At 33.9% G+C, this 56132-nt stretch carries 33 protein-coding genes (1 of these 33 cut by a window edge); 29 read left to right on the plus strand and 4 right to left on the minus strand.

Annotated elements, in window-relative coordinates:
* The 3 genes from J8M14_RS15005 to J8M14_RS15015 form a co-directional block, all read right to left on the minus strand.
* Positions 1-1858, minus strand: the 5' portion of a protein-coding gene (locus J8M14_RS15005) for a glycoside hydrolase family 97 protein (protein ID WP_211075621.1). 236 nt of this gene lie to the left of the window's left edge; only the first 1858 of its 2094 coding nucleotides appear in the window; the start codon lies at positions 1856-1858; the stop codon falls past the left edge of the window.
* Positions 1859-1975: 117 nt separating this feature from the next.
* Positions 1976-2356, minus strand: a complete 381-nt coding sequence (locus J8M14_RS15010) for a RidA family protein (RefSeq protein ID WP_211075622.1) — start codon at positions 2354-2356, stop codon at positions 1976-1978.
* 101 nt (positions 2357-2457) lie between these two features.
* Positions 2458-5250, minus strand: a complete 2793-nt coding sequence (locus tag J8M14_RS15015) for a putative LPS assembly protein LptD (protein WP_211075623.1) — start codon at positions 5248-5250, stop codon at positions 2458-2460.
* Between the two features lie 203 nt (positions 5251-5453).
* On the opposite strand from J8M14_RS15015, the gene J8M14_RS15020 reads away from it, so the two are divergent.
* The 21 genes from J8M14_RS15020 to J8M14_RS15120 all read left to right on the plus strand — a co-directional run bounded on the left by J8M14_RS15020 (position 5454) and on the right by J8M14_RS15120 (position 26681).
* The gene (locus J8M14_RS15020) at positions 5454-6578 is read left to right on the plus strand and encodes an N-acetylmuramoyl-L-alanine amidase (protein WP_211075624.1); all 1125 of its coding nucleotides are present in this window, start codon (positions 5454-5456) and stop codon (positions 6576-6578) included.
* A gap of 86 nt (positions 6579-6664) precedes the next feature.
* The gene (locus J8M14_RS15025) at positions 6665-7609 is read left to right on the plus strand and encodes an MlaD family protein (protein WP_211075625.1); all 945 of its coding nucleotides are present in this window, start codon (positions 6665-6667) and stop codon (positions 7607-7609) included.
* Positions 7610-7619: 10 nt separating this feature from the next.
* A complete protein-coding gene (locus J8M14_RS15030; protein WP_211075626.1) occupies positions 7620-8942 on the plus strand; it encodes a (Fe-S)-binding protein in 1323 nt (440 codons plus the stop codon).
* A 167-nt stretch (positions 8943-9109) separates the two neighbouring features.
* Positions 9110-9556 (plus strand): phosphoheptose isomerase, encoded by a 447-nt coding sequence (locus J8M14_RS15035; RefSeq protein WP_211075627.1) that lies wholly within the window; start codon positions 9110-9112, stop codon positions 9554-9556.
* Between the two features lie 59 nt (positions 9557-9615).
* Complete coding sequence (locus J8M14_RS15040) at positions 9616-10407, plus strand: (Fe-S)-binding protein (protein ID WP_211075628.1); 792 nt, start codon at positions 9616-9618, stop codon at positions 10405-10407.
* Between the two features lie 114 nt (positions 10408-10521).
* Positions 10522-11007: an ABC transporter ATPase gene (locus J8M14_RS15045; protein ID WP_211075629.1), complete on the plus strand. Its 486-nt coding sequence runs from the start codon at positions 10522-10524 to the stop codon at positions 11005-11007.
* A 9-nt stretch (positions 11008-11016) separates the two neighbouring features.
* Entirely contained in the window at positions 11017-13941 is a 2925-nt protein-coding gene (locus J8M14_RS15050; RefSeq protein ID WP_348772851.1) for a glycoside hydrolase family 3 N-terminal domain-containing protein, read from the plus strand.
* A 24-nt stretch (positions 13942-13965) separates the two neighbouring features.
* Complete coding sequence (locus J8M14_RS15055) at positions 13966-14868, plus strand: aldo/keto reductase (RefSeq protein ID WP_211075630.1); 903 nt, start codon at positions 13966-13968, stop codon at positions 14866-14868.
* A gap of 401 nt (positions 14869-15269) precedes the next feature.
* Complete coding sequence (locus J8M14_RS15060) at positions 15270-16007, plus strand: hypothetical protein (RefSeq protein WP_211075631.1); 738 nt, start codon at positions 15270-15272, stop codon at positions 16005-16007.
* Positions 16008-16009: 2 nt separating this feature from the next.
* A complete protein-coding gene (locus J8M14_RS15065) occupies positions 16010-17245 on the plus strand; it encodes a hypothetical protein (protein ID WP_211075632.1) in 1236 nt (411 codons plus the stop codon).
* Entirely contained in the window at positions 17223-17585 is a 363-nt protein-coding gene (locus tag J8M14_RS15070; RefSeq protein ID WP_211075633.1) for a hypothetical protein, read from the plus strand. Before J8M14_RS15065 ends, J8M14_RS15070 begins: the two co-directional genes overlap by 23 nt.
* A complete protein-coding gene (locus tag J8M14_RS15075; RefSeq protein WP_211075634.1) occupies positions 17582-18043 on the plus strand; it encodes a hypothetical protein in 462 nt (153 codons plus the stop codon). The genes J8M14_RS15070 and J8M14_RS15075 overlap by 4 nt, the downstream gene beginning before the upstream one ends.
* On the plus strand, positions 18043-19179 hold the full coding sequence (locus tag J8M14_RS15080; protein ID WP_211075635.1) for a type II secretion system F family protein: 1137 nt from the start codon (positions 18043-18045) through the stop codon (positions 19177-19179). The genes J8M14_RS15075 and J8M14_RS15080 overlap by 1 nt, the downstream gene beginning before the upstream one ends.
* Before the next feature lie 56 nt (positions 19180-19235).
* Positions 19236-19679 carry a type II secretion system protein gene (locus J8M14_RS15085; protein ID WP_247672658.1) on the plus strand — a complete coding sequence of 148 codons (444 nt, stop codon included), beginning with the start codon at positions 19236-19238 and terminating at the stop codon, positions 19677-19679.
* A 152-nt stretch (positions 19680-19831) separates the two neighbouring features.
* On the plus strand, positions 19832-20173 hold the full coding sequence (locus J8M14_RS15090) for a hypothetical protein (RefSeq protein WP_211075636.1): 342 nt from the start codon (positions 19832-19834) through the stop codon (positions 20171-20173).
* Positions 20174-20176: 3 nt separating this feature from the next.
* The gene (locus J8M14_RS15095) at positions 20177-21598 is read left to right on the plus strand and encodes a GspE/PulE family protein (RefSeq protein WP_247672659.1); all 1422 of its coding nucleotides are present in this window, start codon (positions 20177-20179) and stop codon (positions 21596-21598) included.
* A 4-nt stretch (positions 21599-21602) separates the two neighbouring features.
* Positions 21603-23525 carry a type II and III secretion system protein gene (locus tag J8M14_RS15100; protein WP_211075637.1) on the plus strand — a complete coding sequence of 641 codons (1923 nt, stop codon included), beginning with the start codon at positions 21603-21605 and terminating at the stop codon, positions 23523-23525.
* Positions 23525-24715, plus strand: a complete 1191-nt coding sequence (locus J8M14_RS15105; protein WP_211075638.1) for a hypothetical protein — start codon at positions 23525-23527, stop codon at positions 24713-24715. The genes J8M14_RS15100 and J8M14_RS15105 overlap by 1 nt, the downstream gene beginning before the upstream one ends.
* The gene (locus J8M14_RS15110; protein ID WP_211075639.1) at positions 24708-25235 is read left to right on the plus strand and encodes a hypothetical protein; all 528 of its coding nucleotides are present in this window, start codon (positions 24708-24710) and stop codon (positions 25233-25235) included. The genes J8M14_RS15105 and J8M14_RS15110 overlap by 8 nt, the downstream gene beginning before the upstream one ends.
* Positions 25219-26196 (plus strand): hypothetical protein, encoded by a 978-nt coding sequence (locus tag J8M14_RS15115; protein WP_211075640.1) that lies wholly within the window; start codon positions 25219-25221, stop codon positions 26194-26196. The genes J8M14_RS15110 and J8M14_RS15115 overlap by 17 nt, the downstream gene beginning before the upstream one ends.
* A complete protein-coding gene (locus J8M14_RS15120) occupies positions 26196-26681 on the plus strand; it encodes a hypothetical protein (RefSeq protein WP_211075641.1) in 486 nt (161 codons plus the stop codon). Before J8M14_RS15115 ends, J8M14_RS15120 begins: the two co-directional genes overlap by 1 nt.
* Before the next feature lie 212 nt (positions 26682-26893).
* On the opposite strand, the gene J8M14_RS15125 is transcribed toward J8M14_RS15120, so the two are convergent.
* Positions 26894-27091 (minus strand): CHAT domain-containing protein, encoded by a 198-nt coding sequence (locus tag J8M14_RS15125; RefSeq protein ID WP_348772852.1) that lies wholly within the window; start codon positions 27089-27091, stop codon positions 26894-26896.
* A 485-nt stretch (positions 27092-27576) separates the two neighbouring features.
* Here J8M14_RS15125 and J8M14_RS15130 point away from each other — a divergent pair, with 485 nt between their 5' ends.
* From J8M14_RS15130 to J8M14_RS15165, 8 genes are all read left to right on the plus strand, one after another.
* Entirely contained in the window at positions 27577-28170 is a 594-nt protein-coding gene (locus tag J8M14_RS15130) for a sigma-70 family RNA polymerase sigma factor (RefSeq protein WP_211075643.1), read from the plus strand.
* A complete protein-coding gene (locus J8M14_RS15135) occupies positions 28163-28903 on the plus strand; it encodes a tetratricopeptide repeat protein (RefSeq protein ID WP_211075644.1) in 741 nt (246 codons plus the stop codon). The genes J8M14_RS15130 and J8M14_RS15135 overlap by 8 nt, the downstream gene beginning before the upstream one ends.
* A gap of 332 nt (positions 28904-29235) precedes the next feature.
* Positions 29236-29745: an OmpH family outer membrane protein gene (locus J8M14_RS15140; RefSeq protein WP_211075645.1), complete on the plus strand. Its 510-nt coding sequence runs from the start codon at positions 29236-29238 to the stop codon at positions 29743-29745.
* 11 nt (positions 29746-29756) lie between these two features.
* Positions 29757-31199 (plus strand): tail fiber protein, encoded by a 1443-nt coding sequence (locus tag J8M14_RS15145; RefSeq protein ID WP_211075646.1) that lies wholly within the window; start codon positions 29757-29759, stop codon positions 31197-31199.
* A gap of 155 nt (positions 31200-31354) precedes the next feature.
* Positions 31355-37663, plus strand: a complete 6309-nt coding sequence (locus J8M14_RS23085) for a thrombospondin type 3 repeat-containing protein (RefSeq protein ID WP_247672660.1) — start codon at positions 31355-31357, stop codon at positions 37661-37663.
* 113 nt (positions 37664-37776) lie between these two features.
* On the plus strand, positions 37777-44922 hold the full coding sequence (locus J8M14_RS15155) for an immunoglobulin domain-containing protein (protein ID WP_211075647.1): 7146 nt from the start codon (positions 37777-37779) through the stop codon (positions 44920-44922).
* A gap of 99 nt (positions 44923-45021) precedes the next feature.
* Positions 45022-45729 carry a hypothetical protein gene (locus J8M14_RS15160; RefSeq protein ID WP_211075648.1) on the plus strand — a complete coding sequence of 236 codons (708 nt, stop codon included), beginning with the start codon at positions 45022-45024 and terminating at the stop codon, positions 45727-45729.
* Between the two features lie 22 nt (positions 45730-45751).
* On the plus strand, positions 45752-56132 hold a 10381-nt coding region (locus J8M14_RS15165; RefSeq protein WP_211075649.1), incomplete at its 3' end, for an RHS repeat protein.

Raw genomic sequence — 56132 nt, forward strand, 5'->3', positions numbered from 1 at the left:
AATTTCCCGTTTTACGTTCTTGTCGAGCAATAGTAACAAAATCACCAACTTCTCCATTTAGTACTTTGGTTTGTTCCCAATCAACCCCTACATCTTTTATAAATTGGAAAGCAGGTTGCTCATTATAATGCTCTAATAAATCGCAAGCCATCTGTATAGGACTATAGATAACAACATACAATCCTAACTGATGGGCTAGAGTGGTGTTGATTTGATTATCAGGCTTATAGGGTTTTAGTTTGATGTTAAACACTCCCGGTGTAAAATCAATCGGTCCTGCCAGCATTCTGGTAAAAGCAACTGTAGGAAGATGATCAGGTGGGTTACCACCGTCTGGTGCCCAAGCATTAAACTCCTGTCCTCTCAAACCTTCTCGCGAAATTGCATTGGGATAGGTACGACGAATTCCTGTAGGTTTTATTGGTTCGTGTGCATTAATCGCTACATTATACTTTGCTGCTGTTTCCAATGCCCTGCGATAGTGGTTTACCATCCACTGCCCGTGGTGATATTCACCTTTTGGAATAATCTTACCAACATATCCGGTCTTTACAGAGCGTATGTCCAGTTTATTCATCAAAGCATACGCAGTATCCATTCGTTTATCATAGGTTCTTGGTGCTGCAGAAGTCTCGTGATGCATAATGATCTGTACATTTTTATCCTTTGCATATTGAGCTACTTCTTGTAGGTTGTAGTCAGGGTATGGGGTTACAAAATCAAATACACCTTCACGGTCTTCAAAACCGATCCAATGTTCCCATCCAGTATTCCAACCTTCTACGAGTACTCCTCCGATATTATTTTCGGCAGCAAAATCAATATGTGCCTTGGTGTTTTCTGTTGTTGCTCCATGTTTACCACTTTTTAGATCCCAACTGGATTTATCTAAGTGCATTTCCCACCAAATACCTACATATTTCATAGGAGTAAACCAAGATGTATCACCTAGTTTATTAGGCTCATTAAGGTTGACGATAAGATTAGATTCGATCAATCCTGCAGCATCATTACTAATCTGAATTGTTCTCCATGGAGTTTTGAACGGTAATTCACGTTTTACTTTGTACCCTGATCGATCAGAACCGACTAATTCACTAGTCATCATTAGCTTATTCTTATCAATTTTTAATGTCATTCCTGAATAATCGGTTAGGTTTGCCTCGTGAAAACTTAGATGCAAACCATCAGCAGTTCGCATCGTAACTGGAGTATTTACAGCGTTTTCAGGAATGCTGGTTTGTGCTAGCGCTTTATGACCTCTTTTGGCAAGAGCATCGATTTCGGTAAAATTCGATTCGGTATACAGATGTTCGTAAATATCCCAATCCCCGGGTATCCACCAAGTTTTATGATCTCCAGTAAGGTTGAATTGACTATTTTCGTCAAGTATGATTACTTCGTTTAGATTTTTCTGTTCCGGAAATTCATATCGATATGCTACCCCGTCATTATATGCTCTGAAATATAGCGTTAACAAACGGTTAGGTGCTTGCTCTTCCTGAAGCTGGATAGTAACTTCATTATAATGGTTTCTAACAGATCGTTGCTCTCCCCATGGCATTTCCCAGTTTTCATCTTCGGTTACTAAAGTTGAGCCAATAATTTTAAAACCTTTTTCTAAAGGTGCTTCGTTTTTAAGTGTAAAACCAATTTTTGATGTGTCTATTACTTTGGTTGTTTTATGTTTCACAACATAATATGGAGATCCATCTTCCAATAAAGAAAAATCAACTGAAATATTTTTTGATGGAGAATAAACTGTAGTTTGAATATTAGTTTCTTTTTGTTGACAACTCATAAAATGAATAGTAGCCAACAAAAGCCATAATAGCTTAAGGTTTGTTCTGTAAATCATGACATGTGGTTTTGTAAGGTCGAATAAAAGTATATTAAATATAAAAGATCTCTTATAAAACAGGATTAGTTTTATAAGAAATATCTGTAGGGTTCTAATTTTTGTTTATTCCTAGATTTACTTTACCGCTATTACTGATATTTCTACGTTCACAAATTTTGGAAGAGCAGCGACAGCAACAGTTTCTCGGGCAGGAGCCGTTTCTTCATTAAAATAGCTTCCATAAACTTCGTTTACCTGAGAAAAATTATTCATATCACTAAGAAAAATAGTGGTTTTGATTACATTTTCAAAAGTCATTTCTACTTCGTCTAGAATACCTTTTAGGTTTTTCATCACCTGTTCGGATTCGGTTTTGATATCATCTAATACCAGCTCTCCATTCTCAGGGTTAATAGCAATTTGCCCTGATGTATACAAAGTATTACCATTTAGAATTGCTTGGCTATACGGTCCAATAGGAGCAGGGGCATTTTTGGTAGTGATTATTTTTTTCATGATGTGTAAAGTGTTATTGTTTATTTTGTGAACTAATTATTAGATTCCTCAAACCTATACCCTGAGCATGTCGAAGGGTCAAACCTTAAACCTCAAACCCATTATAGCTGTCTATCAGGTTGGCGTCTCTTATCATACTTGATATCGCTAAGTACGGATGATTTGATACCGATAAAGAAATTCCAGGAAGTCCTCGTTCCAAAAGGTATCCAGAAAAAGCTCATTCGCCAACTATCTAAGTCTCTCTGAAACCTAAAATTAGTAGCAGAAAAGCCTTTATTCTTAAAATCATACCCTGATGAAACTCCAACTGTCCATTTGGGCGCCAATTCTATATCACCACTAAAATTAACCGAATGTGCAGAGATCTCATTCTGTCTTGCACTATTGCTGTATCGTACATTATAAGCTAATCGTAGTGACCAAGGAATTTTGTAATTATAATTTTTTACATCCTTTTTCTCCTTGCCCTTGTCTTTATCTACAAAGGACCTGGCGTTACCAAAATCTGTATCTCCTCCAAATAGGTTATCAGGTCTTCCTTCGTTCCTGAAATTTTGATTATCCAAAGGGTCTTCGTTGACTTCTCCTTTTTCAAAGTCTTTACTAGAGAAAGAGTATCCAAAGTTGGCTCCGGCTTGTGTTAAACGAAACAAACTCCCTCCATTATCAATATTCCAAACATCAATTTTTCGGTTATTGTTATCTAAGGCATAGGGGTCTAATTGAGCCGAAAAGTTAATATCCAATTTACCTTCTACAATAGGAATATTTCCCCGAACCGAAACTGGACTTAATTTTAGAGAATCTCCGGCAAGATTATAAGCTGTGGAGAGCGAGAAATTATTTAATAATGTAATTTTCTTGGGTTCTGTGGCTGTGGTATCTCTGCTTTTTACCTTGGCTTCAAGATTATTACTTAATGAGAAACCTATACTACTAGAAAAAGTATTACCCGGTTGTCCAACTAAACTACCTTGAAATCTTGTGTATTCTACAACTTCCTCTTCATTGATGTCAGTAGTATTAGGATCATCAGGTATTGTATAAGTATCATAAAATTGATCAAACGCGGGGTTTATACTATAATTTATAGATGGGCGCATCGTATGTCTGATAGCTTGGATTTTACCATCTTTCTTAAAGTTAAAAGTTCCATATACTGTTGTTCCCAAACTAGTGGAAAAATTATATGTTCTAAAAGAATCAAAACCTGCTATCGTATCTCTTCGTACTCCACCGGCACCATCATTAAGAGTTTCGTCATAACTTTGTTTCACAGTTTCGAAAACCCAATTTTCTTGATAGTTAGTACCCATAGTAGCACTTAAGTATTTAAAGATTTTAAAATTAGTGCTCACAGGAATACTATGTTGTATACCAATTCTAGAGTCATTAAACATATCTCCGGTAAAAAGATCGTCATCATTTGTTACGATACTATTTCTACCTGTAACATTATACTGGGTATTAATATTCTGAATAATACCTTTTTTAACACCTACTTTTGGAGCAAAAGGAAAAATTCTGGAAACGCTAGCGTTAACATTTGGTAATGTCATATTGACTACTCCCGTATTGACATTAGAGTCGTGATTAGCAGCTGCACTGAAGTTCACCTGAGGATCTCCGGGAAAAGTTTTTGAATATGATATAGATGAACTAATCTGGTTGTTCAGGAAATTACCTGTATTTTGTTGGTTTGTAGACTCTCTAAAGAAATTACTACTACCAAAGTTTACAGAAGCCGAAAATCGTGAATTAGGATTAGCTTTTGCATCTTGATTATGAGTCCACTGGATGTTGTACGTTGTAGTTCTTGCAAAATCTGGAAAACCTCGTTCACTAGTCAAGTTATTTTCAAACCTAAATCGTAGATTACCTCTATATCGATACCTTAGTGCATAAGCTGATTCTAGTGATAAAACGTAACTACCATTAGTGTAGTAATCTCCCAGAACTGTTAAATCAACATAATCGCTTATAGCAAAATAGTACCCACCATTCTGTAGAAAATATCCTCGTTGACGTTCATCACCATAACTAGGGATAATAAACCCAGAGGTTCTATCTTCAGTCATAGGAAAATATCCAAAAGGTAATCCCAGTGGAGTAGGTACATCTGCGATGTACATATTAACTAGTCCGGTAACAATTTTCTTCTTGGGTACAAATTTGATCCGTCTGGCATAGAAATAATATTCAGGATCATCGACATTTTCTGAAGTAGTAAACCTTACATTTTTCATGAAAATTACCGAATCATTAACCCTTTTAGAAACTTCATTTTTGATTTTAAAACCGCTTTGTTCAGTTCTGGAGTTGTAGATTAATGCCTTTTCCGTATCAAAATTAAAACGAATAGAATCAGGTTCGACCACATTCTGTGCCTGTTTAAAGACAGGTGTCTGAGTATATTCTCCTAACGAATCCTTTATACCGTATGCGTAGACTTCATTTTTATTGTTGTCCAAAATAATTAAACCTGCATTAAGCTGAATATCTCCATAGATAACTTCAGCTTCATCGTAGAGATACATTTTATTCTCTTTGCGACTCAGCCGCATATAATCTGTTGACTTGTACTTTACATTATCAGTAAGAAAACTAGATTGCGTATCTACGCTATCTTTTTTTGTGGTATCCTGTAATTTTTCACCAAGAAGTTGTTCTGGGTTGATATTCAGAGAGTCTTTAACGGTTAATTGTGTTTTAGTAACAGAATCTTTTTCCGCCTGAATAGGTAATTCGGTAGTCTTGTTAGTTTCTTGCGCTGTAATTTGATAAATACAAAGCAGTGAAAAACTTAGTGAATAAAGTATGTGACGTACCCTTGTTTGCAATGGTTTAAATCCTATTTTTGTAAAACTATGGCTTAGTTTTTGAAGTGCCAAAATTACATATATTTTTTATGTGAAGATTGTAATTGAGAAAAAAATAAAAAATTATATCAAATATGCATCTTCGTGAGTTATATAATAGTAAAAGTTAATGATCAATTTCAAAACTCATAACCTTTGGATTTTGAAATTATTATACTAAATACTGAAACATAAAGGGAATGTTTCAAATTGGATATATTTTATTTAAAGATTTAATGAAAAAGAAGATTATACATACCGTTTGTATTTCGTTAGTGATTTTTTGTGCTTTTGGATGTAGTCAGAAGGCTATAGCCCAGGAAAATGATCAATTTGTTGTCGTATTAGACGCAGGTCATGGAGGAGATGATCCAGGTAATAGAGGAAATGGTTACAAGGAAAAGGAAATTTCACTTAATGTAGTTTTAAAGATAGGAGCTACTCTAGAAAAAGATAATCGTTTTAAAGTTGTTTATACTAGAAAGACAGATAAATTTATAGAATTACACGAAAGAGGAAGTATAGCAAATAAAGCTAAGGCAGATCTTTTTGTATCAGTACATTGTAACTCTCATCGCTCTCAGGCATATGGGACAGAGACTTTTGTACTAGGGTTACATGCAAATGATGAAAATTTTAATGTAGCAAAAAATGAAAACTCGGTAATTCTTCTTGAGGATAATTATGAGGCTAATTATGATGGATTTGACCCTAATTCTCCAGAATCTATTATTGGCCTTACGTTAATGCAAGAAGAATATTTAGAACAAAGCCTTACTTTGGCAAGTTTTGTACAAAATAGGTTTAAAAAGTCATTAAAAAAGAAAAGTAGAGGTGTAAAACAAGCAGGATTTGTTGTTTTGCATCAAACCTATATGCCCAGTGTATTGGTAGAATTAGGTTTTTTGACAAATCATAAGGAAGGAAAATATCTGAATTCTGCAAAAGGGCAGCAGGAAATGGCAGCATCGATTACAAAATCAATTGTAGATTATAAAGAAAGCCTGGATGCTATTTATTATGTGCCTAAACCCGAAATTCCTGAAACAGTAGAAATCAAAGCAGAAATGGAAGGCGATAAAGTTTATGAAGGGGTTAACTTTAGAGTTCAGATTGCTGCAGGTTCAACAGATATAGAATTAAAGCCATTTAACTTTAATGGTTTGGATCAACTTTCTAAAACACATACAGGAGATTTATATAAATATTATTTCGGAAAAACTTCTAATTACACTTTAATTCAGGAACTTAAGGATATTGCTGTGGATAAAGGGTTTCCTTCCAGCTTTGTGGTAGCTTTTAAAAATGAAGAGTCAATTCCGCTAGCTGAGGCTCTGAAACTCAATAACCCATCCAATTAATTTGAATAAATACTTAATAATTCATTTGGTAATAAGCCCAAGAAATATATTTTTATTCTAAATTTGTGTCCTAAACATATTCTATTTTGAAATTTACTAGAGAAGTCAAAACAGGAATCTTAGCATTATGTGCTATAGCACTTATGATTTTTGGATATAGCTTTTTAAAAGGAAAAAACCTTTTAGAAAATGATCGTACACTTTATGCAGTATACGATAATGTAGAAGGTTTGATACCTTCTTCTCCGGTAACCATTAATGGAATGGTAGTTGGTCAAGTTACTTCGATCGATTTTGCAGATACAGAAGGCAATCTTGTAGTAGAGTTTAATGTAGGTACAGATTTTTCTTTTTCTAAAAATAGTCAGGCAAAAGTATATGGCGGAGGTTTGATAGGAGGAAAATCACTAGCTATTATTCCTGTATATGAAGCAGGATTAGAAGCTAAAGATAAAGATACACTACCTGGCAGAATAGAAGCTGGATTGTTAGAGTTGGTTAATGAAAAGTTGACACCATTGCAAGAAAAACTAGAATCAGCAATAACTGATGCAGATACACTTTTAACATCTGTGAATAGTGTTCTAAATGATGATAATACGAATAATTTGAATTCAATTATTAGGGATTTAGCTGTCACAGTTAAAGGGTTTAAAGGAGCATCAATTTCTTTAAATCAAATTCTTTCAGGTCAGAAGTTAAATAATACATTAGGTAATCTGAGTAAGATGTCTACCAATCTGACTAAGTTTTCAGATTCTTTGTCACAAGTAAATGTAGGTAAGTTAGTTAAAGATTTAGACGGAGTTTTAACTAATTTTGACCAGATTTCTAAAGACCTTAAAGTGGGGAAAGGAACAGCAGGAAAACTATTGAGTGATGATAAACTTTATGATAACCTGGAAAGAACCAGTAAAGAATTAGAATTATTGCTTCAAGATTTAAGATTAAACCCAACTCGATATGTAAACGTATCAGTTTTTGGGAAAAAGAATAAACCATACGTAAAACCGGCAGACTCGATAAACTAACTACCAGATTATGCAATATATACCTAACATCTTATTTGTAATTGCTTTAGTAGCAGGCGTAGGATATTTCACAAAAAATATCCGCAAAGTAATCCGTAATATTCGTTTAGGTAAAGATGTAGATCGTTCCGATAATAAGGGTGAACGATTTAAAAATATGGCAATGGTGGCTTTAGGACAATCCAAAATGGTAAGACGTCCTATCGCAGGAATATTACATGTTATAGTATACCTTGGGTTTATTATTATTAATATCGAAGTATTAGAAATCATCATTGACGGTATTTTAGGTACCCATAGAATATTTGCATTCCTAGGAGGTTTTTATGACTTCTTAATTGGATCTTTTGAGATTTTAGCACTTTTGGTGTTAGTGAGTGTTTTTCTTTTTTGGATGAGAAGAAATGTGATTAACATCAAACGCTTTAAAACATTAAAAGGTTGGCCAAAAAATGATGGAAATATTATTTTATATTTTGAAGTCGTTTTAATGACATTATTCTTAACTATGAATGCAGCTGATTTACAGCTTCAGAATCTGGGTGCAGATCATTATGTAAAAGCTGGAGCTTATCCAGTAAGTCAATATATATCACCATTATTTAATGGAATGTCTGAAGGAAGCATATTTCTTATTGAAAGAGGGGCTTGGTGGTTACATATTTTAGGAATATTAGTGTTTTTGAATTATTTATATTTCTCTAAGCATTTACATATTCTTTTAGCTTTTCCGAACACATATTATGCTGATCTAAAACCTCAAGGAGAGTTCGATAATCTAGAAGCAGTAACTAATGAAGTAAAGTTGATGATGGACCCTAGTGCGGATCCTTTTGCTGCACCAGCAGGGGATGAGTCAGAAGGAGAGCCAGAGAAATTTGGAGCTTCTGATGTTGTTGACCTTAATTGGGTGCAATTACTTAACTCCTATACTTGTACTGAGTGTGGTCGTTGTACTAGTGAATGTCCAGCTAATCAAACTGGTAAAAAATTGTCTCCACGTAAGATTATGATGGATACCAGGGACCGTCTTCAGGAAGTTGGAGATAATATTGATAAGAATGGAGGTAGCTTTGTAGATGACGGTAAGCAATTATTAAATGACTATATCACAACAGAGGAGTTATGGGCGTGTACAAGTTGTAATGCTTGCGTAGAAGCTTGCCCGATTGGCATTAGTCCGCTGTCAATAATAATAGATATGAGACGATATTTGGTAATGGAGCAAAGTGCTGCGCCTACCGATCTCAATAATATGATGTCTAATATAGAAAATAATGGTGCTCCGTGGCCATTTAATCAAATGGATCGATTAAACTGGAGTAACGAATAATAATGAATTGTTTATTCTTTATTAAAATTAATTATTTGAGTTTTTAGTGAGAAATACTTTATGTTTTTGACTTTTAATAAAATAAATAATAACAATAAGGAATACGAAATAATAATTAACCAAACTATTAACCCAATTAAACCTTAAATTAAGAGAAAACAGAAGTTATGAAGAAGGAAGAAGTAGAGAAATTATTGCATGACAAAGTAGAAGCAGGAGAGCATATAAGTCCTGTATTACCAGAAGGTATTAAGAATTATCTTATTGATATTGATGGAACAATCACAGATGATGTGCCAAATGAGGAACCGGAGCGTATGGCTACTTGTGCACCATTTCCGGATGCGCTGGCTACATTAAATAAATGGTTTGATCAAGGACATATTATATGTTTCTTCACTTCCAGAACAGAAGATCATAGAGAAGTTACAGAAACTTGGTTAAAAAAACACGGCTTCAAATATCATAGTTTATTAATGGGTAAACCAAGAGGAGGGAATTATCACTGGATAGATAATCACTTAGTAAAAGCTACACGTTATACCGGTAAGTTTACAGAATTGGTAGAGCGAGTAGTTACTATTGAAGTTTTTGATGACGGAAAACACGATTAATTATGTAGTATAGTTTTACGTATAAAACTATACTACATAAACTTTAAATATACATAAAAATGAGCGAGACAGTAAAAGTGCCTACAATGGCAGAATATATGGCTGAAGGAAAACAACCCGAAGTTTTATTTTGGGTAGGTTGTGCAGGTAGTTTTGATGATAGAGCAAAAAAAATCACAAAGGCTTTTGTAAAACTATTAAATAAAGCTAATGTAGATTTTGCTGTATTAGGTACTGAAGAAAGCTGTACGGGAGATCCTGCTAAAAGAGCAGGTAATGAATTTTTATTTCAGATGCAGGCGGTAACCAATATAGAGGTTATGAACGCATACGAGATTAAAAAAGTAGTAACAGCTTGTCCTCACTGTTTTAATACGTTAAAGAATGAGTATCCTTCTCTAGGAGGAGATTATGAAGTAATGCATCATACGCAGTTTCTAAAATCTTTGTTGGATGAAGGCCGATTAACTATTGAAGGAGGTAAGTTTAAAGGAAAACGAATTACCTTCCATGATCCTTGTTATTTGGGTAGAGCCAATAATGTGTATGAAGCTCCACGAGATTTGATCAAAAAGCTTGAAGGAGAACTAATAGAAATGAAGCGATGCAAGCGCAACGGTTTATGCTGTGGTGCTGGTGGAGCTCAGATGTTTAAAGAACCAGAACCAGGAAACAAGGATGTAAATATCGAAAGAACCGAAGACGCCTTGGAAACTAAACCGGACATTATTGCTGCAGGATGCCCATTCTGTAATACAATGATGACCGATGGTATTAAGAATAAAGAAAAAGAAGACAGTGTCCAAGTGCTAGACGTAGCAGAACTTATTGCTAACGCGCAGGATTTGTAGAATTTTCTAGATAATTTAGACAATTTTATGAGAGTTAATATGTTTGTTCATATTAACTCTTTTTTATAACATTGATTAGAAGTAGATTTTGTTATTTTAGTAAAAAAATAGCTTATGCTGGTAGACTTTAATGAATTACCCGAAACATCACGGGTATGGATATATCAAGCTAATAGATCATTTTCTCCCGAAGAATTGGAAGAGATTACATCAAAATTAGATCAATTTATTGCTCAGTGGACAGCTCATGGAGCTGATCTTAAGGCAGGTTATGACATCAAATATAAAAGATTTATTACTATAGCATTAGATCAAAATCTAAATGCTGCTAGTGGTTGTTCTATAGATGCTTCAGTACATTTTATTCAGGAACTGGAGAAAGCCTATAATGTAGATTTAATGGATAAAATGAACGTGTCCTTTAAACAAGGAGAATTTGTGGCGTATAAAACGTTGGCAGATTTCAGGAAAATGGCTAAAAACAGATCAGTATCTCCGAATACTATTGTTTTTAATAATTTGGTTAATAATATTGCTGAATATCGTACCGATTGGGAAGTACCGGCAAAAGATAGTTGGCATAACCGTTTTTTAAATTAGAATTTTCGTGTGACAAAAATAAGTAGGGAATATTTTACTTTAATAATTTTTCTTTTAACTTTTAGTATTTATGCTCAGGATCAAGGCCCATTAGTGGTCAAGGATTATGAAGAACAAAAACGTTGGGTTGATAGTATATATAACCGCATGACCCTTAAGGAAAAAGTGGGTCAGCTCTTTATGGTTGATATATTTTCTTCTAAGACCAGGAAAGAGACAGATAAAATAAAGCAACTTATAGAAGAATATCATATTGGTGGAGTTATCTTTTCCAGAGGAGGGCCTTATCGGCAAGCTAGACTGAATAATGAATTTCAGGAATTGTCTAAAGTCCCTTTATTGATCGGTATGGATGCTGAATGGGGTTTGTCTATGCGCTTAGATTCCACATATGCTTTTCCATGGAATATGACGCTTGGCGCCATTCGGGATAATCAATTGATTGAAGATACCGGAAGACAGATTGCTAAACATTGTAAAAGATTAGGAGTACATATTAATTTTGCTCCCGTGGTGGATATCAATACCAATCCCAAAAACCCTATTATAGGAAACCGCTCCTTTGGCGAAGACAAAGAAAATGTTACTCAAAAAGCTTTGGCTTTTATGACAGGAATGCAAAAAGAAGGGGTTTTGGCTAGCGCAAAACACTTTCCCGGGCACGGAGATACAGATAGCGATTCGCACAAAACACTTCCAACAATTAATTTTGATGCTAAAAGAATTGATAGTATAGAATTGTATCCCTATAAATCCATGATTAATGAGGGGTTATCTAGTGTGATGGTCGCTCATCTAAATATTCCTAGTTTAGAGCCACGATCAGATTTACCATCTTCGATTTCGGAGAATGTTGTAACCAAAATACTTAAAGATAGTCTTAATTTCGAGGGTTTGATATTTACAGATGCTTTAAATATGAAAGGCGCATCTAATTTTAAGGAACCTGGAGAAATCGATCTCGCAGCTTTTTTAGCTGGTAATGATGTGCTATTGATGTCTGAAAATGTAGCATTAGCTTCTCAAAAAATTATTTCTGCATATTATTCAGGAATGCTTGATGAAGAACGATTATCGTATTCTGTACGTAAAATACTTATGGCGAAGTATAAAGTTGGGTTAAATAAGTACAAGCCTGTAGAAACAGCATTTCTTTCGACGGAGTTAAATAGTGTAAATAATGATGTTTTGCATCATAAACTTGTTGAGCACTCTTTGACATTGATTAAAAATGACCGAGCTATACTGCCAATAAAGAATTTGGACCTAAAAAAGATAGCTTATGTATCTCTTGGAGATGATTCTGGGCAAGTGTTTTTTGAAGAATTAAATAAGTATGCTCAAGTAGATTGGGTAAAAGGTAATCAATTACCCGACTTATTAGAGCAACTTCGTAATTATAATATGGTTGTTGTTGGATTTCATAAATCTAATGAATCCCCGTGGAAGGATTATAAATTCAAGGACAAAGAATTAGTTTGGTTGTATGAAATAGCTAGATTGAATAATACTGTTTTGAGTATGTTCTCCCGACCTTATGCAATGTTAGACATGTCTACCACGACTAACTTTGAAGGTATGGTAATGGCATATCAAAATAGTAAGATTTCACAAGAGAAGACAGCACAATTACTTTTTGGTGCAATTGAAGCTAAAGGAAAACTACCGGTAAGTCTAGGAGATGATTTCCCCGTGGGAACAGGTTTAAAAACGAGGTTTATGAATAGACTTTCATATGGTTTACCTGAAACGGTGGGAATGAATTCGTATAAACTTAATAGAATAGATTCTATAGTAGATTACACATTGAGAGAAAAGATGGCTCCCGGGTTACAACTTATCGTTGCCAGAAAAGGTAAAGTAATTTTTAATAAAAACTATGGTTACCATACATATAATAAGCAGCGAAAGGTAAAAGGCTCGGATATTTATGATTTGGCATCATTAACAAAGATATTGGCAACTTTGCCTTTAACTATGGAATTAAAAGATGATGGTATTATCTCTTTAGATTCCAGGATAGGCGATATATTGCCATATTTTAAAGACTCTAATAAGAAAGATATGACAATTCGTTCTATGCTTTCTCATTATGCGCGATTGAGGGCCTGGATTCCGTTTTATCTCAAAACTTTGGATTCGGTTACCTCTAAACCTAGTAAGGTGTATTATAGAAATAAAATGTCTGATGAATTCAATATAGAGGTGACTAATAGTTTATACTTACGTAGTGATATGAAGGACTCTTTGATGCTTAGAATTAAAGATAGTGAACTACGCAGAAGGTTAAGTTATAAGTATAGTGATCTCCCTTATTATTTCATAAAAGCTTTTATAGAAGAACATTATGGCAATACTATGGATGCATTGATACAGCAGCATTTTTATAGATCTATGGGGGCTAGTAATACAGGGTATTTACCATTGAATCGATTTGATAAAAAAAGAATTGTTCCTACCGAAAACGATCAAGCTTTTAGGAAGCAGATTATCCATGGTTATGTTCATGATCAAGGAGCAGCAATGTTTGGGGGGGTTAGCGGTCATGCTGGATTATTCGCTAATGCTAATGATGTAGCTAAAATCATGCAGATGTATTTAAATCGTGGTCATTATGGTGGTAAGCAGTATATCAGTGCACAGACACTTGATGAATTCAATACGTGTTATTATTGTGAAAAAGATGTAAGGCGTGGAGTAGGGTTTGATAAGCCTCAATTGGGAGATGTAGGACCTACGTGTGGTTGTATTTCTATGAACAGTTTTGGACATAGTGGTTTCACTGGAACTTTTGCCTGGGCTGATCCCGAAGAAGAAATTGTATATGTATTTTTAAGCAACCGTACATATCCAAATTCAGCCAATCGTAAGCTTATAGCCAATGATATTCGGTCTGAAATTCAAAGAGTGATTTACGAGGCTATTGATTATTAAAAATATTATTATTTACATATAACTATGCAAGTTGAAATATCAGAACAAGGTCCAAAGCTTTCAAGAATTATCTCCGGATGCATGAATTGGGGTGAGTGGGGAGCAAATTTATCAACTGATGAAGCTCAGAAATTAATCGAAGATTGTTTGGCTATTGACGTTACTGCATTCGATCACGCAGATATTTATGGTCATTATACGACCGAAGAGTTATTTGGTAATGCTATAAAAGGAAATTCTTCGCTACGCGAACAAATACAGTTGATAACCAAGTGCGGCATAAAATTAGTGACACCTCATCGGCCAAATAACAAAATTAAATCTTATGCTTTGGATAAAGAGTATATTCTGCAATCAGTGGAACAATCATTAACTAATTTGCATACGGATTTTATAGATTTACTACTAATTCATAGACCTAGTCCGCTAATGAATCCTCATGAAATCGCAGAAGCCTTTACCAAGCTTAAGAATGACGGAAAAGTGTTGCATTTTGGTGTGTCTAATTTTACGACATCACAATTCGAGATGTTGAATGATTTTATACCTCTAACTACCAATCAGATAGAAATATCACCACTGCATTTAGATCCGTTTATAGACGGCTCTTTAGATCAATGTATTAAGCATAAAATATCTCCAATGGGGTATTCTACATTAGCTGGTGGTAAATTCTTTTCTAAAGAACCTGAAAACAACGTAATTAGAATTAATAAGGTTGTAAATCAATTAACAGAAAAATATAATGCTACTTCTGATCAAATTCTTATTTCATGGATATTAAGACACCCTTCCGGTATTTTGCCAATTATAGGCTCAACTAAAATCAATCGAATTCAATCTGCTGTGGATGCTACAAATATTCAAATCACAGATGAAGAATGGTTTATGATTTGGGAGGCTTCCACAGGAGCTGAAGTGGCTTAATACTATTTTTTAATTGCCCATATTTTATTGGTTGATATTTATGAAGCTTCAAAAGGCGATATAGCCTTTTTAGAAGCTCGTATCTGTAGTTTAAAAAATGAAAGACCAAATTCAAAAATAAATATTGAATTTTTGCATTTAGGCTATATTTTCGAAATAAATTTCAAAAATTAGGGTAACAAAACTGTTACTTATGACACTAAAGTATATTAGGACAGTTTAAAAAACGAGTGTTTTATGTTTGAGTAGTTATATAAACAAGATATGAATAGCTGTGATATTTCTTCGGGACAGAATATCGCAGTCTATTTGTATTGTATTGATAATCAAAAAATTGTAATTTTTTGTTCTTTTTCTCGATACAAAGCGGTTAATTTGCAACTTTTAAAATTGTACCCAAAATGAAATTATTTTTTACGTTGATCTTTGTTTTAGGATCTTCACAATATTTAGGTAATGATATAAGCAGAAAGATAATTTCTGATGACACCTATAACTATACATTTTACGTTTCTACCAAAGATAAATCTGATCCCAAAGATTATAAAGAGTATTTCTGGTTTAAAACCGGGAAGATACATTCTTCTTATGGAGGCGTTAATGGACAATTACTGCATGGGGAGTATAAAAAGACCTACAGAGAAAATGGTATAGCCGAACAAGGAGAGTTTCATTATGGACTCAAAGATAATATCTGGAAAAGTTGGTATGAGAATGGTAAAATTGAAAAAATTACCAATTGGCAAAAAGGAATTGCCACAGGCATTTACAGAGAATTCACAGAAAATGGGGAGCTACTTATTAGAGGGAAATTTAAAAACAGTAAGAAACACGGCAGGTGGATTAATTATAAATCAAAAGATACATTATACTTCAAGAAAGGGCAACAGGTCGTAAAAGAAGAAATGCCGGAAGAAGAAAAAGCTGAGAAGGCTAATAAGAAGAATAAGAAAAGCTTTGGTGTAAAAACAAAAGATTTCTTTAAAAACTTATTCAAAAAGAAAACACCAGAGGAAAAACAAAAGATTAAGCAAGAGAAGGAAGCAAAGAAAAAGCAGAAGGAATTGGATAAGAAACGAAAAGAACTTGCTAAAAAACAGAAGGAATTACAAAAAAATAAAACCTCAAAAAAACAGTAGAGATGTTTATGTTAAAAGCGGGATCTCTATTATACGCAATCTATGTTTGTCTCATTATAGCAATATTGAGCGGTGGGCTGATTTATATATTTACTATAAATAAGTCATTGGCGTCTCGTTATGAGGTAAAAGCACAACTTGTAGATAGATGTGAATCTTGTTTTGACTATTATCTTTCTAATCCTGATGGTTTTGAAAAAAAAGCTTTGCAAAAAATCGATCTTTTTGATGATGGTTTGATATGTGAGTTCAAGAAAGAAAGATGGGGAATGTATGCCAAGTTACAGGGGAAGGCATATTTTAGAAAAGATACTGTAGAGAATAGTTTTATTGTAGGTCAAAGAAAGCAAAAAAGGCCATTGGCATTGTATTTATGCGATTTTGGAGAAGAGCTTAAGATTTCTGGGATTACTGAAATCAAAGGTGATATGAAACTGCCTAAAAAAAGATATAAAGTAGTTAATATTTTAGGGAATCAACAGGCTAATAATCCTAAAGTAATTGGAAATATAGGTGTTTCATCGCAGAATTTACCCAAGATAATTCCACCTCAACTTACATATCCCCATAATATAAAGGAAACTTCTTTGTCATCATTTAAGAAAAATGAATTGATATATAGAGGTTTTGATCAGGAAACCATGTTGATTTACCTGGATAAAGGAGAGAATCTGGATAGAATGCGAATCAAAGGAAATTTTATTATAAAATCTAACGATACCATTAAAATAGATGATACATCAAAAATCGAGGATGTAATTATTCAGGCTCCAAAAGTGGTTATCGAGGAGGATTTTGAGGGTAGTATACAAATATATGCTGATAAAGAAGTTGTCATAGAATCTTATGTAAAGCTTAGATACCCTTCTTGTATCGTGATAGATGATTCTACTAGAGATTATGATAAGAAAATTGAGATAGCAGAAGATGTAGAGATTTATGGCGGAATTGTTATTGATGGTAATAGTTTTAGAGAACGTCAAAATAATTTTGTAACGGTTGAAGAAAATTCGATGATCGTCGGAGATGTATACTGTAACGGGATTTTGGAATTAAAAGGAAGTGTAATAGGCTCAGTTTATGCTCATAAATTACAATTAGAAACTAGAAGTTCTAAATATGCAGATGTAATTCTTAATGGACTTATTGATACTGAAAATATTCCTGAAGGATATGTGAAGTTACCTTTGTTTGTTAACCCTGAAGAAAAAAAGCTTGAGCGAATCAAAAAAATATAAGAATTATATCCAAGCTAGTTCGTTGATAGAATCTGTGATTGCAGTTACCATCATTGCGACTTGTTTATTGATTGCTATTAGAATATATGTTTCTGTGTTGAATAGTAGTAGTTCTATAAACTCATACAGGATTAAGTTTAAGTTGAATCAATTAGTGAATGATACCAAAAGCTCTCAGAATTTTGATGATGAATTATTTGAATTTAAAACATATGCCATAAAGAAAACTGTGAGTGATTATGAAGGTGATAAAGATTTAAAAAGAATAAAATTTGCTGTACAAACAGTATCAGATACAATACATTACAATTATCTGGTAAGCAAAAAGAATAATCAATGAAGGTAAAAGCATTTACCATATTAGAGATGTTAGTTAATCTAACCATTATGTCTATCATAATGGGAATGATATATTTTGCCTATTCATCATTTGTACAACAAGTGATTAGCTACCAGAATTCTATTGATGAAGAAAACGAATTGAATAGAAGTTATGTACAATTAAAAACTGATTTCTTTAATGCCGAAAAAGTTATAAAATCCTTTAAGAGTTTTAAAATAGTATCATACAACGGAAAAGAAGTATCGTATAAAATAACCGATAAATATTTAGTTAGAAAACAAATTCAGATGTTAGATACCTTATTTATAGATGATGTTAAGCTTTCATCAGAATTGAATGTAATTACTAAAGAAGATTTGATTACCGAAATAGCTGTAAAAACTACATTGTTTGATGAACCAGTAGAGTTTACTATAACCAAAGATTATGCTCCTAATCTAAAATTAAATCTGTAATGGGAATTGATGTTAGTAACATAAATAAAAGCGTCAAGGTTGAAAAAACTTCATCCTCAACTTCTGGTTTTTTTAATAAGGAGATCAACTTTTCTAAAAAAGTAGGAGCCAAGGAAAAGGAGGCGTTATATAAAGATTTATCTACACTCCTCAATGCAGGAGTAGATTTTAAAACAGCATTAGATATACTAGCTAATCAACAAAAGAAAGAACATCTAAGAAACTTAATTTTGGAGATTAAGGCACAGGTCGTAAAAGGAAAGAGTTTTTATGAAGCATTAGAAGAAACCGGTAAGTTTTCTCCTTATGAATATTTCAGTATTAAGATTGGTGAAGAAACTAAGAAACTGGATACAGTTTTATTAGAGTTACATAAATACTTTAAGCGTCAGATAAAATTAAGAAAGCAGATTATTTCGGTAATTACATACCCTTCATTTGTATTGATACTTACTGTTGGAGTGTTGTATTTTATGTTAACCTATGTAGTTCCGATGTTTAAGTCTGTTTTTAACCAGTTTGATAGTGATCTACCAGCATTGACAAAAAATATTATCGTGTTGTCAGAAAAGTTTCCAACTATATTTTTAGTAGTGGCGATTTCTATAGTTACCATTGTGTTTTTGGTTAAACTATATGGACAGAATGATACATTTAGAAGTTATAAATCGAGGTTTATTCTAAAACTACCATTTTTCGGGAAACTAGTAAAAATGGTTTATCTGGCAAGATACTGTCAGTTTTTAGATTTACTACTGACTTCTAAAACATCACTAACAGAGTCTCTGGATATGGTAAAAAAGATGATCGGTTTTTACCCTATTGAATCTTCTATTGATGGTATCAGAAATGATATTATAAAAGGAGTTCCCTTTGCTGCGGCAATGAAGAAACATAAAATTTATGAATACAAATTAATCTCTATGGTAGAAGTAGCCGAAGAGATTAATGAACTAGACACAATGTTCTCTCGATTGGCGGATGAATATGATGAAGAAGTAGAACATAAGACCAAAATGATAGGAGTAGTATTAGAACCATTGATTATAATTATTATTGGAGGTATAGTAGGATTAATAATGGTAGCGATGTATGCGCCGATGTTTGATTTAAGTAAAATAATTAATGGAAGTTAAATTTTTAGATTTTATTAACATTTTGTGTAGTTTTGCAACCCTTTAAAATACCCCTAATGAATTCATTAAGAATATTTTCACCACATATGAAGAAACAAAAAAGTAATTGGTATGCAGATGCATACTCTATGACAGAGATATTAATTGTGCTTTGTATCATTGGGATACTATTACTGATGGTATTACCTAGTCAAACCTCTGTAATAACACAAGCTAAGTCAATTGAGGCTCAGAGTATGCTTAATCATTTGTATGGACTAGAGAAAAATCATTTTTATAGACACTCTCGCTATACGGCTGATTTTGATGAACTTGGTTTTGAACCTGCTTTAACAATTGATCAAGGCGGTCAGGCAGTGTATAGAATTGAAATCATTGAGGCTTCAACCAATTCGTTTAAAGCTACAGCGACATCATTATCAGATTTTGATGATGATGGTAATTATAATACCTGGGAGATCGATCAGAAAAAGGTATTAAAGGAAACTGTAAAAGACTAAGCTGGTTGGATATTTTTCTTCAAATACTTGTTATTGTATTGCTGATGTTGGTTTTTATCCAAGATCTAAAGTTTAGAGCTATACATATACTGTTACCGATTTTACTATTGGTTACGGGGGTTGTATCGTTTGTAAGGCTAGGATATAAACCAATGGTCCTAGTATATAGTGTATTGTTTTTGATGATAACATTTGCCGGACTTTATCTATACCTTTTAGTTAAAAATAAAAGCTTTACTAACCCTTTTAAAAAGAATATGGGGTTAGGAGATCTTTTGTTTTTTGTAGCAGTGGTCCCGTTGTTTTCAACATATAATTACATTCTGTTTTTCATAACAGGAATGTTGTTTTCTATAGTAGGTTTTTTGGTGATTAGACTTACTACAAAAACAGAACTGGTTCCACTTGCAGGGCTTTTAGGATTATATATTGTTGTACTTAAGTTTATAAGTTATACAACTGGATTCGATTTATTCTTTGGTAAAATTCTATAAAGTTTGGATACAATAAAAGAAATCATATTAACCACAGAAGAGCAACAGATTATTAATGCTGATTTGGCTCATAACTATAATATTATTCCAAAAGAAGATTCGGGTAATAGTATTATATTTTTTGTGGATGAGAATACTTTTGATGCATCTATAACCGATGAGTTAGAATTAATCATAGGTAAAAATGTAGAGTTAGTTCCTGTTTCTTCAGAGATCATAAATAAGGCTTTAGTTTCTTATTACAGAATTAGTAATAATGATGCTGATAAGTCTAGTAAAACTGAGAGTTTTAGATCTTCTTCTCAAGACTTTCTAGAGGAATTAATTTTCGAAGCAAAAGGTATTGGAAGTAGTGATATTCATTTTGAAGTTTTTAAAGAGGATGCAAGAATACGTTACAGGATTGATGGTAAGCTTATCGAAAAGTATAAGATAGAGAAGGAAAATTACCTGGAATTGGTTAATAAAATCAAGATCAAATCTAATCTTGATATTACCGAAAAAAGATTACCACAGGATGGTCGTATCAATTATGATGAATTCGATATAAGGGTTTCTATTTTGCCAACATTGCATGGTGAAAAGATTGTGATGCGTATTCTTGGAAGGGATACAGCTCATTTAAGTATGGATAAATTAGGTATGGAAGATAAAGAAAAACAACTTTATCTCGAAGCCTTAAAAGCTACCAAAGGAATCATCTTGATTAGTGGTCCTACTGGTTCTGGTAAAACAACTACGCTGTATGCCAGTCTAAAACAACTAAATAAAGTCACTAGTAATATTGTTACGGTAGAAGATCCTATTGAATATACGCTTAAAGGAATTAATCAAGTTCAGCTTAGAGAAGATATTGGATTAACGTTTACCAGTGCACTAAGAACCTTTTTAAGACAGGATCCTGATATTATTATGTTAGGGGAGATTAGAGATGGAGCAACTGCAGAAATGGCGATTAGAGCAAGTCTTACTGGACATTTAGTATTGTCTACAATACATACAAATTCTGCTCTAGGAACGATTTCTAGATTAATTGATATGGGAGTGCCACCATTTCTTATTGCGGAAACTTTAAAAATTTCTGTGGCGCAAAGATTAGTGCGTAAGCTTTGTAATTCTTGTAAGGTGGAAACAGAATTGCAAGAAGGAGAATATAATAATGAAGCTTTTGATGCTATAACAAGTCATTGTTTACCAAAAGGATGTGATGATTGTTATTATACTGGTTATAAGGGGAGAACAGCCATATACGAAACTATACCTATAGATGGAGTATTGGCGCAAGAAATAAAAAAGAATTCAACAAACTTAGAAGAAGCTATATCTGATTATGGCGATTCTAGTTTGTCAAGTAAAGCGATACAATTAGTAAAAAATGGAATCACTTCTATAGAAGAAGTGTATTCAATTATAATAGAAGGATAAGGGAATGATACAAAGATTGTTATTATTTAGCTGTTTGCTATTACTCAATGTTGTCTATGCTCAGACTGACATCAGAACCATTGAGGAAAAACTAGAAGAAATAGCTAAAACCAAAGAAGGGTTAGAAGAAACCACACAACTTGATGTTACAGGATTGACATTGTTTGAGATTATAACAACACTTGCAGAAGAGCATAAGATAAATGTGGATGTCGATCCTACACTTAACCAAATGGTGGTTAGTAATTTTATTGATGTTAAGGTAAAAGATGTATTTGTTTTCCTTATTAGAAAATATGACTTAGACGTTCAGTTTATGAATAACATTATTGCGTTTAAGAAAAGAGAGATCATTCCTGAACCACCAAAGCCAGAACCTAAAAGAGAGCTAGATATCAAGTATAATCAACAAAATGATTTCTTGTCGGTTAAACTTAAAAATGATTCTTTACCAGCAGTAGCATCTAAGATTACAGAGTTATCTAATAAGAATATAGTTTTAGCACCAGATGTTAAAACAATGATGGTTTCATCTTATATAATCAATAGACCTTTTGATCAGGTAATTGATATGATAGCCAAGTCTAATCAATTGATTTCTGAGCAAGATGAAAATGGGTTCTATTTTTTGTCTAAAGATGTAGATATTTCTCAACAACCAGGAAATGGGAGCGGTAGAACTAATAGAAGAAGAACATCATCACGAAATGGTTCTCAAAACGTTTCCGGAGATTTAGAGATGAAGCTAAATGATAATGGCTACCTTAATGTAAAAGCTTTTGATGCCAGCGCTACAGAGATAATTACCAAAGCAGCTGATTTACTGGATATTGGATATGCAATGTATGATAAACCGGATGATGTTATAGCTACTATTTCATCTAGTGAGATGGATTTTGATACATTGTTAGATCACGTGTTTAGAGGAAAAAAATATACTGTAAATAACAATGATGATTTTTACCTAATTGGAAAAGAAACTACAGCTGGTCTCAGAATGTCAGAATTAGTACAGTTAGAGAATAGAACTATTGAATCTGTATTAGCTACTTTACCTAAATCTTTAACACAAGATGTAGAAATCCAGGAATTTGTGGAGCTTAATGGTATTTTAGTTTCCGGATCCAAACCCGTAATCGCGGAATTAAAACATGTGATTAGAAAATTAGACAAGGTTGTTCCATTAGTTCAAATTGAAGTATTAATTGTTCAATATCAAAAATCTTATGATATTCAGACTGGTATTCAAGCAATATTGGGAGATGGTTCTGAAGATGTTAAAACTAACGGAAGAATTTTTCCAGGTACTGATGTTACGGTAAATTCTTCCTCAATTAATCAATTGATTGATGCTTTTAATGGACTGGGGATTATTAATATCGGAAAAGTGACTAAGGATTTCTATGCCAATTTAAGTGCTTTGGAAACGAATTCTATTGTAAATCTTAAATCAACGCCTAAAATAGCTACATTAAGTGGTCATGAAGCCAATGTTTCTATTGGTGAGACAGATTATTATTTCGAGCAAACCAATAGATTAATTAACTCTGGTGTAAATGATAATATATTACAATCCGGTCAATGGAAACCTACTGAAGCTAATCTAAGTGTTAATATAAAACCTTTTGTATCTCTGGATGAGCACGTAACCTTAGAAATTTCTGTAGAGAAAAGTGCATTTATCGGTAGAGCAGGAGAGAATGCTCCACCAAGTAAGTCTACTCAGAAATTTGAGTCTCTAATCCGAGTTAAGAATGATGAGATGATTCTATTAGGAGGTTTGGACGAACTGGAGAGAGAAAACTCTGGTAGCGGAACACCTGTTTTATCCAGAATACCAATTATAAAATGGTTTTTTAGCAGTAGAAGAAAAGCAAAAGATAAGTCTAAATTACACGTATTCATTAAACCAAGTGTGATATATTAATGATCAATAATTTTTTAAATAACATCCTTATAGGTAATAAGTTCCAGGCTGTTCAGGTCCATTTTGACAATGATCAGAAGGAATTCTCCGTGTTAGAGGTTCATAAAAAGAAAAATGATCTTTCAATTATTGATCGTTATGCTACTAATAATTTTGAAGAATTAGTAGAAAAGCTGTCAAAAAATAGACCTATTCTGTTATCATTTTCAGGCCAAGGTATTATTTCTAAAAAGCTGGATAATGTTCCTAACTATCGGTCAAAGCTTTTGTTTAATGCCAATCCGGATGATTTTCATTGGTATGAGTTTCAGCAAGAAAAGCATATTTATGCTTCTGTTGCCAGAAAAGAGGTTATAACCGAGGAAATTGAATTGTTTAAAAAAGAACAGTTTTCGGTAGTAGACATAAGTATTGGACCTTTGGTTGTGACTGCTATTAAACCTTTGATTAAGTCGAATACTCTACAGACTAAAGATTTTGATATTCTTTTTGAAAATGATCAAATCACCGATTTTAGTAAGAGAAACCAAAATAGTATTGAAGAATATGTTATTGGAGATGAAAATATATCTAGCGAAAATATAACAAGTTTTGCCGCGGTATTGAATTATCTGTATCCCGGTAATGAAATAGTAGCAGATAAAAGTTTTCTTTCTGTAGATAAAGAAGAATTTGTTTTTAAGAAAGCTTTTAATGTATTAGGGGTTATGATGTTATCATTTTTCTTAGTGACCTTATTAGGAAGCTATATGTTGTTAAATTATTATACCGATGCAAATCAAAGAGTTCAAGTAGAGTTAGGTCAACAAAACATAGCGTACTCTAAACTGGTTTCTTTAGAAAAAGATAAAGAAAATAAAGAAGCAATTCTTAAAGAATCCGGGCTTAATGATAGTAAATTTCTTAGTTTTTATATATCAGAAATAACCAAAGAAGTTCCTACAGAGATTAATCTTTCTGTACTTAATGTTTTTCCGACTACAACAAAGATTAAAGCAGAACAAAGAATAAATTTTATTAATAACCTTATTGAGATGGAAGGCACGGTTTCATCTTATGCTGCATTAACTTCTTGGGTAAAAGAGTTAAAAAAACAACCTTGGGTAGGGAATTTGGAAATTGTAGATATCCAAAGGGAAAATAGAACCAATTCATTCAAAATTAAATTAGTACTGAAGTTCGATGTTTGAAAATATATCATATAAGAAAAAATTCATTGCACTATTAATTTTGATGGTCATACTGGCTTTTACTGCATATAAAAGATCATATAGTATGGCAATAGATGCTGCAAAACTTTTAGAAGAATCAAAGCAAAAACTGGCTAAAGTAAATAATTCTCAGCAACATATTACCAGCCTTAAATCTGAGGTCGAATATCTCGATAAACTCATAGGAAAGGAAGTAGCTAATCCTGATATAGTTCAGCAAGAAATACTAAACACTTTCACAGAGATTAATACTAATACGCCATTAGTGAAATTAGAGGAAGTGCATAAATCCAGTGATGAATATTTTAATGTTTATACCAATAGATTAATACTTACAGGTAATTTTGGCGACCTGCTTAAAACTACGTATAACTATGAAAAAGAGTTTGATTTTTCAAGAGTAGTAAGCTTACAGTTTTATATAGAAAAAGAGCCCAGAACAAGAAGAAAAAGATTATTTGAACAAATTATATTTCAGAATTATGAAAAAATACGCTAGTTATATACTATTGTTACTCATGTCCACTATATGCTTTCAGGGATGTGATGATGTTATTGAGGATGATATAACCAATGATTTAGTTACTGCTGTTGCACCGCTTGATATGGCAGAAATAGAGGGTAATACAGTGCAGTTCAGATGGAATGGTATTGAAGGAGCTGATGAGTATCGTATCCAGATTAATAATCAGGAGACAAATGCAATTATTTTGGATTCTTTGGTAATTAAATCTGTTTTTGATTATGCAATGAATCCTGGGTCCTATCAGTGGAGAGTAAGGGGAGAGAATTTTGCTTATGTAACTGCTTATACTTTTGATTCTAGATTTACAGTTGCAGCTTCTACAGATCTTTCTAATCAAACTGTTACTTTAACAAGTCCGGCAAATGGTATATTTACTAATAATTCTGCACTAACCTTTACTTGGGATCCTATATCTACAGCTACTTTTTATAAAATAAAGATTTCTAAAATTGATGGATCAACAGAAACTCTTGTTTTTGATAATGATGGCAATAATATTATTGGTACATCAATTACTATTGGTAATTCTGTAATATCAGAAGATGGGGAGTACAAATGGGAGATTCAGGCAGGAAATGATTCTAGTACTAGTGAGTTTTTTCCAAGAACTTTTTCTCTTGATACCCAAGCTCCACCAACGCCAACTTTAACAGAGCCAACCACCGGACAAACAGCTTCTGTGGATGAAGAAATTAGTTTTAAATGGACATTTGCTGATACAGGAGTAATTCAGTCTGGTATAACCAGTACTATACAAATTGCTACAGATCAAACTTTTAATGATGTGATAGAAACTAACTCGAATCCTCTTGCGATAGATGAGTATACGTTTACTTTTACGACTGCAGGAACATATTTTTGGAGAGTTAGAGGAATAGATGATGCTGGAAATACGGGAGATTTTAGTGATGCTAGTCAAATTATAATCAATTAATGCAAAAGAAGAAGATAAATACCATCTTGATAATTGCAGTAGCTTTGATATGGGCGGTAGTGCTTTTTAAATTTATTTCGCCATATTTTACATCAGCTGATACTGTTATTACAGCCGATGTATTGGTAAAACCTGCCAAAGCATTTATGCATAAAAAAGATACTTTTAATCTAAGTATTCCTAAGCGAGATCCTTTTTTAGGAAAATCCACGGGAGTCAAGAAAAAAGTTGTTGCTTCTTCTAAACCAAGAAAAGTATCAAGACCTAAGGTTTCTCAGATCAAAAATTGGCCAAGGATTGAGTATCTTGGATTTGTAAAATCATCAAAAAGCACATCTAGACTTGGATTATTGAGAATTAATGGAGTGTTAAAAAGAGTTCGTAATGGTTCTCAAGTTGGAGATGTTAGCGTAAAAATTATTAATGAAAACTATATTTCTGTAGTATTCCAGCGAGAAGTTAAAGATTTTGATAAAATTAACTAGTACGAGCTTTTCTTTTAAAAATCAGAGTAATTACAGCAATGATTACTAAAACTAGAAAGCAATTATCTAATACATGTATTTGTTATCAGTGAAAATTGTTGGAGTTGCATTCCCAACCAAATAAAATCCTCCTCAATAAAAAGGGTAAGTTCGATTTGTATCATAGGTGTTAAAACATTGTAACTTTACTTGTTGTAATGCTTTGGGCTTAATTAAGCTTTCTTGATGTTATCATAAAAATATTTCATTAATTCAGGAGTTACTTTGTCGGATACTTCCCAGCTATTTAATAATAAACTTTTGGTTCCGACATATTGCAAAGCATCGCCTAAATTCATAATTTCTTTACATTTTACACTTTTACTAACTCCAGTATTACAGATACTAAGCACTGCAAATTCTGTAAGAATCTCTAAAACAAATAATTCGAGACCTTACTGGAGATTATCTTCTATAGTATTTTTGTTTTTTGTGAAATATGACTTGTATCTCATTGTATTTTTGACAGCTTATTATAATAGTTGACTGCTCGCTTCCACTAATTTTCTTTGATAAATGGAATAGTTTTCTAAAATATGTAATAGAGCTATTAAGTTTACAGTTATTAAGTAAAGAATCTGCTTTTTGAGAATATTTTGAAACTACAATAGTATTTTTAATATTTTGAGCATTTGTTTTGTAGAAGTTTAACAATATAATTACAAAACATATTGTTCTAATCAGGAAGTTGAAGGTAGCTAGCTTAATAGGTCTGAAGAGTATTTTATTATTCAACATACAGACTTTTGACTATTATCTGTATATTATTAATTGCAAAGAATGTAAAAATGTTACTTTTACATTTAGTTTAATGTATTTATTAAGGTAACATTTTACGGTTACATAACATTAATATATGAATAGCACTGAGGATCATAAAATTATAGAAGGAATAGTGAAAGGAGATGAAGTTATTATTAAAGCCTTTTATAAAAATAACCTTCAATATATAAGGAGTTACGTTATTAAAAACTCAGGTAATGAAGAAGATGTAGAGGATGTTTTTCAGGATGCATTGGTCGTTTTGTACCAAAAGTTTAAATATGAATCTGTAAATATGAGTGCTTCTCTAAGAACATACTTTTATGCTATATGTAAGAATATTTGGAGAAATCGATTAAGAAAAAATAGTAAAATTTTATTAGACGAAGAGGTAATTGAAGCATCAGAGCCTATAGACAATGAAATTATAGATTCAATAAATAACAAAGAAAGAGAACATCTTTATCGTAAATATTTTTTAATGCTTGATTCAGCGTGTAAAGAAATACTTAATTTAGTTTTTGAAGGTAATAGTATGAAAAAAATTTCTACGATTACGGGATACTCAGAAGGATATACCAGAAAGAAGAAATTTAATTGTAAAAGATCCTTAATAGAAATGATCGAAAAGGATTCATTATATCAGGAGTTAGTTATAAATCCTGAAAAAGAAAAAAAACATGAATAGGACTCAAGAAATATTTGAAAAAATAGAGGAGTATCTTAATAAAACTTTGTCTGGAGAAGAGTTAGAAAACTTCGAAAAAGAATTGTTGATTAATGTAGAATTACAAAAAGAAGTTGAAAAACATAGGAGCTTACATCGGGTATTGAGTGATAAGGAAACTTTGGTTTTTAAAGAAAAGGTTAAGAGAATTGGAGATGAAATAAAGAAAGAAAAAACTACTCCAGTCATTAATATTTTTTCTACATATTTTAAAATAGCGGCTTCGATTATTGTAATTCTTGGTTTAGGAACCCTATTATGGAATAATTTTATGGGAGGTAATAAGGCAGAAGATTTATACCTTGCATATTATGAACCATATCCGGTTGAAGATGTAACTAGAGGAGAAGTTGTAAATGAATCAAGAGTGATCACGGATATGTATTCAAGAAAAGAATATAGCAAGGCCATACCAGAGTTCAAAAAACTGATTGAATTTTCTGTAGATGAACAATACATAATTTATTTAGGCAATTGCTTTTTAAATGTTAATAAGGAAAAGCAAGCCATACAAGAATTCGAAAAAATAACTTCCAATAGCAGATATTTTGAAGATGCTCAATGGTATCTGGCACTTACCTATATTAAACTTAGTAATACTAAAAAAGCTAAAAATATTCTTGCTAAAATTATCCAGTATGATGGTGTCTATAAAAAAGTTGCTGTAAATTTAAATTCAGAACTTCCTGAATAATTTAAAGAATAATCCTTCAACAAGTAAAACCTACACTATCTTCCTAATTTTAAATAATTACTATAGTCTAATTATTTGGGGTACTTCTATTGTTTCTATTTTCCACAATGTTTACAATTTCTAGAAACAACATTACTCCAGTTGTTGTGTAATTACACATTTAAGTATAATATTTTGATTTATTTTTGAATTTTTTTAAGTGTAATTATTTATAAATCAGTTTTTTGTGATTTTATCGTAAAAAAAATACTTTTTTTTTCATTTTTCGAGGTAACAAAATGTAATAAGGGACATTAACCAATATAATGGGCTTTAAACTAAAATTGATAATCTTGAAAAAACACACAATTTCACTTTTATTAATCAATGGGATATTAGCAATAGCATTGATTATTCTACTTTCATTTTATATATCCAATTCTTCTAGATCTGAAGTTGTTTATGTGGATAATGTCCAATTGTTCAATGGGTTTAATATGTCCAAAGACTTAGGAAAGGTTAATAATGAAAAAATCACTAAACAAAAGAAAAAGCTAGATAGTTTGTATGCTATCTATAGGATCTTAAGCGAACAGAAGAATACTGAAAAAACTCAAGAATTAGAGAATCAACTTCGGTCTGAGGATGAGGAATTGAGAAAAATGAATGAATATTTTTCTAAAGACCTGAGTCAAAAGGTTTGGAATAGGTTAAATCAATACATAAAAGAATATGGAGAGACCAATCAATATAAGATTGTTTTAGGCACTCAAGGTAGTGGTAATGTTATGTATGCCATTGAAGGTATTGATGTTACAGATAGAATATTAGAATACGCAAATATAAAATACGAAGGAAATTAATATACAAATCAATGAAAAAATCACACTTTTTTTTACTTTTAATGGGGCTTAATAGTTTAATAGTCCTTTCACAAAACCTTGTTGATAGTTCTTCCTGGATTGCTGGCTCTACTTCAACTCCAGCGGGATTTGGTAATTATGGCTTTATTAGTGGTGTAAATACAAGGGAATTAGGTATAGGGCCACAGGGTCAGGAAGTAGTTTTATGGACAGCGACTCCAACAGATGTTAATAGTTTAGATGGAGGGTTTAATACAAATTACGTTTCGATAGATCATACAAAAACCTATCGTGTATCTGTTTGGGTAAAAAAGACAGGAACTCAAGATGGTACAACATATTTTGGATTGTTTTCAAAAGACGGTAGTGATAACCATAGTTCATTATACTTGAATGGAACCTTAAATAATAACCCATATTTTAGGATAGGGGATTTACCATCTTTGGATGAATGGTATTTATTAGTAGGTTTTATTCATATGAGTGATTATAATAGTACAGTTAATATCGGAGGTGTCTACAATACCAATGGTGTTAAAGTGATGGATATAGGAAATGATTTTAAATTTTCTACTACATCGGTAAATTTATCGATGAGAGCATTCCAAGGTAGTAATAACACTCTTACTGATCGTGAGTATTTTTATGACCCTCGAATTGAGGCAATAGATGGAACTGAGCCTTCTATAGCCGATTTAGCTGCTGGAGGAAATTCTGGAGGTACTGCTGAAGCTAATCAAGGCTGGAGTCTAATCCAGGGGAACGTAATTTATAATGATACCGGTAATGTTGGTATAGGAACTAATTCTCCAGATGAAAAATTACATCTTTCTTTCGGAAACCTTAAGTTACAAGGAGATAGTAAAGAATATCTGACAATCAAGTTTGATGATCTTGATTCTGCAACGTTGTATGAAATGTATGCAGAACCAGGTACAGAAAGTTTAAATTTTGATATTAATGGGCAAAATAAATTTCTCATAAGAACAGATGGTAATGTAGGTATAGGAACAACAACACCAACTCAAAAATTAGATGTTGCTGGAAATGCTCAAATTAGTGGAGATTTGTTCTCTACAGGAAGAATTGCTATCGGTACTACTGCAGAAGATCCAGGATATGCACTAACCGTTAAAGGTAAAATTCATACTCAAGAGGTAAAAGTAGATCTTAAAGGAGTAATTGCGCCAGATTACGTTTTTCTGGAAAACTATAATTTAAAAACACTTCAGGAAGTAAGAGATTATATCAAAAGAGAAGGGCATTTACCTAACATACCATCTGCCAAAGAGATGGAACAAAAAGGATTGAATTTAAAAATAATGAACCTTAAACTTCTTGAAAAAATAGAGGAACTTACCTTGTATACTTTAGATCAGGAGGATAAAATCAAGTTTTTAGAGCGTCGTCTGGAAAAGATTGAAAAATCTTTAAACAATCAGTCCGAGAACTAAAAATAGTCAAACCATTTTCATATTCAATTTTTAGACTTTAAGCTTAAGTCCTTTCCTATGTATGTCCATATATCAAGAAAGATCTCAATTGCTGTATAGTAAATCATTAAGATGCTAAGTCCAAAAATTCCAAACAAATATAACACCGTAGCGATATGATCAATACGATTCGAAAAAGCAGGGTCACAAAAATTATTGCAAGTTATTTGGCAATACAGATGATTGTGCAGATGACACAACCTATGCAATTATGGGCATTAACGAGTGGTCCAAGTCAACCTGAGTTTAATGCTTTTACCCCTATAGGAACATCAGATATGGTGAACTTATCTTCTGGTAATTTTAATTACAATATTCCAATTATGGATGTAGGAGGATATCCATTGAATCTTGCATATGATTCTAGTGTTACTATGGACCAAGAAGCTTCATGGGTAGGGTTAGGCTGGAACCTTAATGTAGGTCAGATTAATAGGCAGGTGCGAGGTATACCTGATGATTTTAAGGGAGACGAAATCATATATGAGAATAACATGAAGGATAATGTTACCGTAGGTGTATATGCAGGATTAGATCCCCAGATATTTGGAGTAGAAACCTCTGATGAAGTAAATATATCTGTGGGTGTTAATCTAAAATATAATAATTACAGCGGAATTTCATTTTCTCCATCATATGGGTTGTCATTTGAATTGTCCGATAATGTAACCGTAGGAATGAATGTAGAAACCTCTGCTACAGATGGTGCAACAATATCCCCTAATGTAAGCTTAAAAGCTGGTATCGGTAGTTATGCAGATCAGGCAATCACAGGTGCTTTAAACGCTGGAGTATCGTATAATTCCAATAAAGGATTATCCGATTTTAGTTTATCAGGTGGAGTATCCATGAAAAAAAGAGACTTTGAAAGGGTGAATGATGGGGAATTTACTGGTTATACAAGCAGTGAAAGTAAGGCAGGTCCGATGTCTTTGGCATCAGGTAGCGGTAGATTATCATTTATCAATAATACATTAACACCTAGAAAACGTACAGCATTTAGAGATATTAATGGTACTGTATCAGTATCTATTGGAGCCGATGTGTGGGGACTAGATGGAGAGCTAGAAGTTTCTGCCACAGGGGCAGTACAACAAATAAAAGATAAGATAAAACCTGAAAAGGCCTATGGATATGAATTTACTGGATTTGCAACACCTAATGATGTCTTAGATTATAATAGAGAGAAGGATCAAGCAATTAGTAAAACAACACTAGTATTACCTACAGCAAGTTATTCGTATGATACGTATACGGTTCAGGGTCAAGGGACCGGAGGTATGTTTAGGCCATTTCGTAGTCAGGTTGGACAAATAAATGACGAATTTGTACTGGATGAAAGTGCTAGTTTCAAACTTGGAGTAGAGATAGAACCGGGATCAGGATTTCATACTGGGGTGAACTTTACCGATGCCCCATCAAAAAGTTATACAGGTATATGGGATACCAGAGCATTACAACATTTTAAACAAACTCGAGAAGATAAAAGAGAAGATAATGAAAAGCTGGATTATGAACCAGTCTATTTCAAATATGTTGGAGAGCCTAGAGTAGATCAGGATCAAAAATTATTTGATGACCTAGGTGGATATTCTCCTATAGCACTAAAAATAGGAGGCAGCAAAAAGAGCTTTGATAAATATGCGAGTAATCAGTTTAGGGTAAAAAAATACAAACCTAATGGTAGCCCGGATTATCAAGATCTTCCTTCATTTAGTAAAAAGTTCAAAAGATCAAATAGGGATGTAAGAAATCAGAATGTTCAAAAAATAAGCGCAGAAGAATTAAAGCATTTTTACAAAGAAAGCTATTCAAAGACCAGGATCAATACCAACGCGAAACCACATCATACTGCAGAGGTAAGAGTACAGAATGCTGATGGATCTACTTATGTTTTTGGAGAGACAGCGTACAATACATTAAAAAGAGAGGTGACTTTTACTACAGATAGTAGAAACTATAACTGTGCTACGGGTGTCGTTACCTATAACGGTAATGAAGATAGTGTGAACAATAAAAGTGGTATTGATAACTTTTTTAATGCCACAAACACACCACCTTACGCTCATACTTACTTATTATCTTCTGTATTTTCTTCTGATTATGAAGATGTAGAAGGAGACGGACCTACAGATGATGATTTAGGAGCGTATACAAAATTCAGCTATAAAACTTTTAACGATTATAAATGGAGAGTGCCGTATGCAGCTAATACAGCTTCATACAATGCAGGATTAAATACGGATCCATCAGATCAAAAAGGGAGTTATATCTATGGAGAGAAAGAACTGAAATATATAGACAAGATCGAGACTAAAACTCATATTGCGATTTTTGATTTATCAAAGCGTAAAGATGGAAAAGGAGTTAACAGTAAAAATGGTGGTGGATCAGCTTCAGGACCTTCGATGTATAAGATTGATAAAATTCGATTGTACTCTAAACCAGAATATAAAAAGTATGAAACGGTATTAGAAGATAATAATCCTAATAATGACCCTAGTCCTAGTGTGGTTTCTCCTATAAAAGTCGCACACTTTGTATATGACTATTCTCAGTGTAAGGGTGTTGATAATAACCTAGGAGGAAACCTAAACACCAACGAATTAAGAAATGAAGGTGGTAAGCTTACCCTAAAAGAAGTGTATTTTACCTATCGTAATTCTAAAATGGGTAAGTATACGCCTTACCAGTTTGATTATGATGGATTTAATCCTGATTATAACCTAAAATCTTATGATGTTTGGGGGAATTATAAGCCTAATATCGATGGAGGATGTAATACCCAAGACCCTATTACCGCTCCTGAGTTTCCTTTTGTGCAACAACTAGATCGTGAATTGCAGGATCAGTATGCTTCTGCCTGGGCGTTGACTTCAATTAACTTACCATCAGGAGGTAAGATCGACTTGACTTATGAAAGTGATGACTATCAATATGTTCAGGATCGAGATACTATGCAAATGTTTAAAGTGGTTGGTGCAGGAACAAGTAATCAAACCACTACTCCGGAGGCCAATCAGAAGTTATATAAGTATAGTGGAGACAATGATGCTCGGTATTTATATGTTAAACTTCCTGATGAGACTAATATTCTTTCTTCTTCTGCATTTAAGGCCAAATACTTAAAAGGTGAAGCAAACAAACCTATCTACTTCAGATTTTTAATGAATATGACCAAGGCGGGTGCGTTATCAACCGGGAACAACAATTTTGATTACGTGACTGGATATTTTGAAAAAGAAGGAGATGTAAATGTTTTTAGTGCGAATAGCTCAATATATGCAGCTATTCCTATGAAGTTTACAGATATGGAAGGTGGTTTTAGTGGCAATAAGTCCGTAAACCCTATTTCTAAGGCAGGATGGTACTTTGGGCGCAAATATCTTAATGGTTGGGTCTATGGTATAAACATGGATATGCGTAATGAGAGTGTAGAATCTATTGCTAAAAAAGTGGTAAGTAGTTTTGCAGCCATAAAAGATATTTTCTCAGGACCTAATGGAAAACTTCGTAGTAATGAATATCTATGTGCACAACGTTTTGTGCCAGAGAAATCATGGATTAGGTTATCAACTCCTAAAAATTATAAGCTGGGAGGAGGAACCAGAGTTAAAAAACTAGTAATGAAGGATCAGTGGAATAAAATGGTAGACCCTTCAATTTCAGAGAATAATCAACGATATGCTAAAGAATATGGTCAAACGTATGACTATACGTTAGAAGATGGCTCAACTAGTGGTGTAGCAACCTATGAGCCTAATATGAGTAAGGAAAACCCATTTGTAGAACCTTTCTATAATGATGGAGAAAGACTGGTAGCTCCTAGAGAAGTGAGCTATGTAGAAAAACCATTCGGAGAGTCATTCTTCCCTGGAGCGACAGTAACCTATAGTCGAATTACGGTAAGTAATCTAGCTAGAGAAGGCATTACTAAACATGCTACAGGTAAAGTAGTCACAGAGTACTTTACCTCTAAAGATTATCCTACCAAAGTAGATTATACAGATATCGATAGTCCGGATAATTTTGCAACGAATCAAAATCAATTCTTGGCTAATTTACTAAAAGGACTGGTTGGAGCGCCGGTAAGAACCAAAAATGAATATGCATTATCACAGGGGTTCGTAGTACATACCAATGATATGAATGGTAAAATGCGTATGCAAAAAGTATTTGCCGAAGGACAGGATAAGCCTTTGTCATCTGTAGAATATAAATACAGTACACAAGAAAACAATGTTGCAAAATTAAACAATACGTTGCCGGTTATCTTCAAAGATGGCAAGATAGAAGACAGGCAAGTGGGTGTAGATTATGACGTGGTAACAGATTTTAGGGAGAGTTATTCTAGATCACAAACCAAAGGATATAAAGGAAACCTTGTTGTATTAATAATAGGGGTATTCCCGCTTCCGATACCGCTAATAGTACCATCTTCAACCACCTTGGAAAATGTAGCACATACTACTATTACTACAAAAGTTGTTCATACGACCGCAGTAATGAATGAGAAAGTGGCTATGGATTTGGGATCTAAAGTATCAACCATTAATGAAGCTTGGGATGCAGAGACAGGTCAGGTACTATTAACACGTACTATCAATGAATTTGATGATGAGTATTATAATTTCAACTTCCCGGCATATTGGGGATATGATAATATGTCGCAAGCATCTAGAAATATTGGAATCACAGGCGTTTTAAAACGATCAGGTCAATATTTCACGATTAGTAATGCGAAGAAATATTTTACGTTTGGAGATGAAATTATGGCGAGATATAAAGATGGGATCAGTAGCGAATTTATGCGTCTATGGGTAGTAGGATTCAATACTTCAGGTAATGGAGTCTTACTGATGAATAAAAATGGAAGCATAATTAATAAGGGACAGGGACCAAGTATACCAGGTGATATTAACTTTAAGATTGTCCGCTCTGGATATAGAAATCAGCAGGTAGCGAATATGGGAGCCATTACCATGATGAAAAGCCCAATTCCAGATAAGGATGCAGCTGGAAATTATTTAGGAAAAATTGATACAGGCACTTTTACATTACAACCAAATACAACTGTAACTAATAACCAGCGAATTGTCAATGCCAGTGCAGTAGAATATGATGACTTCTGGAATTGTCAGTGTGAAAGTCAACTTCCTTTTGCACCACAAGAATTAGGAGGAGCAGATTTAAGAGATATTATCCAGTCAGATTATCCTTTTGAAGACCCATTTAATCCATATTTATATAATGCCAAAGGAGAGTGGAGAGCAAAACGTTCATACGCATACCTTACAGAGCGAGATCAGGTAAACGAAGGAGTGGTTTCTCAAGTGGACACTAGAAGAGAAGGTTACTTTAAAGAGTTTACCCCATATTACGCTTTATTAAATGGAAAATGGCAAAAATCTACTAATGCAGATGATGCCTGGACCTTTGCTAGTGAAGTAACACAATATAGTCCTTTTGGAGCCGAATTAGAGAATAAAGATGCTTTAAACAGATATTCAGCTGCACAGTACGGATATAATTATACGCTTCCAACTGCTGTAAGTTCTAATAGTAGGTATAGAGATATGGCAATGGATGGTTTTGAAGATTATTCATATGCTCGTGTGGATGAAGCACATTTTAATTTCAAAAAATCTACAGATAGTGATGGAGTTGAGGGGATAAAAATTTCTGACACCTACGCGCATAGCGGGAGAAACAGTGTTTTAATTCCTGCTAATGACGAAGCTCAATTCGAGCGTAACCTAATTGGAGAATTACCTGAAGACACAGACTTTGATAATGATGGAGAAATAGATGATGAAGACAATTGTCCATATACACCTAATAATCAATATGATTATGATGGTGATGGTATAGGAGATGCTTGTGATGATGATCCTGTACCACAAATCTTAAGAGCAGAAGGGCTTTTAGGAATATATAGAGTTGACCATAGAAATAATGGAATCAATGACAGTAATGGAATATTTGAATACTGTAATGGTAGGAGAGCACGCTTCGTAATTCACGGAAATCCAAATGAAAAAATAGCCTATAGAGTAGGGGTTCCGCATTATGAGGATCGAGGATTTGGAGGTTTTGTAAATGGAAACCTTGTAGTAGGAACAGGGCTGCCTAGAGAATATGAATCTACAGAAGAGACGCATATAACATTAGATATTACGGGGAAAGCTACAGTATATTTTGATCTGGGGCTTCGTAATAGAAGAAGTGGAAAGAGGGATAACTTAGCTGTAATCAGTTTTGAGATTATTAATAGAAAAAATGGTACAAAACTGTATAACAGCAACGTAAATATGTATCAATTGGTTGCCTTAGGGTGGCAATCTAAATATAAAGATTGTCATGGTGGTAATAGTAATCAATGGAGTCCTGGTGCATCATCATTTAGAGGTTGGACTATTCAATAATATTATTGATTAACCAATAAAATCAATTGACAAGAAAGCATACAAAATTAGATAAATAATTTATGAAAAATCTAACACACATAACATCGAGGTTTATAATACAGGGCTTATTGATGCTGATATTCATATGTAGTAGTGTATCTGCTGTTGCGCAAGTGCCTCCTGCAGAGCGACAAGCATTAATTGATCTGTATAATGCTACGGATGGGGATAACTGGACTAATACTGTAGCAGGTAACCAACCTTGGTTAATTAATGACCCTAGCTCTCCAGTTAGTGATTGGTTTGGAGTTACTGTGGTTGATGGTAAAATTGTCGAACTGACTTTACAGGATAATATGCTTTCAGGAGTTATTCCAGCTAGTATAGGTAATCTATTAAATTTAGAAACACTTTGGTTGCATAAAAATAATTTACAAGGTAATATACCTTCAGAACTTGGTGATTTAGTTTCTCTTAAAAAATTATTGTTGAATCAGAATGGTTTAACAGGGGAATTACCTGTTTCTCTTGCACAATTATCAAGTTTAGATACTATTTGGTTAACTAGTAATAATTTGTCTGGAAATATTCCTGATTGGTTAGGAAACCTTATATCTCTTAAACAACTTCTATTGTCAAATAACCAATTTGATGGAACTATTCCATCTTCATTGGGACAATTAACTTTATTAGAAACCTTATGGTTAAGTTATAATCAACTAACAGGTGACATTCCTTTAGAAATAAAGCAGTTAGCCAATTTAACACAGTTTTATTTAAATAATAATCAACTTTCTGGCACAATTCCTGCTGAAATCGCTGAATTGCAAAACCTTAATTTTTTACGTTTCCAGAGTAATAATTTTGTTTTCTCTGATTTCGAATTAGAACATAATACGTTTCTAAATAATATGACAGGTTTTTATGAATACTCTCCCCAGGCCAAAGTAGATCAAACAGAAACTCGTGCAGTAATAGAAGGTTTTGGAATTACATTAACCAGTACAGCCTTAACCAGCCCTAATAATACCTACCAATGGTATAAAGATGGGGTGGCTATTTCTGGGGCAACCAGTAAAGAGTATATCATTACTAATGCAACTAATGCCGTAGCTGGAGTATATCACTTTACAGCGACTAATAGTATTGTTACAGACCTTGCTATAGAACGCAATCCTATTACTATAACGGTAGTTCCCGATACCTGCGGTGTTTCTGATGTACAGAGAGATGCATTATTAGATCTTTATAATGCCTCAAATGGCGATAGCTGGACTAATACCTTGGCAAATAATCAGCCTTGGGATATTAATATCCCGGTATGTGATTGGTATGGTGTAACTGTGGTGGATGGCCGTGTAACCGTTTTAAACCTCGATAACAATGCTCTAGAGGGTACATTACCCGATTCTATGATCAATTTAGAATATCTAACTAGTTTAGATTTAGGTAACAATAGCCTTTCAGGAGTAATCACACCATCTATAGGGGCATTACTAGAACTAACTTCGGTATCATTAGATAATAATAATTTTATAGGTAATATCCCACCAACATTAGGAAGTTTATCAAATTTGGTGACTTTAGAATTAGGAAACAATAATTTAATAGGTAGTATCCCTATTGCAATTTGTAACCTCAGAAACTTACAAGTATTAGATTTATCATTCAACCAATTATCAGAAGTTCTAGTTAGCCAACTAGGATTGTTAACTCAGTTAAGGCGTTTAGATCTTAGCCACAATGAGTTTGAAGGAACAGTACACTCCAGAATTGCGAGTCTTAGTAACCTGGAGTATCTGGCTATTAATGATAACCAATTATCAGGTGCAATTCCGATTACGCTTTTTGAAACCTCAAAACTCGAAGAGTTTTACTTCCAGAATAATCAATTCATATTCTCAAATTTCGAAAGTAAACATCCTGATTATGTTAATTACCTTAATGTAGGTTATACATATCTTCCACAGAATAAGACAGATAATGTTGAGATTAAGAATGTAAGTGTTGGTAACAGTATTACTTTATCAACAGTAATGTCAAGTAATAGTAATAACTATCAATGGTTCAAAAATGATCAACCTATTACGGAAGCAACGGATAGAGAGTTTGTTATAGAAGCAGCTTCTTTAAATGATGCCGGTACGTATTACGTAAGTGTAACTAATACTGTGGTTACTGGGTTGACCTTAGAGCGTAACCCAATTACAGTAGAAGTTAAAACGACTTGTAATGTTTCAGATGGTGAGCGACAAGCATTAATCGACATTTACAATGCTACTAATGGAGCTAACTGGACGAATACTAGTATTGGAGATCAGGTTTGGTTGATTAATGATCCTCAATCTTCAATCTGTGATTGGCACGGTGTTATTGTTGAAAATGACACAGTCGTAGGATTAAATTTGTTTAATAACAATCTTATGGGTACGCTACCAGATGTATTCGCTAATCTTCCATCCTTAACTACTATTCAGGTTAATAATAATGCTATAAGAGGTACTTTACCTTCTTCAATAACTGGATTAGCAAGTTTAACAACATTAAATATAGACCATAACAACTATCTTTTTGCAGACTTAGAAAATGATTTTAATACGTACCAAACTCAATTAGGAGTTAATTTTATCTATAGCCCGCAAGCTGAGGTAGAAGCTCCAGATACCAAAGTGATTGCTGTTGGGTCTTCGGTAACACTAGAAACCAATGTTTTTACAAGTCTTAATAATACATATCAATGGTTTAAGGATGGAGTATTAATTAATGGGGCTACCTCATTGATATATACTATACCTACAACCACAATAACAGACGCTGGAGAATATTATTTAGAAGCGAGTAATACCAATGTCTCAGGACTCACAATTAAGCGGAATAGTATTAAAGTAGAAATTACAGCTGTAGATGATACATGTAGAGTGTCAGAAGCAGAGAAACAAGCTTTGATAGACCTATATAATAGTACTAATGGAGCTAATTGGACAAATAATGCCAATTGGTTAACCGACGCACCTGTTTGCGATTGGTATGGAGTTACTGTGGATAATGGAAAAGTAGCTAATTTAAGTTTCTCTAGAAATAATTTATCAGGTGTTTTACCAGAGTCTATCGGAGACCTGAAACATCTAAGCCTAATTAATTTTAACAGCAATGCGATTGAAGGGACGCTTCCTAATCGAATGTCAGAGCTTAAAAACTTGGTTGTATTACATTTAGGCGGTAACCAATTAAGTGGAAGTTTTCCGGAAGTAGTATTCAATTTGAATAAGCTCTCAGATTTACGCCTTAATTTCAACAATTTTACAGGTGAACTGCCTCGAAATTGGGAACAACTACCTAATATAAGATTCCTTTATCTTCAATATAATAATTTCACAGGAAATATTCCTTCCGAACTTTCTGAGCTAAAGAGATTAGGGTCTATGTATTTGTCAGATAATCAGTTTACAGGTAGTATCCCTTCAGAATTAGGACTGTTAAATGACCTAAAAGTGTTAACACTTAATAAAAATAATCTGTCAGGTCCTATCCCTGTAGAACTAGGGAATTTGACAGGACTAATCATCCTTAGGTTAAGTGATAATCAATTAACGGGGAGTATTCCAGATGAATTTAAAAAACTAACTTCATTAGAAACGTTGGATATTAAAGCAAATGAACTTTCTGGAACTATTCCTTCTGAAATAGCAAGCTTTAATAACTTTAAGTATTTCTTTTTAGAAAGAAACAACTTTATTTTTTCTGATTTTGAATCCATGTTTTATGATCTTCAAGCTAAACTAGGGACAAATTTCGGATACAGTCCACAGGCTCAGATTGATCAGGTTGAAAATCGTGATGTAGTTTCAGGACAATCGGTAACATTAACTACAAGTTTGATAAGCCAAAACAATAAATACCAATGGTATAAAGATGGAAACTCTATTCCAGGGGCTACTAATAAAGAGTACATTATTGATACTGCAAGCGAAGCTGATGCTGGAATTTATACGGTAAGAGTTACCAATGAAATCGTTACCGGATTGACATTAGAGCGTAACCCAATAACATTGTCGATTATAAATATTGCAAATTGCGAAGTTTCTGATGAAGAACGTTTAGCCTTAATTGACTTCTATTTGTCGACAGGGGGAGCAAGCTGGACCAATACAGTTGCGAATAATCAGGCGTGGACGATCGATGATCCTAATTCCTCAGTATGTAATTGGTACGGTGTTACGGTAAGTGAGGATGCTAAAGTAATTGGAATCCAATTGCCAAATAATAATATTAGAGGGGAATTACCTATCGCTTTAGAAAAATTAAAAGCCTTAAAAAACTTGGATTTGTCTAAGAACAGTATGGTAGGAGCTATCCCTGGATGGATAGGTTACCTGACTAATTTAGAGGTAGTTAATCTGAGAGAAAATGTGTTAACCGGAGCTATTCCATCTGAAATAGGAGATTTAAGCAAGCTTAAAATTCTTGACCTGGGAATAAACCGTTTATGTTGTAAGATACCTGAATCAATAGGTAACCTCATAAGTATGGAGTACTTTGATGTGAGTGTTAATAAACTAGAAGGAGAACTACCAGAAGGTTTATGGACCATATCCCCATTACGAGAGGTCAGGTTACAAGACAATACATTACGAGGTAGAATTTCTGAAGCAATTTCCAATCTTCAAAATTTACAGGTATTGTGGTTGTCTGAAAATAGTTTTTCAGGAGAATTCCCACAGAGTATTGCAGAGATCTTTAGCCTATATAGTATTCGATTAAATAATAACTCTTTTAGAGGAGATTTAGCGAAATTAATTCAGAATTTAAATTTACCACAAACTGATATTCAGATTCATAATAATGCTTTTGTGTTTAGTGATTTTGAACCAGAACATCCTTTATATAGAGATAACTTGACTACTTATGTGTACTCACCACAGGCACGTGTAGACAGGACCGAATATATTAATGTAGAGCTAGGAGGAACAGCCACGTTATTTACGGAAGCATTAACCAGTCCTAATAATACCTATCGTTGGTACAGAGAAGATGGAACATTAGTAAAGGAGACTACTTTACGAGAGATTACTGTAAATAACATTACTGAAGCAGATTTAGGAGGGTACTATTTCTTGGCGACCAATAGTACTATTGAGGAATTAACTTTAGAACGTAATAGAATATACTTACAACTTCCAGATACAAATCCTGATAACCCTGGTACAAGTACACAATCCTTTTGTTTATCTCAGGGAGCGCCTATGGTTTCTGATTTGATTTCGCCAATACCTGGAGTGACTAATGTTACCTGGTATACTACAGAAACTGGAGGTTTACCTTTATTATCATCAGCTTTTTTAATAGAAGAATCATTAACCTATTGGGCAGAATCTAATGTTAACGAGCCAAGAGTTCCACTAAGGGTAAATATAAGTCCCGGAGCACCCGGATTACCAGAAGAGGATTATCAGCAGTTTACAATTGTGCAGTCTGCTACAGTAGGAGACTTGCAGATTACTGGAGATACAATTACTTGGTACAATAGCCCTGGTGGTGGTGTACAATATAACCTGACTGATAGCTTAGTAGATGGAGGAATATACTATGCTCAGCAGGGTAATAATGCTTGTCGATTTGCAGTAACGGTAGAAATAGGAGTGTTTGATCCTTCAGGAGATGAATGGCAGTCTTTCTGTTCTTCTTCATACCCTAAGATATCTGATATTGAAGTTGAAAAAACACATATAGAAAATACAATTATTTGGTATAAAAACCCTACCGGGACTGATCAATATACCATTGAAGAGCCTTTAGAAGATAATAAAACCTATTATGTAGCTCAACGTGATAACTTAGGAAACGAAAGTAGAAGGAAAGCTATTAAAATAAATATATATAATGTTCCTCCCCCTACTGTCACAGAATTGCAACAGACATTTTATTCAAGTGATCCCGTCTATATATCAGATTTAAGAGCTATAGGAAATAATGTTCAATGGTTTGATGATCCTTATGAAGGAACAGCATATGGGTCAAATGAAGTTTTAGTACATGGACAAACCTATTATGCAGCTCAGTCAGATACAAATTGTGATGCAGCTGATAATATCTGTTGTACGAGTACAGACAGAATCGAAGTTACGGTATCTATTTTAGAAGAAGAACCTCCTTCATTGGTTGGTTGTGAATTGTTTAGACCTCAACCAGGAGCACGATATGTCATCAATGGATGGGTAAGAGAAGATGGGGTACTGGCTGTAAATCCTGTAACACAGTATTTTAATAATAGCGAGGCTAGCAGTTTATTCGTAGAATTATTAAATCACTTAAAAGACAAATTAATATCAGATGACCCTGATGAGAGGAATCTGCCTATGGAATATTTACCAGAAGCAGAAAGTAGAAAATATGATGTATTAGTTCCTTTTATTAACAAACTGTCTGAAGGAAGTAAAAACTTTACAGTATATGATTTTAAACCTGTAAAGGAAAGACAATACGGACAAGGACCGGAAAGAACAATTGGTTTTTCATTTAGGTTAGATCCAAGTACAAATGCACCAATATTTAAATATATTACTCCTAATGTAAGGTATAGAACACAAAGAGGAAGATTAATATCATTAAGTTATCACTATCCATTATTAAATCAGCCCTCTTTAGAGTTAATATTCACGGATATTACTATCAATAATTCAAGTTTCCGTTTAGAATCTTCATTTAGTATCGAAGGAGGAGCATATACATACCAACCAAATGGGGGTATAGTCGATAGACCTAGTAGCTCAATTTTATTACCCTCTTATGACAAGTTTGACTATATACCTGACCCAGATTATGAGGTAATGGATTATGCGAATTCACTATTGAAGTTGACCTACAGAAATAGTGAAGGGAATGACATTCCAATGGCAGTTGAGGATATCGAATTCCGTCCGATGGGAGCTATTATTGATGGATGGCAACAGGTTTCGGTAGATTTTAGAATTCCTTTTGAAGCCGTGAATATGGTGATATCATTAGAAAGTAGATTAACCAATGGAGCAGCGTCTAACCTTAACGTATATTTTGATGATATCAGAATGCATCCATTCGATGGTAATATGAAAACATTTGTGTACGATCCTGTTACTCAACGATTACAAGCCGAATTAGACGAAAACAACTATGCAACTTACTATGAATATGATCAGGAAGGTGGATTGATTAGAGTCAAAAAAGAAACAGAAAGAGGAATTTATACCATACAAGAAACTAGATCAGGAAATTCTAAATTAAATAATTCAGGACGATAATGAGATCTAGACGATCAAAACAATCATTAAATACACACTGAAATGATTGTTTTGATGGTCAAAGATTCCATAGGGCTATGAAAATAATAAAATAAACAGATGAAAAAGTTATACATCATAACATTACTATTCATATTTGGAGCAGCTTCACAAGGTTTTTGCCAAATTGATACCAAAGAGGTACTGAATAAAGTAATGAAATTTTATAAGAACACTCCTTCTTATCAGATAGAGGCGACCTATAAAATGCTTCGTGGATTAACAGGAAATAATAGTACTGAAACCTATACCGGAGTAATGACTAAACAAGGTGATTATAATCGTTTTAGTGTATTGAATTCTGAAGTTATTCAGTCTTCAAAGTTTCGATTGACTTTGGATCATGATAGTAAAACTATGGTATATGCAAATCAGGACAACCCAGGGATTAATAGTTCACCTTTAGATATAAGTAAATTCCTTGACTTTTTTGAAGCTTCCAAAGTGTCGGAAGAAGGTGGAGTACTGGTATGCGAATTGATAAGTAGCAAACGCAATCAGCAAATGCCTTATGGTAAAATAGCATTATACATTGATAAGGCCACTTCTCAAGTAAAAAAACAGGTTTTCTATTTTTCTACGCTGATACCCTTTAAGGAGGGTAATACTACTAAAATGGATTACGGTCGATTGGTTGTAGAATTAAAACATAAAAAGGCAATTAGCAATACATTCAATATGCAAGATTATGTTCATTTCTCCAATAATAACAAGGTAGAAGTAACAGAAAAATTTCAACAATATAAACTGATTAATCAGGTCAATTAAAAAGTATACACATTCAAATCATATGAGCAATTCAATCAATAAACTCACGGTATTCATTGTTACGTTTGTGATATCCTTTATGGGGTATAGTCAAACCGAAGTAGAATATAATGCTTCTCAGATAAGTGGTGCGATAAGTTCATCAAGTACATTAGAATATATCGACCCTAATTTAGGAACTCAAGGAAGTATAATTGATTCTAATACCTATTTATCTCTAAAGGTACTCACTGATCAACCGCCTACAAATTGGTATAAATACTCTCTTAAACTTGAAGTAATACCTATGTATGTATCCGGAACTTTTAATACTGAGGATGCTTATGAGACAACATTGTCTGTAGAACATAATATGCTGCAAGGGGCAGGTAATGGTGGAGTAGATATAAATACTCATGTATTAAAGAATATTTCAGGTGCAAGAGTTCGTATTCTGGAAGGTACATATGAAGATGTAGGTGCGACTACTTCAGAAACTAATGGATACACTCCTGAAAATGTAATTTTTACTTTAGGTTATGACGATGAAAAGTATACTGAACTTTCCCTTATCGAACCATCAATTTCAAACGGAACAGCAGTAAATAATGAATTACCAATCAATTGGTCTGAGGTTTCAGGGGCAGTAAGTTATCAACTAGAGTGGACATGGCTCGATAATTATGGAAACAGTTTTGATACATCACAAGTTCCCAATGGTATTCTTTTTAACGATAAAGATTTTAAACTAAATAGTACGCGCGTAGAAACTAAAGGAACTAGTTATAATATTCCACTAATTTATGCTAAAGGATATATTATATATCGTGTAAGAGCAGTAGGCCGTTTCTTAGCTGATAATAGTAATAAGTATAGGTATGGAAAATGGAGTAGTGGATCAACCGCAAAACGTTCGGTTGCAGACTGGCCTCATAAATATTTGATTGATCAAGATCATGAAAATACAAAAAACTGGCAATTCCAAGCCAGCTATGCAGAAGATGGTAAGAAAAAAGAAGTGGTAAGTTACTTTGATGGAACCTTACGCAATCGTCAAACTGTGACTAAAATCAATTCAGACGATAATATTATCGTAGGAGAAGTGATATATGATGCACAAGGCCGTCCTGCAGTTGAGGTACTTCCGGTGCCAACTAATAGCGAGAGTATAGGATATTACCCGGATTTTAATCAAAATGCTTCAGGTGAGATATTTAGCTACCAGGATTTTGATTTGAATACTCAAAATATTCTTGACCAGACTACTAGTGCTAAAATAATGAGTACAGTTAATGGAGCTAGTAAATATTACTCTGTTAATAATGATATCAATGACGAATTTAAAGGACGAGTACCTGATGCTGAAGGCCATCCATTTTCTCAGATTGAATACATGCCTGATAATACAGGACGTATTAGAAGAAAAAGTGGAGTAGGGATTACACACCAGTTAGGAAGCGGTCAGGAAATGGAATACTATTATGGTACTCCAGAGCAAAAAGAATTAAATCGATTGTTTGGGTATAGTGTTGGTAATTTTGCGCACTATAAAAAGAATTTGGTAATTGACCCCAACGGTCAGGCTAGTGTAAGTTATATCGACCCTCAGGGAAGAACTATCGCTACGGCATTATCAGGATATACGCCAGTAAATTTAGATGGATTACCAGATGAAGATGATAATAGCGGATTGCACGCAGAACTTAATGTTGACCTTTTAGGAAAACTTTCCAGGGATGCTGTGGACACGAATTTTGATAATAATATACGTACAGCAACTCAGAATTATGGAGCTCAGCTTGATGCCTTAGAATATGCAGGGACTAAAATATCTCCTTTTGATGAAGGTCGTACCTTCAATTATTCCTTACAAAACTCAAGAGTATTTACTTATGATTGTGATGATCAAAACAATACTGTACAGTATCCGTTAATTTATGATTTATCAATCAATGTATTAGACGGAGATGCTAATTCTTTACTAACATCATCTATTGATCAAACGATCAATATGGATACGGCAGGGGGATCATTTGTGTTACCAGAATTTAATGTTAATGTATCCAGAGGTAGTTATAATATTACAAAAAGCCTGGTCATCAATAGTGCGGCATTAGAATCATATGCAGCAGACTATATCAGACGATTACAAGACCCTACAGATGTTTGTTATATTAGCCCGGATGAGGTTTCAGATTTACCACCGTTAAGTTTTGAAGGGTGTTTTGTAACCTGTGAGCAGTGTGTACAAGCTTTAGAATTAGATTACCCTCCATCAGGAGCGGATACCAGCAGAGATGTATATGCAAAAATACAGGTAGAAAACTATGATGTGGCGTCAAAATTACCATACCTCACTCCAGAAGAAATTATCATTGAAGAGGCTCGTTTGGAAGATTTTTTCAAGTTACAATGGGATGGCTTAGTAAAAGCGTGTAATGCGCCTTGTGTTGATGGTACTGTAGATGTGATCGTAGATGATAATATAAGCGATGATGATATTATTGATAATTCTATTGGATGTAATATTGCTAAAGATGCCTTATTGAATGATATGAAACCGTTAGGGCAATATGGAAACAAAGATATCACCTTTGTTAATGGGCAGGCAGTAGAAGAAGGAGAAACGTTGTTAAGTATTTTTAATGATGCTAATCAATTGTTTAGTGCTAAAGCATCTAATGACTTATATAACAGTTGGAGAAACCCAAGACATCCGGATTATGACCCGTTACCATCTAGTACTAATGAGTTGTATACGCAAGGACATTATTATAATGATGATGGTACTATTGCATATATTAAAGTGAGTCAGATTGTGACTACCGAGACTAATGATGATGGCGAAGAAGAAACAATATATACCTATAACCCACCATTAAAGGATGGTACAGAAGTTATTGAAATCATCGATGAACCTGGATATGTATATGTAGAGCCACAATATTTAGCTAACCCTACTGATTTTGTGTCTGATGATATTTGGCAAGTACAATGGTCAGAATCCTTGGTAGTATATCACCCGGAATACTGTTATTTGGTATATGCTAAAGCTGCTTGTATACCTACAAGATCAGTATCGTTAGCAGGAAATGTCACCATGAACTCTGATGGTTTTGATGCCTATCTAAGTTCTATACAAACCTATCAGGATGCAGTAAGCAAAGGTTTCTTAGGAAGTTTTACAACACTAGCGGATCAAGATCCGTACTTCAATACCAGTATTTCTGTTGAAAAAAGCGGTGCTCAAAATGCAAGAAAAGCATTAGTAACTGAGGCACTGAATGACAAGTATAGCGGTGGCGATCAAAACCTGATGGAATTTACATATTCTACTATAGCGTGTAATAGTATTAGTAGTTGTACTACTAATTTTGCTAACGCTGCGGGCATTACATCTGCAGTCAATAGCCTTAATGATGTTATAAAAGAAGATCAGTTCTGGAATACCTACAAAGCTAATTATCTTACGATGAAGCAAACCGTGCAATCACTATTTGCTAATATTTATGCAGAAGGAGAAGGTTGCTATAATGGGTGTATTGGTCCGGATGAAGCACCAACGACTTTATTAACCGTAATTTCAGATTATAGCGGAACGATAAGAAATCAGATCAATAATCTGATTACCAATGCAAATGATATTTGTAATGACCCTAACAAAAATGCGTATGCAACCAAAGAGAAACGTTTTAAGCCATCTGATGTATTATTTAATTCGGGGGATAGTAACCAGGATATTTATGAGGATATCAGGGAGCAGACCAACTATGAGTATTACCTTGAAACCGGTATCTGTCCGTTAGGTAGGGATTTAGAATTGTACCTGGAATATTATTTTAAGGATTATTCTAGCGGAATAGTTGCTTCTAGGACATATGATGGAACGTATTTAAGCCCATCACTCTTCGAAGATATGGGAGGAGAACATCCTACAGATATTGATATTACGGTACAAAGTGCTATTAGTGATAATACCCTGCAGGTACAATTTGCTCAAAATGGAACCGTACTTAAGGAAAATGCTTTAACCATTACATTACCTTCTGGATCAGGATATACCTGGAGTGGTTATAAAGAAAATACATGGGTAATTACTAAGGCCAAAAATATTTACCCTAGCTATAATCCATTAGCAGAAGTATTCAGTTATCAGATATTAGTAGAAGTAAGAACAAGTAGTACTGCAGAAACTTATGAAGAAATTATCCTAACAGGTACTACTTCTGCAAGAATTTCAGACTGTAGTATTACCGAAGCTAATGGTATCGGAGAATATATACCAAATGATGGTACTATAGGTGATCAGGAATGTAATAGGCAAAAAAGATTTGAAGCTGCAATGACATTATTGATGAACAGATTGCAGAAAGATAATCGTATTAATGCTAGCGTAGTGCTTAATAATTTACCAGAGTATAGAGATAGCTATTTGGCAACGTTCTTTGGACCGGGCGAAGCCACTTGGTTTCAGGAAGAAGCAGGTTCTGGAGTCTACTATATTGCCTTTAGAGATAATAATGGAGGTTCAGGTAATAAGTTTGCCATGTATTTGGAGGAGAATCTAAATCCATCAAGAATTTCCAACATTACCGGGTTTAATGTGAATTACACTTATAATCAGGAAGGGTTAATCACTTCTCAGAATGTGAGAGTATCTTATTTTGATGATGATTTAGGGTTTAAAACGATCCCGGGATTATTATCAGAAAACTGTGATTATTCAGGTTCAGGAACCGGAGGAGATGGTGGCGGAGGCCCTATTCTTACAGCAACTGCTGCTTTTGCTAAGAGCAGCAATTTATCAGGGCCATCCTTATCCACTTGTCGTATTATCAATTTCTTATGTTGTGGTGATATCAATGACCTAGTAGGAGCAGAAGATCCCGTGGAGTGTGTAAAAGTAGATAGTTGTATAGGAAAAGAAGCTGATGAAAAACGTTTCGAGGAACTACTTCTAGAAATTATGAAGTATTCGTTTAGTAATGTAAATAATTTCTTTGGGGAGATCGATGTGACCAATCAGCCTTCTGTACAAGCATTACTTAATGAATTTAATATCAAAGATCGTCTTCAAGCAGAAATTAACAGTAAAGGTACAAACCCATTTACTGTAGAAACAGATCAGGTAATAGCCAGAGTGAGTGATCAAGATTTTTTAGATTTTAGACTGATTTTTGGTAAACCTAGAACTTCTAATGATTATTGGGAAGGAACGAATGTAATATTCTTTGGTAATACGGGTGGAAGTAATGAGGTTGTTAATGGAAATAGTGAAGGTTTTTATGGGATACCTAATGCTTCTTGTTTGGATAGATTAAATAATGGTCAATATGTAATTAATACATCAGGTGGATCAAGTACGTTTAGATCTGGAACAGGAAGTATTGGTACGTTTAGAATTCAAACTAGAGAAAATGGTGTAACTAACAGTTTTACAAGTGATTGTGAGTTTTTTGACAATCCTGAAGTTATAGCCTGTCCAAATCAACCAGATACTGAAAAATTGTTAGAGAGTTTGGTATTGGATTTGTATAATGAAGCCTTTTCCTATTCAAAATTAAATCCTGATCAGGCAAGGTTTGAAGTTCAAAACTTTAACTCTTTTCAAAATCTAGTTGCTGGTGCTTTTCCTTTCAAGCAAAGAGCGGAAAATGCATATCACAACTATTTTAAAGACTGGGGATCTTATCAAGGTAGCCCTAGAGAATTAGATCTTGGATTTGCCGAATATGAATCATTAGTTACATCTCAGTACGGTACATATTTTATAAATCTTGGAACAAAAGTACCTACTGGATCTAGCTTCTTACTTTCTCCATATAGATTAAGTTTAGGACTTAGAGATACTCCTTTAGATCTTAGTGATATTGATAAGTTAGTATCCTTAGATTTTTATGAAGTCATAACTAATCCAACTAGTAGTAGTTTTAAGGCTAGTTTAAGTTATTTGAATACTTCAGGACAAACAGTAAAAATTCCGGAGATCTTTTTTAGTATAAATGGATTAGCACCAGGGGCAAGTAATTCTTATTATTCTTTTGGGAATTGTGATTTTCTTGAAGAACCTGATGTAACTCTACCACCAAGTGTAATAGCGTGTAGAGATAATGTTCAAGAAGAAGAATTATATGAATCCTTAATTCTAAATGCTTTCAATTCAGTGTTTAGAGATAGGCAGCAAGATGATCCTGCTAGGAATTATAGGGTATTGGCTAATGCAGAAATGGAAGCCTTAAAGAATGGTGATGATTTGAGAAGAAGATTGAATAGGAAGTTTTCAGGTTCTTTTTATGTAAAAGAATTCCAAACATCTGTATATCGTTTTCAAAAAATAAGTGGAGTCGACTATTTAAATATAGGGTATTTTAATGGGGCAACCGATTTAACAACTTTCTCCGGTGTAGAGAGAGAAGTAAATCAAGCTTTTTTAGATGTTATTCCTATTTTTAATGGACTTAGGTTTAAATTACCAGATATTGACGCAATACAGGAAATTCTAAAAGTAGATTTTCAAGCATTAAGTAATTTTACTATTACTTATAGAAACACTTCAAATCAAATTGTTACTGAGAATCACAATATAGCGTACACCCCTGTAAGGTATAAAGCAAGCTCAGATCAAAGGAGTTCTGGAATAGGAGGAGTGTTTAATTGTCAGTTTTTAGCACCTATTGATCAAGCTGATCAGGAGCCAACACTTTGTGATAGTTCCTCAGGAGATGACAAATCAAGATTTGAAGAGAGTTTAAGAATATCTCTAAACCAACTGTTAAACAATGCGTACCCTCAAAGTCCCTATCAATTTGTGGATGATGAGCAAATTAATACTGCTTTTTCATCTGTAAATTATGAATCTAGACTTCAAAATTTAATTGATAATGGTCGATTTGGTCAATCATATATTGAAAATTTCACAGTTAATACAACATACAAGTACTATAGACATTTTGATTATATCTATGACTATAATTTACTTAATCTCAATTTTACTGGTGAATTGGATCAAAATGGTTTACCCTTTAACAATACAAGTGCTCCATTTACTTATATGTCCTTCTACTTCCGAAACCATATACCAAAAGAGATTTTGGAATTGGAAATAAAAAAAGGACAGATTCTTAAATTAGTATACCGAAATGAACAAAATCAAGTAATTACCAGCGAGAACAATTATTTTGATATCTTGGCTACAGATCCTTCGCAAAATGTTTATAATGAGGATAAACTATTAGTCAATGGAAACTTATGTAAATATTTACTTAGTTCTTCTAGTACATCCAGATCCAGATTAGTTTCTAAAAGGGAAGTATCCCTTTTAAATGATCTTGACACTAATGTTCGTATAATTCGTGGCGATAGTGAAGTAGTTGATATTCATAATACTGTTAATAAATCAAGTGCATCTATCGCGGCAAAATCCGAACAATCCTTCAACTGCGACCAGCAAGTCTGTATCCCGGAGCCGATAGCGCCTAAAAGTTGTACCATAGAGTATACTGCGTTTACAACTTTGATGGGTGGGATTGCGAATACAGAGACAGGGGATATTCCAACTGAAGAAGATTTTTGTAAGAGCTCTTTGCAATATTTGGTCTCGGATTATGATGAATATATCAGAAAGTTCCAGATTACCTCTACTTTGGATCTTAATTATATGACCATTATGCGTTTTGGAGCCACAGAGCTGAATTATGGATATTCAGATATGGTGAGCGTGATCAATGCATATTATACACATGTGAGTAACAGCCCGGAGGGAGAAGCAAAGACCTGGGCACTGTTTACTAGTGATTATCTCAATAATAACCCGGGGATCTGCCCTCCAAGACCATTCCCGGTGGACTTTGGAGATATTACGGTACCTGTTCCAGATCAGACTAATTGTGAGCAGTTTACCGCTAGCGTACGAGAAGCCTATACTCGTGATACTTATGAGAGCTTCTTAGCTATCAAACGTGAGGAGTTTGTAAAAGCGTATATCGATAATGCCATGGATAATGCGGTGGAGACCTTTGATATGAAGTATTTTGATAAAGAATATCAATATACGTTATACTACTATGATCAGTCTGGTAACCTGGTACAGACGGTTCCACCTGAAGGAGTAGATCGTTTTAGCGATGCAGAATTAGAAGGTACAGGACCAGGCGGTAGAGGATCTTTGAATTATGAAATCAACTTGCATAGAGCGAATAATATCATTGGTGAGAATATCAATTTATTACCTGGTCATAGTTTAAAAACAGAGTATCGATACAACTCCCTTAACCAGCTTGTTTGGCAGAAAACTCCGGATGGTGGTATTACACGCTTTGCTTATGATGATCTAGGTAGGATCATTGCCTCGCAAAACGCCAAACAGCTAAACAATAACCGATTTAGCTATACAACCTATGACGGATTAGGTCGAATTGTAGAAGCAGGAGAGATGATTCCTGATGTGGGTATTACCATTAATGATACCAAAGGAAAGTTAGTATATACTTCTAATAACACAGAAGTACCGGCTAGAGTAGAGGATAACTTCCCTACTAATGTAGCGGCTAATAGAGTAGAGGTAACCCGTACCCGTTATAACGACTTGCTTTCTGATCCGTTGGCAATCTTTAAAACAGTATCAAGTACTAAGCGTTACAAAGCCAATACCCGTAACCGTGTATCAGCCATTTTTTACTATGATCAATATAGCGGTAGTACGAATGGAACAAGAGAACGACAGTATAACAATGCTATTTATTACGCCTATGATATCCACGGAAACGTAAAAGAATTATCACAACACAATAAACAGCTATCACAATCCAATACTGATTTTAATTCCGGGATGAAGCGTGTTCATTACGAATATGATTTAATCAGTGGTAATGTCAATAAAGTAACATATCAAGACGGAGCACAAGATCAGTTTATCCATTGGTATCAATATGATGCAGACAATAGAATTGTTAGTGTCAACACCTCTACAGATGGTATGATCTGGGAACAGGATGCTAGCTATAAGTATTTTGCCCATGGACCATTGGCCAGAACTGAACTGGGAGATAAGAAAGTACAGGGTATGGATTATGCCTATACCTTACAAGGGTGGTTAAAAGGTGTAAATTCTGAGAATTTAACCGCTACAACTGATATGGGAGGTGATGGAGCGATAGGTTCTTCAACTGCTAAGGATGCCATGGGATATTCTTTGAAGTATTATGAGGGAGATTACAAACCTGTAGGAACAGCTACCAATACTGCTTTTGGATATAGTGCCAATGCACCAACAGTAGGTAGAAATCTGTATAACGGTAATATCAAGCAGATGGTTACCAGCTTACTTGATAACGATGAGTCCATGCTTGGTGCTCAATTGAATCAGTACGAGTATGATCAATTGAACCGTATCAAAAAGATGCAAGGTAACAATATGAGTGGAGGAGTTCCTACACCTAGTTATAACGCTAGTTATACCTTTGATAATAACGGTAACCTGGAAACCTTAAAACGATCGGCGGTCAATAATGCTGGTGCTGTAGTAGCGATGGATGATTTTACCTATAACTATAATGAGGATGCAGAAGGTAATAAGATATCGAATAGACTGAGATCGGTATATGATGACCCAAGTTTGAATGGTAATTTTGATACGGATATTGATAGTGGGCAATCTTTGGATAATTATACTTATGATGAGATAGGTCAATTAACCAAGGATGAAGCCGAGGGGATTACCGATATCCAATGGCGTGTAGATGGGAAGGTAAAAAGTGTGAGTAAAAATGATGGTACTACGATTAGCTTTAGCTACGATGGATTAGGAAACCGAGTATCAAAAACCGTGACCCCTGAGAATAAAACTACTGTATACACTCGGGATGCACAAGGTAATGTACTAGCAGTATATGATACGTTTACTGATGGAGTGGTTAATCCAGAAACAAATCCATTTGATCTAGCCATTACCGGAGAAACAATTACAGGTACTCAAGAGACTAAAGCTGTTTCTAACATTACAGTAGGTGATATTAATGACCCTGTAGTAGTAGAAAATGGAAGTGTTGTTTCCTTTACCGCAGGGGATGAAATCACGCTTGGTCCTGAAACCCATCTAAAAGCTGGAACAGATGCAGTAGTAGAGATTGGAGAGGTATCAGGATATAATCAAAACCCGGAAGGTGTGTTCGTAACTGAGCACCATATCTATGGTAGTAGCCGTTTAGGGCTTGAAGAGAAGAATATCAGGATTGCTGATGGTAATGCTAATACAGATACTTTTGCTAACCAGGTGGGAGATAAACGTTATGAGCTAAGCAATCACTTAGGTAATGTACTGAGTGTAGTAACCGATCGTAAGTTGTTATCTACTGATAATAGTGGTACTTTTACACCAGACGTTCTTGCATTTAATGATTACTATCCATTCGGGATGCTACTTAATG

The sequence above is a fragment of the Aquimarina sp. MMG016 genome (genome assembly GCF_018100805.1).
Lineage (GTDB): Bacteria > Bacteroidota > Bacteroidia > Flavobacteriales > Flavobacteriaceae > Aquimarina.

Excerpts from the sequence above, each read along its gene's own strand:
- J8M14_RS15010 (WP_211075622.1), bottom strand. The coding sequence starts at position 2,356 with ATGAAAAAAATAATCACTACCAAAAATGCCCCTGCTCCTATTGGACCG.
- J8M14_RS15020 (WP_211075624.1), top strand. The coding sequence starts at position 5,454 with ATGAAAAAGAAGATTATACATACCGTTTGTATTTCGTTAGTGATTTTT.
- J8M14_RS15030 (WP_211075626.1), top strand. The coding sequence starts at position 7,620 with ATGCAATATATACCTAACATCTTATTTGTAATTGCTTTAGTAGCAGGC.
- J8M14_RS15035 (WP_211075627.1), top strand. The coding sequence starts at position 9,110 with ATGAAGAAGGAAGAAGTAGAGAAATTATTGCATGACAAAGTAGAAGCA.
- J8M14_RS15040 (WP_211075628.1), top strand. The coding sequence starts at position 9,616 with ATGAGCGAGACAGTAAAAGTGCCTACAATGGCAGAATATATGGCTGAA.
- J8M14_RS15045 (WP_211075629.1), top strand. The coding sequence starts at position 10,522 with ATGCTGGTAGACTTTAATGAATTACCCGAAACATCACGGGTATGGATA.
- J8M14_RS15055 (WP_211075630.1), top strand. The coding sequence starts at position 13,966 with ATGCAAGTTGAAATATCAGAACAAGGTCCAAAGCTTTCAAGAATTATC.
- J8M14_RS15060 (WP_211075631.1), top strand. The coding sequence starts at position 15,270 with ATGAAATTATTTTTTACGTTGATCTTTGTTTTAGGATCTTCACAATAT.
- J8M14_RS15065 (WP_211075632.1), top strand. The coding sequence starts at position 16,010 with ATGTTTATGTTAAAAGCGGGATCTCTATTATACGCAATCTATGTTTGT.
- J8M14_RS15075 (WP_211075634.1), top strand. The coding sequence starts at position 17,582 with ATGAAGGTAAAAGCATTTACCATATTAGAGATGTTAGTTAATCTAACC.
- J8M14_RS15080 (WP_211075635.1), top strand. The coding sequence starts at position 18,043 with ATGGGAATTGATGTTAGTAACATAAATAAAAGCGTCAAGGTTGAAAAA.
- J8M14_RS15085 (WP_247672658.1), top strand. The coding sequence starts at position 19,236 with ATGAATTCATTAAGAATATTTTCACCACATATGAAGAAACAAAAAAGT.
- J8M14_RS15090 (WP_211075636.1), top strand. The coding sequence starts at position 19,832 with ATGGTCCTAGTATATAGTGTATTGTTTTTGATGATAACATTTGCCGGA.
- J8M14_RS15100 (WP_211075637.1), top strand. The coding sequence starts at position 21,603 with ATGATACAAAGATTGTTATTATTTAGCTGTTTGCTATTACTCAATGTT.
- J8M14_RS15105 (WP_211075638.1), top strand. The coding sequence starts at position 23,525 with ATGATCAATAATTTTTTAAATAACATCCTTATAGGTAATAAGTTCCAG.
- J8M14_RS15110 (WP_211075639.1), top strand. The coding sequence starts at position 24,708 with ATGTTTGAAAATATATCATATAAGAAAAAATTCATTGCACTATTAATT.
- J8M14_RS15115 (WP_211075640.1), top strand. The coding sequence starts at position 25,219 with ATGAAAAAATACGCTAGTTATATACTATTGTTACTCATGTCCACTATA.
- J8M14_RS15120 (WP_211075641.1), top strand. The coding sequence starts at position 26,196 with ATGCAAAAGAAGAAGATAAATACCATCTTGATAATTGCAGTAGCTTTG.
- J8M14_RS15130 (WP_211075643.1), top strand. The coding sequence starts at position 27,577 with ATGAATAGCACTGAGGATCATAAAATTATAGAAGGAATAGTGAAAGGA.
- J8M14_RS15135 (WP_211075644.1), top strand. The coding sequence starts at position 28,163 with ATGAATAGGACTCAAGAAATATTTGAAAAAATAGAGGAGTATCTTAAT.
- J8M14_RS15145 (WP_211075646.1), top strand. The coding sequence starts at position 29,757 with ATGAAAAAATCACACTTTTTTTTACTTTTAATGGGGCTTAATAGTTTA.
- J8M14_RS23085 (WP_247672660.1), top strand. The coding sequence starts at position 31,355 with ATGATCAATACGATTCGAAAAAGCAGGGTCACAAAAATTATTGCAAGT.
- J8M14_RS15155 (WP_211075647.1), top strand. The coding sequence starts at position 37,777 with ATGCTGATATTCATATGTAGTAGTGTATCTGCTGTTGCGCAAGTGCCT.
- J8M14_RS15160 (WP_211075648.1), top strand. The coding sequence starts at position 45,022 with ATGAAAAAGTTATACATCATAACATTACTATTCATATTTGGAGCAGCT.